Annotated in this window: 48 protein-coding genes; 24 read left to right on the top strand and 24 right to left on the bottom strand. The window is 43.0% G+C overall.

Features of this window, described 5'->3' with window-relative positions:
* Positions 1-10: 10 nt before the first annotated feature.
* Positions 11-1,777, top strand: coding sequence for an alkaline phosphatase D family protein (locus tag AAEZ00_RS14465; protein WP_351088914.1), 1,767 nt, complete (start codon positions 11-13; stop codon positions 1,775-1,777).
* A 94-nt stretch (positions 1,778-1,871) separates the two neighbouring features.
* Here the strand turns inward: AAEZ00_RS14465 and AAEZ00_RS14460 are convergent, their stop codons facing one another.
* The 4 genes from AAEZ00_RS14460 to arfB form a co-directional block, all read right to left on the bottom strand.
* Entirely contained in the window at positions 1,872-2,879 is a 1,008-nt protein-coding gene (locus tag AAEZ00_RS14460) for a class I SAM-dependent rRNA methyltransferase (protein WP_351088912.1), read from the bottom strand.
* A gap of 75 nt (positions 2,880-2,954) precedes the next feature.
* Positions 2,955-3,350, bottom strand: coding sequence for a DUF3859 domain-containing protein (locus AAEZ00_RS14455; RefSeq protein ID WP_124012585.1), 396 nt, complete (start codon positions 3,348-3,350; stop codon positions 2,955-2,957).
* Positions 3,351-3,446: 96 nt separating this feature from the next.
* Positions 3,447-3,893 (bottom strand): type II 3-dehydroquinate dehydratase, encoded by a 447-nt coding sequence (gene aroQ, locus AAEZ00_RS14450; protein WP_101033950.1) that lies wholly within the window; start codon positions 3,891-3,893, stop codon positions 3,447-3,449.
* A gap of 158 nt (positions 3,894-4,051) precedes the next feature.
* Positions 4,052-4,468, bottom strand: coding sequence for an alternative ribosome rescue aminoacyl-tRNA hydrolase ArfB (gene arfB / locus AAEZ00_RS14445; RefSeq protein WP_101033951.1), 417 nt, complete (start codon positions 4,466-4,468; stop codon positions 4,052-4,054).
* Positions 4,469-4,841: 373 nt separating this feature from the next.
* Here arfB and AAEZ00_RS14440 point away from each other — a divergent pair, with 373 nt between their 5' ends.
* Entirely contained in the window at positions 4,842-5,207 is a 366-nt protein-coding gene (locus AAEZ00_RS14440) for a SpoIIAA family protein (protein WP_101033952.1), read from the top strand.
* Between the two features lie 33 nt (positions 5,208-5,240).
* The gene (locus tag AAEZ00_RS14435; RefSeq protein ID WP_082707351.1) at positions 5,241-5,417 is read left to right on the top strand and encodes a DUF3012 domain-containing protein; all 177 of its coding nucleotides are present in this window, start codon (positions 5,241-5,243) and stop codon (positions 5,415-5,417) included.
* Positions 5,418-5,718: 301 nt separating this feature from the next.
* On the opposite strand, the gene AAEZ00_RS14430 is transcribed toward AAEZ00_RS14435, so the two are convergent.
* The 8 genes from AAEZ00_RS14430 to AAEZ00_RS14395 are packed head-to-tail and all read right to left on the bottom strand — an operon-like array spanning position 5,719 to position 13,852.
* Positions 5,719-6,297: a hypothetical protein gene (locus AAEZ00_RS14430; protein WP_351088909.1), complete on the bottom strand. Its 579-nt coding sequence runs from the start codon at positions 6,295-6,297 to the stop codon at positions 5,719-5,721.
* Between the two features lie 2 nt (positions 6,298-6,299).
* A complete protein-coding gene (locus tag AAEZ00_RS14425) occupies positions 6,300-7,583 on the bottom strand; it encodes a murein transglycosylase domain-containing protein (RefSeq protein ID WP_351088907.1) in 1,284 nt (427 codons plus the stop codon).
* 20 nt (positions 7,584-7,603) lie between these two features.
* A complete protein-coding gene (locus AAEZ00_RS14420; RefSeq protein WP_351088905.1) occupies positions 7,604-8,404 on the bottom strand; it encodes a hypothetical protein in 801 nt (266 codons plus the stop codon).
* A complete protein-coding gene (locus AAEZ00_RS14415) occupies positions 8,404-9,711 on the bottom strand; it encodes a hypothetical protein (RefSeq protein ID WP_351088903.1) in 1,308 nt (435 codons plus the stop codon). Before AAEZ00_RS14415 ends, AAEZ00_RS14420 begins: the two co-directional genes overlap by 1 nt.
* Before the next feature lie 9 nt (positions 9,712-9,720).
* A complete protein-coding gene (locus AAEZ00_RS14410) occupies positions 9,721-11,085 on the bottom strand; it encodes a hypothetical protein (protein ID WP_351088901.1) in 1,365 nt (454 codons plus the stop codon).
* Positions 11,082-12,209, bottom strand: coding sequence for a hypothetical protein (locus tag AAEZ00_RS14405; protein WP_351088899.1), 1,128 nt, complete (start codon positions 12,207-12,209; stop codon positions 11,082-11,084). Before AAEZ00_RS14405 ends, AAEZ00_RS14410 begins: the two co-directional genes overlap by 4 nt.
* 9 nt (positions 12,210-12,218) lie before the next feature.
* Positions 12,219-13,121: an LPP20 family lipoprotein gene (locus tag AAEZ00_RS14400; RefSeq protein ID WP_351088897.1), complete on the bottom strand. Its 903-nt coding sequence runs from the start codon at positions 13,119-13,121 to the stop codon at positions 12,219-12,221.
* Positions 13,121-13,852, bottom strand: a complete 732-nt coding sequence (locus tag AAEZ00_RS14395) for a hypothetical protein (protein WP_351088895.1) — start codon at positions 13,850-13,852, stop codon at positions 13,121-13,123. Before AAEZ00_RS14395 ends, AAEZ00_RS14400 begins: the two co-directional genes overlap by 1 nt.
* A 640-nt stretch (positions 13,853-14,492) precedes the next feature.
* On the opposite strand from AAEZ00_RS14395, the gene AAEZ00_RS14390 reads away from it, so the two are divergent.
* From AAEZ00_RS14390 to AAEZ00_RS14380, 3 genes are all read left to right on the top strand, one after another.
* The gene (locus AAEZ00_RS14390) at positions 14,493-14,903 is read left to right on the top strand and encodes a hypothetical protein (protein WP_124012691.1); all 411 of its coding nucleotides are present in this window, start codon (positions 14,493-14,495) and stop codon (positions 14,901-14,903) included.
* 180 nt (positions 14,904-15,083) lie between these two features.
* Positions 15,084-16,382, top strand: coding sequence for an efflux RND transporter periplasmic adaptor subunit (locus tag AAEZ00_RS14385; RefSeq protein ID WP_351088893.1), 1,299 nt, complete (start codon positions 15,084-15,086; stop codon positions 16,380-16,382).
* Between the two features lie 16 nt (positions 16,383-16,398).
* Positions 16,399-19,590: an efflux RND transporter permease subunit gene (locus AAEZ00_RS14380; RefSeq protein WP_124012578.1), complete on the top strand. Its 3,192-nt coding sequence runs from the start codon at positions 16,399-16,401 to the stop codon at positions 19,588-19,590.
* A 79-nt stretch (positions 19,591-19,669) separates the two neighbouring features.
* Here the strand turns inward: AAEZ00_RS14380 and AAEZ00_RS14375 are convergent, their stop codons facing one another.
* On the bottom strand, positions 19,670-20,896 hold the full coding sequence (locus AAEZ00_RS14375; protein WP_124012577.1) for a potassium/proton antiporter: 1,227 nt from the start codon (positions 20,894-20,896) through the stop codon (positions 19,670-19,672).
* 296 nt (positions 20,897-21,192) lie between these two features.
* On the opposite strand from AAEZ00_RS14375, the gene AAEZ00_RS14370 reads away from it, so the two are divergent.
* The 6 genes from AAEZ00_RS14370 (at position 21,193) to AAEZ00_RS14345 (ending at position 29,657) form a co-directional block, all read left to right on the top strand.
* Positions 21,193-21,567, top strand: a complete 375-nt coding sequence (locus AAEZ00_RS14370) for a hypothetical protein (protein ID WP_101033957.1) — start codon at positions 21,193-21,195, stop codon at positions 21,565-21,567.
* A 228-nt stretch (positions 21,568-21,795) separates the two neighbouring features.
* Positions 21,796-24,630: a beta-helix domain-containing protein gene (locus AAEZ00_RS14365; RefSeq protein ID WP_351074522.1), complete on the top strand. Its 2,835-nt coding sequence runs from the start codon at positions 21,796-21,798 to the stop codon at positions 24,628-24,630.
* Positions 24,631-24,714: 84 nt separating this feature from the next.
* Positions 24,715-27,399 (top strand): TonB-dependent receptor domain-containing protein, encoded by a 2,685-nt coding sequence (locus AAEZ00_RS14360; protein ID WP_351088891.1) that lies wholly within the window; start codon positions 24,715-24,717, stop codon positions 27,397-27,399.
* Between the two features lie 262 nt (positions 27,400-27,661).
* Positions 27,662-28,072 carry a hypothetical protein gene (locus AAEZ00_RS14355; RefSeq protein ID WP_351088889.1) on the top strand — a complete coding sequence of 137 codons (411 nt, stop codon included), beginning with the start codon at positions 27,662-27,664 and terminating at the stop codon, positions 28,070-28,072.
* Positions 28,036-28,569 carry a hypothetical protein gene (locus tag AAEZ00_RS14350; RefSeq protein ID WP_124012572.1) on the top strand — a complete coding sequence of 178 codons (534 nt, stop codon included), beginning with the start codon at positions 28,036-28,038 and terminating at the stop codon, positions 28,567-28,569. Before AAEZ00_RS14355 ends, AAEZ00_RS14350 begins: the two co-directional genes overlap by 37 nt.
* 194 nt (positions 28,570-28,763) lie before the next feature.
* A complete protein-coding gene (locus AAEZ00_RS14345) occupies positions 28,764-29,657 on the top strand; it encodes a hypothetical protein (RefSeq protein WP_124012571.1) in 894 nt (297 codons plus the stop codon).
* 601 nt (positions 29,658-30,258) lie between these two features.
* Here the strand turns inward: AAEZ00_RS14345 and AAEZ00_RS14340 are convergent.
* Positions 30,259-30,897: a protein tyrosine phosphatase family protein gene (locus AAEZ00_RS14340; RefSeq protein WP_124012570.1), complete on the bottom strand. Its 639-nt coding sequence runs from the start codon at positions 30,895-30,897 to the stop codon at positions 30,259-30,261.
* Between the two features lie 723 nt (positions 30,898-31,620).
* Here AAEZ00_RS14340 and AAEZ00_RS14335 point away from each other — a divergent pair.
* On the top strand, positions 31,621-32,190 hold the full coding sequence (locus AAEZ00_RS14335) for a hypothetical protein (RefSeq protein WP_351088886.1): 570 nt from the start codon (positions 31,621-31,623) through the stop codon (positions 32,188-32,190).
* A gap of 303 nt (positions 32,191-32,493) precedes the next feature.
* Here AAEZ00_RS14335 and AAEZ00_RS14330 read toward each other — a convergent pair whose 3' ends face one another.
* The 3 genes from AAEZ00_RS14330 to AAEZ00_RS14320 all read right to left on the bottom strand — a co-directional run bounded on the left by AAEZ00_RS14330 (position 32,494) and on the right by AAEZ00_RS14320 (position 36,505).
* A complete protein-coding gene (locus AAEZ00_RS14330) occupies positions 32,494-34,428 on the bottom strand; it encodes a B12-binding domain-containing radical SAM protein (protein ID WP_335687249.1) in 1,935 nt (644 codons plus the stop codon).
* A gap of 316 nt (positions 34,429-34,744) precedes the next feature.
* On the bottom strand, positions 34,745-35,422 hold the full coding sequence (mtgA, locus tag AAEZ00_RS14325; RefSeq protein ID WP_124012568.1) for a monofunctional biosynthetic peptidoglycan transglycosylase: 678 nt from the start codon (positions 35,420-35,422) through the stop codon (positions 34,745-34,747).
* A 441-nt stretch (positions 35,423-35,863) separates the two neighbouring features.
* Positions 35,864-36,505, bottom strand: a complete 642-nt coding sequence (locus tag AAEZ00_RS14320; RefSeq protein ID WP_124012567.1) for a DsbA family protein — start codon at positions 36,503-36,505, stop codon at positions 35,864-35,866.
* 178 nt (positions 36,506-36,683) lie between these two features.
* On the opposite strand from AAEZ00_RS14320, the gene AAEZ00_RS14315 reads away from it, so the two are divergent.
* The 4 genes from AAEZ00_RS14315 to AAEZ00_RS14300 all read left to right on the top strand — a co-directional run bounded on the left by AAEZ00_RS14315 (position 36,684) and on the right by AAEZ00_RS14300 (position 41,809).
* The gene (locus AAEZ00_RS14315) at positions 36,684-37,961 is read left to right on the top strand and encodes a glycerophosphodiester phosphodiesterase family protein (RefSeq protein ID WP_124012566.1); all 1,278 of its coding nucleotides are present in this window, start codon (positions 36,684-36,686) and stop codon (positions 37,959-37,961) included.
* Positions 37,962-38,293: 332 nt separating this feature from the next.
* Positions 38,294-39,247: a TAXI family TRAP transporter solute-binding subunit gene (locus AAEZ00_RS14310; RefSeq protein WP_101033967.1), complete on the top strand. Its 954-nt coding sequence runs from the start codon at positions 38,294-38,296 to the stop codon at positions 39,245-39,247.
* A 103-nt stretch (positions 39,248-39,350) separates the two neighbouring features.
* On the top strand, positions 39,351-41,408 hold the full coding sequence (locus AAEZ00_RS14305; RefSeq protein ID WP_206191829.1) for a TRAP transporter permease: 2,058 nt from the start codon (positions 39,351-39,353) through the stop codon (positions 41,406-41,408).
* Positions 41,408-41,809: a DUF1850 domain-containing protein gene (locus tag AAEZ00_RS14300; protein ID WP_101033968.1), complete on the top strand. Its 402-nt coding sequence runs from the start codon at positions 41,408-41,410 to the stop codon at positions 41,807-41,809. Before AAEZ00_RS14305 ends, AAEZ00_RS14300 begins: the two co-directional genes overlap by 1 nt.
* A gap of 113 nt (positions 41,810-41,922) precedes the next feature.
* Here the strand turns inward: AAEZ00_RS14300 and AAEZ00_RS14295 are convergent, their stop codons facing one another.
* Positions 41,923-42,846 (bottom strand): manganese-dependent inorganic pyrophosphatase, encoded by a 924-nt coding sequence (locus AAEZ00_RS14295; protein ID WP_101033969.1) that lies wholly within the window; start codon positions 42,844-42,846, stop codon positions 41,923-41,925.
* Positions 42,847-43,207: 361 nt separating this feature from the next.
* A complete protein-coding gene (locus tag AAEZ00_RS14290) occupies positions 43,208-43,669 on the bottom strand; it encodes a NanQ anomerase/TabA/YiaL family protein (protein WP_124012565.1) in 462 nt (153 codons plus the stop codon).
* A gap of 635 nt (positions 43,670-44,304) precedes the next feature.
* On the opposite strand from AAEZ00_RS14290, the gene AAEZ00_RS14285 reads away from it, so the two are divergent.
* Both AAEZ00_RS14285 and AAEZ00_RS14280 read left to right on the top strand, forming a co-directional pair.
* Positions 44,305-44,883 (top strand): LON peptidase substrate-binding domain-containing protein, encoded by a 579-nt coding sequence (locus tag AAEZ00_RS14285; RefSeq protein WP_101033971.1) that lies wholly within the window; start codon positions 44,305-44,307, stop codon positions 44,881-44,883.
* Between the two features lie 114 nt (positions 44,884-44,997).
* Positions 44,998-45,978, top strand: coding sequence for a pseudouridine synthase (locus AAEZ00_RS14280; protein ID WP_124012564.1), 981 nt, complete (start codon positions 44,998-45,000; stop codon positions 45,976-45,978).
* 84 nt (positions 45,979-46,062) lie between these two features.
* Here the strand turns inward: AAEZ00_RS14280 and AAEZ00_RS14275 are convergent, their stop codons facing one another.
* From AAEZ00_RS14275 to metJ, 5 genes are all read right to left on the bottom strand, one after another.
* Positions 46,063-47,457 (bottom strand): tetrathionate reductase family octaheme c-type cytochrome, encoded by a 1,395-nt coding sequence (locus tag AAEZ00_RS14275; RefSeq protein WP_124012563.1) that lies wholly within the window; start codon positions 47,455-47,457, stop codon positions 46,063-46,065.
* A 56-nt stretch (positions 47,458-47,513) separates the two neighbouring features.
* Complete coding sequence (locus AAEZ00_RS14270; RefSeq protein WP_124012562.1) at positions 47,514-49,226, bottom strand: DUF3373 domain-containing protein; 1,713 nt, start codon at positions 49,224-49,226, stop codon at positions 47,514-47,516.
* A 150-nt stretch (positions 49,227-49,376) separates the two neighbouring features.
* Positions 49,377-49,706, bottom strand: a complete 330-nt coding sequence (locus AAEZ00_RS14265) for a c-type cytochrome (protein WP_124012561.1) — start codon at positions 49,704-49,706, stop codon at positions 49,377-49,379.
* 317 nt (positions 49,707-50,023) lie between these two features.
* Entirely contained in the window at positions 50,024-50,770 is a 747-nt protein-coding gene (locus AAEZ00_RS14260; RefSeq protein ID WP_124012560.1) for a sulfite exporter TauE/SafE family protein, read from the bottom strand.
* A 75-nt stretch (positions 50,771-50,845) separates the two neighbouring features.
* A complete protein-coding gene (gene metJ / locus AAEZ00_RS14255; RefSeq protein WP_101033977.1) occupies positions 50,846-51,160 on the bottom strand; it encodes a met regulon transcriptional regulator MetJ in 315 nt (104 codons plus the stop codon).
* A 209-nt stretch (positions 51,161-51,369) separates the two neighbouring features.
* Here metJ and metB point away from each other — a divergent pair, with 209 nt between their 5' ends.
* From metB to AAEZ00_RS14230, 5 genes are all read left to right on the top strand, one after another.
* Positions 51,370-52,539: a cystathionine gamma-synthase gene (gene metB / locus AAEZ00_RS14250; RefSeq protein ID WP_124012559.1), complete on the top strand. Its 1,170-nt coding sequence runs from the start codon at positions 51,370-51,372 to the stop codon at positions 52,537-52,539.
* A gap of 152 nt (positions 52,540-52,691) precedes the next feature.
* Complete coding sequence (locus AAEZ00_RS14245; protein WP_351088883.1) at positions 52,692-55,085, top strand: bifunctional aspartate kinase/homoserine dehydrogenase II; 2,394 nt, start codon at positions 52,692-52,694, stop codon at positions 55,083-55,085.
* Between the two features lie 538 nt (positions 55,086-55,623).
* Positions 55,624-56,211 carry a 3'-5' exonuclease gene (locus AAEZ00_RS14240; RefSeq protein WP_124012557.1) on the top strand — a complete coding sequence of 196 codons (588 nt, stop codon included), beginning with the start codon at positions 55,624-55,626 and terminating at the stop codon, positions 56,209-56,211.
* 389 nt (positions 56,212-56,600) lie between these two features.
* Entirely contained in the window at positions 56,601-57,086 is a 486-nt protein-coding gene (locus AAEZ00_RS14235; RefSeq protein WP_101033981.1) for a VOC family protein, read from the top strand.
* Between the two features lie 123 nt (positions 57,087-57,209).
* Positions 57,210-57,671: transposase domain-containing protein (locus tag AAEZ00_RS14230; protein ID WP_351088881.1), on the top strand; the 462-nt coding region annotated here is incomplete at its 3' end.

Raw genomic sequence — 57,671 nt, 5'->3', positions numbered from 1 at the left:
AGGATAGGCTATGAAACGGTTTGTGACTCGTCGTGATTTTCTGGCAATGTCAGCTAAAGGCGTAGGCGCGGTAGTCGTGTCGTATGGATTAATGGGCTGCAGTAGTGATGATGACGATGCTATTTCAGGGCAGTTTTTACAAGGTGTTGCCAGTGGCGATCCCGCAACCGATGCCGTCATTTTATGGACCCGGGTCACGCCCGATGTTGAAGGTGATATTACGGTTTCATGGCAAGTCGCCACCGACAGTAACTTTACTCAGCTAGTCACTAACGGCCAAATGGTGACGACTAAAGATCGTGACTATACCGTTAAAGTGGACGCGGTCGGTCTGGAGGCGGGTCAGCAGTATTTTTATCGTTTTACAGCCGGCGATACAGTGTCAGAAATTGGCCAAACGCGCACGTTACCCGAGGGCAGTGTTGCATCGGTAACATTAGCGGTAATGTCATGTGCTAATTTTCCCGCGGGTTACTTTAATGTATACGAAATGGCGGCGCAGCAAGATGATATAGATGCTGTGGTGCATTTGGGTGATTATTTATATGAGTATGCCCGCGGTGAATATGCCAGTGAGCATGCCATTGAGCTGGATCGTGAAGTGTTGCCAGCCGGCGAGCTATTTCTATTAGACGACTATCGGACTCGTTACAGTCAGTATCGTAGTGACGCCAGTTTACAAAAACTGCATGCCAAAGTGGCGTTCATTACCGTGTGGGACGACCATGAAGTGGCCAACGATACTTGGAAAGACGGTGCCGAAAATCATAACGATAGTGAAGGCGATTTTGATCAGCGCAAAGAGGCGGCACTGCAAGCTTACTTTGAATGGCTGCCAATTCGCCCATGGAGCGAAGGTAATCATGAGGAAATCTACCGAAGCTTTAATTTTGGTAATTTGGTTGATTTGCATATGCTCGATACTCGGGTATTGGCTCGCGATAAGCAGTTAGAATATAGCCAATACATTGATGCGACGACGGGGGCATTTAACAACGTAACCTTTCTAGCCGATGTGACCGATACCAACCGCACTATGCTAGGCCAGACACAATTATTGTGGTTACAGCAAACCTTATTGCAGTCTACTGCTAAGTGGCAAGTGTTGGGTCAACAAGTGTTAATGGGTAAAATGTTAATGCCAGCGGCTATTGCCACCCAACAAATGAGTATTCCGCAGTTTGCAGAGCTCGCCGGATTAGCGCAATTAGCCGGTCGCGCCCAAGCGGGCGACCCGACATTAACCACACAAGAGTTGGCTTACCTACAAGCTAATCAAGACAAATTAACCCCTGAGGTTATTGCACTGCTACAACTACCAGCCATTCCATACAACTTAGATGCTTGGGACGGTTATGCTTACGAGCGTGAAGTTATTTTAGCGACGGCAAAATCGTTAAATCATAACTTGGTGGTTATTGCCGGTGATACTCATAATGCATGGGCGAGTGATTTAACCGACAGTGGCGGGGAGATCGTGGGGATAGAATTTGCCACCAGTTCAGTATCGTCTCCTGGGCTGGAATACTATTTAGGATTGTCTGATGCTGAAATGCCAGCAACAGAAGCGGCGATCGTTGATTTGATCGCCGATCTTAACTACGCCAACTTAAAAGACCGCGGTTACTTGCTACTGACATTTACTCAAGATGAAGTGCGCAGTGATTGGCAATATGTAGACACGATTTTAAATAAGACGTTTGCTCCGTTAGATGGGCGTGGTTACAGTGCCACTAGCGCGGCGGGTAGCCCTAAAGTGATGCCCGTTTCGTCATAGGTAGTGTCATTTTAATCTACATTGGATGTAAAAAAGCCACCTTCAGGTGGCTTTTTTATTGCTAAAGCTGTTGGAAACAAGATCCGGATCGAGGTTAATTAATGGTCAGAGCGACAATTTTTAACGGATGATTATCATCAAATGACGGAAAATCTTCATAACAGTCGAGCCATTGATTATAAATAACTTTACGCCCTTGTTTTTCAACGCAGCGCACTAAACTGTCATACCATGCTTGGCGGTCCACTTTGGCGACATTATTACAGCATACTAAAGTGCCGCCGACTTTTGTCGCCAGAACAGCAGGTTTAAATAGGCCTTGGTAATCATTGACGAGATCGACAATACCGAAGGCACTTTTGGCAAAACGTGGCGGGTCTAAAAAGACTAAATCAAATTGTGTTGCGCGCAGCTTGGGGTATTTTGGCAGTTTTTGATTGCGACGTCCGCCTATCGGTAAACCCGCCAATTGGCGCAGCGCCGGAAAGGCATCACTTTGGACAAATTCACACACATCAGTGACATTGTTTAACTCGGCATTTGTTTGCCCAGCGGCCAATGCAAATGATGAAAAGTCGACATTCATCACTCTACGAGCGCCGCCCATAGCGGCGGCAATTCCAATCCCACAAGTGTATGAAAACAGGTTTAACACCGTCTTGCCTTGGCTATTATTACGAACATATTCGCGGCCAATACGCATGTCTAAAAATAATAATGGATCTTGACCTTCATGGCGCAGTTTTGACGTGAACAGAATGCCATTTTCTTGGATAACTTGGGTCGATTGCGCGTAGTCTTGGGCTTCATTTTCGGGATGATTTACCACCCGAGAATGACTGCCAGAGCGGTCGTTGTAAACAATATGGTAGTCAGCATGGGCGGTAAGTAGGCTTGATATGTCTTCAAGTTGCTGCGCGGATAATGTTTGATGAAAGGTTTGGATTAGCCATGCATCACCGTAACGATCGATATTCAGGCCATTCTCACCTTCAACAGTGCCATGGAAAACGCGATAACAATCAGTATTATTGTGGGCCGCTTGCTTAAAAAAAGTGGCTCGTTTGGCTAACGCATCGGCTAAAACAGCTTGAATGGACATGGGAGCTCGTTAAATGGAGTGGCAATTGGCGCGGATTATAGCAAACATTCCGATTTAGTGAAGTTGCGGCAGAGACTATTCATCTGGCAGATGCACTTTAAAGGTTTTGTTGGCAATGATTTTACCGTTTAGCTCTAGCGTCATTCGCCAGTTACCGACTTTATTGGTGATGGGTGCCCAAATACAATCACCCAGATAAAAGCGCCAATCGTTTTGTTTAATAAACACTTCACCATCGAATGGCGGACGAATATTGCCATTGTTATCAGTAATATCCGGGTGGTAAATACAGTAGGTTAGCACTTGATTTTTGGCTTTACGGATGCGAGTGATAAAGCCAAATTCGGTATCGATAATAGCGGGCACATGAACCGTTGCCTGTAACAAGCGTGGCAGGTCGTCGTTCTGATTGTCCCATTGACTGAATATGCCACTGTAAATAATGCTCACATCCGCTGTTAACTTACTCAAGCGCTATCCTTTTGTTGATTTAGCAACAATTGCGACCCAATTGTGTTCGACGTAAATACCCAATGAGGCGGATCAATGGCGATTAAATCGTCGTTATTAGTGTTGATCTGTTAAGTGTTTAATTGCCGCTTGCAACGCAAAGTCGTAGCCTTGGGCACCTAAGCCACAAATCACCCCTAGGGCTTTATCTGAAAAGTACGAATGGTGCCTAAATGGCTCACGGGCATGTACGTTAGATAAATGCACTTCAATAAACGGGATCGAGACACCGAGTATGGCATCACGCAAGGCGACACTGGTGTGGGTAAAAGCGGCAGGATTGATAATAATAAACTGCGCATCAGTCCCATGGATGGCATCAATCAGCTGGTACTCAGCATTAGACTGAATATGTTCCAGTTGAACCCCTGCTTGGACCGCACTTTTACTTAACGCTTCAACAATAGTGGTGAGCGTTTGGTGACCGTAATGTCCGGGTTCACGACGGCCGAGCAGGTTTAAATTGGGGCCGTTGATCAATAAAATTTTTGTTGTTTGGCTCATGACGGTTCCTGTAAAAATCGCAACGTAAGTCGATTTAATCTGCAGCATAAATAGGTTTTTAACAAGCATTCTTACCGAAGATGGTTATCAGGTAAACCAAAAAATGCTCAACTAGCGTGTAACCTTATTGATTGAGCGATGGCGGGCTCACTTTTTTATTAATAGTCAGATTTATTTTGGCGCATCGCTTTGGTGGCACCGCGTTGTTTTTTGGTTTCAATGCGTCGCGTTTGGCTGCCTTTTGTTGCTCTAGTCGGGATACGTTTTTTTTGAACAATACCAACACCTTTTACCAGCTCAATAAATTGTTCCAGTGCCGTTTGACGGTTAAAGTCTTGGCTGCGTGATTGCTGACATTTTATAATGACTTTGCCGCTTTTAGTAATGCGATGATCGGCTTTTTCAAGCAGCTTTTGTTGATAAAATTCGGGTAACGATGATGAGGCAATATCAAAGCTGAGTTGAGCGGCGGTCGACACTTTATTGATATGTTGGCCACCCGCACCACTTGAGCGGACAAAGTGCCATTCAATTTCATTGTCTTGCAATATGACTCGTTGAGTAATTTGTATCATTGGGTTGTGATAGCCCCCTTCATTGACTGTCGATAAACCTATCGTTGTGCTTAAATGTCGCTAAGGCATGAGTGTTGATGTTGGGTGATGTAGGTCTATTCTACCGCAGACGCGGAAAATTTTCAGAGTTGTCTTATGGTGATATCTGTGTTGATGTTTCAATGACCCGTTAGCCTTTAGCCGCGGGGGCGTTAACCCTTGGTCTTTAACTATGGGCTTTGAACTAAAAAGCCTGACTGGCCTCTGAGTTATTACATATTTAATGAAATGAATAGAATAGTTTTGCTATCATAAGCGCCATTGTCGCTTTACACGATAACATCACCGTATAAAGTCTGTTCTATGGCCTGATTATAAGGCTGGAGTTGCCGTTATGTTATGTCAAATCCCCGATATTACCAAGGGTGTCATTAGTTTATTTGTCAGCGGCCGTTTATCGGCCCAAGATTACCGAAGCCGTTTACAGCCCGCCATTAAGAGTTATCGTAAAGACTGGGATCAAGTGTGTCTTTACATTGAAGCGGATGTGTTATTAGAAGGCTGGGAATTTGCTTCATTAACCGGCAGTGGTGAAGTACAGTTACCTGCGTTTGATGCCTTAGTGTTTGTGGGCGGCCCTGATTGGGTCGGTAATGCTGTTAGGTTAATGGGGCCGTTTATGCAAGGTGAAGTCGCCTGGTTTCCATTAGAACGTAAACAAGATGCGGTTACTTGGATCACCAAACGATCGCAATGTTAGTATTGATGTTATTACTTTAGAACAGGATAGCTTATGTCATTATCAAAATTATTTGCCGTATCAAGTGCGTTATTGTTAACCCTTAGTTTAACGGCATGTGCACCAGAAGTCGGTAGCGAAGCATGGTGTAAGCAGATGAAAGAAAAACAAAGTGGTGATTGGACTGCCAATGAAGCAGCCGATTATGCTAAACACTGCGTTTTTAAATAGTGACAGTGAGTGAGGCATTTTTTATAGGTAGGGTCTTTAGCTAAGAGGTAAGGAAAAGAGAGGAAAAAGCGTTTGTTGTGATCAGATTAAGTCGACAAATAAGCTCTACTCACAGACCGAAAAACCACGACTATTATCACCGCAAGTCGATGTTAAGACAACTATGTAGACCAGATATTGGCGCATTTAAATGCGTAAGGTTCAGGCGATTAACTCATTCAGTATCCGCAAGTAATTAGAAGCAATAACGAAAAGACGAGTTTATTAGCTCGTCTTTTTAGGATGAGAAAAAATCGTTAAACTAGATTGAGGCTTTATTAAGGGTATCTAACTCTTTCTCTAGCTCTTTCATTGCTTTTTGGGCACGAAACTCTTCATATAGCGCCTCACGCGAACCCGGATCTAGGCGTTTCCCCGATTGTTCAACCATATTATCGAAGGTTTCTTCGGTGTTCTTCATCACCACAAAAGTACACAGTTGCTTCACTCCATCTAAGCGAGCAAATGCCACTTTTTGTGGGATCGAGCCCGAGAGATTTTGCTCGGCAACTTGCTTACTAACTTGTTCAAAAGTGCCACCCACATTAACAAGCTTATCGCTTTGGGTTTTACGTTGATATAAACGGTCCATCACACTGGCTTTAATCTGTACTTGCTGAACTAAGTCAGCACGTGCAGCTGCAATGGCTTGGGCTCTATCTGTTGACATATTACCAGACCAAGGCACACAAGATGAAGAGGCTAAGCCACTATCAGAGAGAGGCAATAGCACCCAATCAGGAATAGCATCATTGTTTGCCAAAGGCGTAGATTGAGTATCAACAGTGCTTGAACATGCAGCTAATGTAATGACTGCAACAAGGGGAAGTAATTTTTTCATCCTTAAAGTCTCTTTAGTTGTTCTTCATAATAGGCGGTGCGCTTAACTACTTTTTTCAAGTAATTACGGGTTTCTTGCGCTGGAAGTTTTTGTAACATTAATTGATAAATTTTTTCTGACGACATTAGATTAGCGGCAATACTTGCACGAGTGAGTGATTTAGTGCCACTGAGGGTTTTTGCCACATTTCCTAGACCGGTATTGTAGGCCGCAATGCTGATATAGGTGCGAGATTGGCTATCGCGAACATCCTTAAAATATCGATGACTCAATAGATGTACATAAGCGCTGCCTGCTTCTACATTATTGTTTGCCTTATATAAATATTCAGGGCTTAACAACATAGGCTTACCTTGTAGAAAGGCACTCACATCTTTACCTGCTGAAGCGGGCACTATCTGCATCAAGCCAAAAGCGGGTACTGCCGAACGCGCTAAGGGGTTAAAACTTGACTCAGTCTGAATAATTGCCAGCAGTAATGCAGGGTCTAAATTCCACCGCTTTGCTTGCTGATTCACTTGCGGTAAATAGCGCTTTGCTTGACTAGATAATGTAGTCGAAGGAAGTTGATAACTAATCCTAGTTCTATTGTTTTCTTTGACAATTTTAGGTTTAGCCCCCCCTAATGTTTGGCGCACCAGTTTTTTGGATAGTACTGATTGATCCGCCATGCTAACAGGCTGGATTTTACTTTCTTTAGTCTCCTTGGTTACCGCATGAATACTCGATTGGGAAGCGTTATTAGCAAGCTTGTTGGGCATATATTCAGCAGCAGTATCTACTTTTTTTGATACCCCAGACTCAGTAATGTGGATATTCTGCATCGCCAAATTTTTATTGGCCTGAATATAGATAGGATCTTTGTGTAAAGTCTGCTCTACGCTAACCTCAGCTAATTGATTAAGCTGAGACTCAGCAAACGCCAATGCTTGTTCATCAGATTGAGAGTCCAACAACTCCACCACAATTTCACCCGTTTCAAAATCAATACTGGTGCGACGGTCAAGTTTTTCTGTATATTGCACCCATACTTTTTGGCTCGGTAGACTAGGGTCTTGCCACCTCTTAGCAATTTTGTCTAAATACTGTTTTTCAGCATCCTGCCAAGCCGTAACAAAAGCCTCAAACTCTTTATTCTGCTGAGCTTGATAATCAGAAAATTCAGTTTGATGAACTTTTAAAAAGGCTTCAAACTCTGCTTCCTCTGGTGTTTGCGCCCATGTAGACCCACTCAGTACTATCGCTAAACCTAGTACTATATTTAGTATCTGTTTTTTATTGATCATTGAGACATCCTTTTACTCAATCAGAGATAACTATTAAGATCATCAACACTTGCTGCTTCAAGCTTATCGATCTCTAACTGAGCCTTGCTCACTAAACGACGACAACGTACATCATCACAAGTTTTAGCTAAATCTAAGGCCTGTTGAAATTTTGCTTGTTGATACCAGATATCTCCCACCGCGAGTTTGGCATCAGCAAGCACCAGTTCGTTAGCCACTAAGTATTTATCCAAGTATTGGCCACCTGCTTGGGTAGTAGACTGACTCGCCACTAACGCCACAGCATCGGCTTGAGTCATTGAATGCTTCATCGCAATAGCCAATAGGGGACGCAGCATGGATTTATCCTTGTTTTTCACCTTAAACCAAGCAAGGCGAATCGCTAACCCCGCTTCATTTAACTCAGGTTCTGCAACGGTGACTTGACCACGACATACCAACCAAGGATCTCGATATTCTTGCGTAAATCTTTGAATGTCAGCTTGAATAAAATCGATAGTATCAGCAAGTTCAACCTTTAACTTGCTGGCTAAGGATGCTTTTATTTCCTTACGCATAGGTAACGTTAATGCGTGACGGCAGGCTTTGGCTAAAGCAGGCTTAGCGGCCGAGTTAAGTGCTTTTACTCGGGCACTGTCGCCATAAGCCTGACTCACAAAAAATGCCGTTTTTTGCTCTACAATATCAGCAGACATTACTGGCGCTTCAGTCATAAAATCAGCACGAGTGCTTTGTGCTCCAACACTAACAACAGCCTCACTAGCACCACTAATCATTAAGGCGCTAGTGAGAACTGACATTGATAATAATGCTGATAGCATTAAATTTCCTCTTTACTAGAAACCTTACCCGATGCAGCTTGAGGATTTGCAGCAGCATCATTAATACCACCAACCGCGTTAATCTTTCGACCAGAGTTATCCGCAGCATTCATACTCTTACCAGCAGATTGCATCTCTTTTGCAGCTTGTTTTGCGGTCGCTTCTAAGCTTGGAGCATAAACTGCGACACTGTACTGCCAGTAGCCATCTGAACTGGAAAAACTTTTAACGCTAACACCGGCTGGTAGCTTACCTTTTGCCAATGTGGAGTACTGATCTGACATTTTTAACTGATTAACAAAAGTATCTCGTTGTTGTTCTAGAATTTGCACTTGCTGAGGGTCTTGCAATGAAGGGTCTTCATAGTCGAACTGTTCAGAGCCTTCTACTTGTTTCTCATCAAACCCACCCTGCCAATAGACCTTCTCACCTTGAATAGTTGCAAGCAGCGCCGAGCGAGCTCGAGTTTGTGACTGAGATTTAGCCGCGCTTTTTAATTTACGAGCAATACTCTTATTCTTATTTTGGCGAATGATGGCAGAGCCATAACCCATAACAATGACTTCGCCTGTTTCAGAATGAGTTAATACCTTGGCGCCCACTGGAGGCAAGACCCCATCTTTAATATCGCCAATAACTTGCTTGAAAATACTATTGGGATCACTGGTTACCGCAACGGCGCCATGTTTTTCACGAATTTGAGAGCGAGTTTTCGGGGTAGAGATTAAACTAACACGGACAATTTTTTCATTCACATCATCATAAACGTCAAAAGTAACAAAGCCTGCTAATGAGCCTGAAACTGATTCTTTACAGGTTTCAGTCATCGTTTCCTTAGTGTTAGCAACACTTTCAGCACCGGTATCAATAACATCCAAAGTGGAGTCAACAAGGTTAGCGCACTGATGCTCAACCCCTTTCATATTTTCTATCAGTTGCTTTTTGGCAATCATATAGGCTTTGTTATAAGCCCCACGCTTTGAGAGTAAAGTCGCATTAAAGTTATCGTAGGTTGTATAACTCACGCTACCAATAGATAAAATGCCAGTACCACTGCCTACTTGGATCATTTTGACGCCATCTTCATCGTCATCAATTAATGCTTTATGGGCGACGGCAATAGCAAGCTCAGCATTATCAGCGATGACAGCATCACCTTTAACTGTGGCTTGCTCTGCGTTGGCAACCGTCGTATTAGGGCGCGCTGGCACCATATCCGTTAAATCAAAATCATCGGCAGCCACTGCCTGCATAGTTAAAGCCGGCATCGCTAAAGCCATAGCTAATGTGAGAATTTTTAGTTTCATCATCAATCCTTAATACCTGAGAGTAAAATCATTTTCTATAACAATGGCAGGAAGCGCATTGTCAGTCATAGTTGAAAGCGCTTGATGTACAGCATCTGCCAATTCGCCTGTATTGCCTTTGTAACGCAGGCTAGCCACTATGTCGCTATTTTCTGCATGAATAGCGACATCTGAGACACCACCTAAAGTACTGAGTACAGCTTGTAGTTTTTCAGGCTGGGTAATCTTTGTTTGTGGTATTACAATTTTTCTAACTAGACCACCTCGGGCAACTATTTGAGTAAAGGCTGTTTGCAGCGTTTCCTTTAATTCAGATGTTTGCTCATCATCGGCCAAATGCACTTCCATCAGAGCTTGGCGTACTCGTTTACCCGAAGGAAGAGCTAAAAGTGCAGGATTATTTTTCCAATGACCATAGATATTTCCGGCAAGATCACGTACATCTATATTGAGGTGTAACCGTCTGTTATTACCAATTTCAACCACATCAGCATTAGCTAAAATAGTTAAGCTGGCTGCTGCGCCTACTTCAATTCCTTGCTCACCAAGCCAAGTCAGCAACTCTGTCTTTAACGGTTCAGGGGCAATAACCTGTACCCGTGGAGAACCTATGGCATTAAGTAGGTGTGAAACTTGTTGAATAAGCGGGGCTTTTTCGACAACGGCATGGATAGTCACTTGAATGCCGTTTTTACTAAGCGGTTGGCTGTCTAATGTCTGCCATTCTTTTACTAAGCCTTCACTGTGACTGACCAATTGTTGACCGATCAACTCTTGCATTTGAGTTGACTCACTATCATCGGTAATTGTCATCGTCATTTTTGACGATTGCGCATGTTGCTGAGTTAACCAAACACCGACAACTTGCGAAATAGCGCGCTGTAATGCGTCCATTTCTGCATTTTGACGAGCGCTTTGACCATTTTTAGGCCAGCCTTCACCCGATACGGTTACACTGACATTTTGAGAACCTTGCTCCCAATCATATTCTTGAGGTTGTCCAACATCGGCAGGATCGAGTGCAACCGTTATACAAGTGTCATTTCCACTTAACATAGGTGTTGAAGCTGATAAGGGTATTGCTCCCATACTCAGCCCTTCAAGCATCACACTGCGTTGTTTCTCATAGAGTTCGGCTGTTTGCTTATCCATATCGGCGGCCATAGACTGACTCGCCGTATCAATAGCTAAACTTTTGTGACCTCTGATAAATCTAGCCAGCTCTGCGGAAGCTTGCGCCTTAGCGCTAGCAATGGCTGCACTTCCACGGCCATAAACGCAAGCATCTGTTTGCAGAGTGCCATCAGTCAAAACAGTGACTTCAGCACTCGCTGACATAGATAAAAAGGCGAGTAAACTAAGCCTTTTTATCATGTGCGGTTCTCCAAGAAATTAACCGGAGTACCTACCGAAACCGCAAAGATTTTCATTCCAGCCGTGGGGCGAAAAATACCTTCCTCAGCTTGCTCACGAATAGCATCAGCTTGATCAGTATCTTTCCAACGTATAATCTCACCAACAGCACTATTTCGAGAAGGGGTAACATTTGCTACACCGATAGGATCAACAAAACCCGCTTTATAACTAAATATAACCATGGTTTCATTAGGTAACACACCGGCATTCTGACCGCGATCTAGGCTAAGTTGGTTACCTTTAATTCCCATCACTTGAGTTGTTGCAGGCATTTCTGTCAACATACGCGTCAGTAGAATATCAATCCCCCGAGATGCCATATCATTAATAACTGCATTCACATGGGCACCATCAAAGTAACGGAAACCTTTCACATAGCGGTTATTTGATTTAACGTACTTCAACTCAGAACGTTCACGTACGTCTTCTGATTTAACTCGAATTTTACCTAAGTTAGGATAAGATAACTTTTCACGGGTATAGGGATTAAGCACCGAACTAGTCAGTTCTAAGGTGTAATCCATCCAGCTGGTTATGCTACCTTCACTTTTTACCGTTCGAAGCGAATCTAACTTCACAATAAAGTCAGGTTTTAATACTTTTTGCTGACTTACTTTTTTAGCCAGCGCTTTAGCACCTTGCTGCTCTAGGAAAATTTGCTGTTCTGTTGACACGGTATTATCGTCACGAGTTACGATACGAAAGCGATTAATACCAGCAAATTGATTTTCAAGCATTAATAATAATTTGTGATCTTCAAACTCGCGTAAGGCATCAACGCCTTCGCCTTCGCCTGATATTTGTGCCCCATCGAAGTACATACGAACGATAGACTTCTTCAGCGGACAGCCTTCATTTTCACTGGCAGGATTAAAACTACAACGATCTAAGCCTTGAGTATCAAAATAAGAGGGAACTCGAATATCAGCATCGGTAAATTTATACGCGCTTTTAGCTACTTGTGCGTTTGATGCACGATTACTGACCTGTGCCGTTTGAGTTTGCTGTGCGGGTTTGCTTTGACAACCAGCCAATAAGGCCATTGTCAGTACAGAAAGTGATAACTGTCTTACAAATTTCATATTCATTCCCTAAGTATCAAACATCCATACACTCGCGGGGGCACTTAATTGCCCCAAGAGTTTTTCAATGGCTTTAGCTTTGGCGACTTCACGAGAGCTCCCTTTGGCTTGAGCTTCTATGTCATGTTGGATCAGCACAGAAAAAGGAGGCCGAGAGCGCATTAATTTTAGTGTTAAACGTGCTTTGGCGAGCGCAAGCTTACCTTTAGTAGCAAATTTCCATTTAAGATTCGGCCGCATCCACAAACGTGTTTTGCCGCTATGAGGTAAAGCAGTATTTAATGCAGATTTAATTAATGAGTAATGACTATTGCCTATAACATCACAAGATACCGCTTGCAGGGCTTGCTTCTGTTTAGTTAACAACTGTTCGAGACGTTGTTTAATCTTTGGTTGTTCACCAGCAAGTAAGGTTAATACACTTAACTTTTTAGTCGACAGTAAAAAAGTTTCGCTTTGCTTTAATGCCCAAATAAATTGCCTTTCTACATCTCCAGCAGGCGAAGTAATATGATGTAAAATGGCTAAATCTGTTTGTATACTTTTTATCAGTTGGCTTTTTTTTATTCCCAACAGCAATGCAAACTCGGCATCTTGCTGAAAAAAATCAAGCTCTTCGATACCTTCTAATGTAAATGGTAAACTTTTAAGCTGACTCACTTGTGTAAACTGACTATCAGCTTTGCCTTGACGCTTAGTTAACATTTGAGTTTGCTCAACACGATAGTCAACACTCAGTTGAGTGACTATGTCAGCGATAGCCGATTGCCTTGCTGCTGAGCGACTATCGCCAACACCAACACCAACAAGATATTCACTATCTTGTTGGTGTTGGGTAACCCAATCAGGCCAAGCCCAAACGGATGTTGAATAAGCAAATGCCAACAAGATGGCAAAAATACTTTTATACATTAACTTTTAGCTTCCTGCTCTTCTTGCAACTGCTGAACGGCTGCAATAGTGGCTTGCTCAAGATCGATAATATCATTAGCTTCAAGCGCTAAACTTAATTGATCTTTTGCTTTTAACAGCGCATAACCTAAATCCTTTGGATCTTCTTTTATTTCTTTTACTTCTTTTTCGTCTTCATTATCTGTTGAAGAAAATAATGAAGATGAAAATGATTTTGCAGCGTTTAACGCGGTTACTTTTGCAATTACACTACTATTTTGAGATAAAATATAAGTCGACTTTAAGATTTCACCGGCTAAATCAGTAGTTAACTGAATATTTTCATCGTAAATATTCTCGTTCGCTTTGTTATAGCTAGCGATTTTATGACCGATTTTTTCATCTTCGTTTTTAGCACCGGCATCGAACTCAGCAATAGCGACTGTTAGCTGTTCAGGTGTTGCATCTTTATAGGCATAAAGAAATGATATGACATCAGGATAATTTTCAGTCCGCTTTCTATATTCACCCATAACATTGCGTTGACGCTTTAATATTAACGCAGCCATGTTAAGGAATTCATCAACACCAGGTTGAACTTCAACCGTGCCATAGCCCAAATCATCCATTTCCGTGGTGAGTTCTGCAACGGCTTTGGTTCTATCGAGGGAGCCTGCTGATTCATCCGTAGTAGATACACAGCCAGTTAAAAGAGGGGCACAGATAAGTGCACAGATAAGCGTTTTCTTCACGGTTTAATTCCTTTAAGTGTCAAATGAACTCAAGGAAGTAAAAAATAGAATAATTTCATTAGGGGATTTTGCTCCTATAAATAATATTTAATTCTTCCTTGAACTGCGCTCATAGTTACCGTATTTCGTAAAGATTGCAATGTTTTCTGTTACATAGAGGTAAAAAATTAACGACTGAGTCACAAAATTGCGTAAATGAGAGTCAAAATGATGACTCAAAGATAAGTCTTTAAATATCGGTATCCAACCCTTGTTCGATAACGTATTGGCTTAGGCTGGTGTGTCGCTAGGCCCATCTTCAGAAGCGAATTTATACAAAGATTTTCGCACCACAAAAATTACTGAAGAGCTACAGGCTGAGTTGTCTGTAAAATAATATCAAGCTGAGCATTTTTGCTGACAAGGCATGCCAACGCGGCAATAACAGACCTATTGTAAGTCAATACAACACAGATAGCAGAACAACGAGCAGTTTGATAAACTGAGGTTACTGAGCAAAGAATAGGTTACAGGGTCAAAATCTTGTGTAAATTATTCTAGATTTTAATAAAAAGTGTGTATCATTACACTTTGTTGTTGTGGATTTCTCGTTGCTCAGGATTCTTTTATATTGTTGTCCAATTTACTTTCTCGCTTTTCAATGGCTGGGATATCAAGATTACTAATTGCTATTGTGTTACTGCAATTTATGGGCGCCAATATGGGTGCGCATCAACTGCATGTGGGCAACAGCAACGAAGAGCAAAATAATCATTCACATCTGCAATTTACTACCGAAGTGATTACCCTTGCTGAATGTGTAGACTGTGCTTGTGCGCTAGACGGTTCACGTATTCATTCAGCTAATGATGATCATCAGCATGCTAATAACATCACCGAGATTGAGCAAGTTGATATCTGCTTAGATTGTCAGTGTCATGGTGGCCATGTGGCACTGGTGACGCTTGGTGATAATGTTATCCGTGAACATTTTCATGATGCTTATGGCAATGTTAGCTTGCACTATATGGCGCCAGCGCCTTTCCCTGCTTATCGTCCTCCTACCGTTTAATCCTTTTAAACACTTTTTTACTGTTTAGAACCCCCTCTTGATCCGCTCACATTGCGCCAATGAGTGCTGCTTTTGCATTCTATTATGACGTTATGTGAAGCTTTTAATGGCGGTGGCTAAACTTATTACCGTTGATGTCATATGTGGCTATCGACGGTCTAGATTGTTTTAGGATTAACCATGAACACCAAATTAGTAACGCCTCTGTCTTTGCTGGCAGCATTAAATGCCAAATCTCTTGTGAATAATGCAGTGAGTCGTGTCGTGAGTAATACAGATACTCATGCTCAGTTAACAAGCCTGTTAAATCCCCTATTAAATGCTCGTAGCAATGCTCGTAGAAATAACCAAAGTAACTTAACTGTTTCTCGAGGATTATTGTTCGGCTCAGCATTATTCGGTTCATTATTAATGTTAGCTAGTTTGCCTGCTCAGGCAAGTAGTCAGCCAGCCGAAACTGACCACCAACAGTCGTTACTAAGCTTAAATACTGAGCAGCGCCAATTAGCGGGGATAGAGGTGTCACAATTGAGTCTGCAAGCTTTTAATTTACAGGCTGTCGCTACCGCGCAATTAATCGTTGATAAAGATAAAACCATTACCATTGCACCGCAATTAGATATGCAGGTACTTAAGCGTCATGTGGTGCCTGGAGAGCAGGTGACAAAAGGTCAACCTTTGTTAACCATAGGCGGAGCGGAGATTGCTGCCGCCCAAGCGAACTACATTAATGCGGCGACGGAATGGGACCGAATAAAGCGCATGAGTCCTGGCACCATCAGTGCTAGCCAACGCATGCAAACCGAAGTGAATGCTGAGTTAAAACGGGCCATTTTAGAATCAATCATGATGACCCCAGCGCAAATTGCTGCGTTAGCCAAATCGCCGAGTTCGATTGGCCAGTTTCAGTTATTAGCTTCCATTAATGGCCGGGTACAACAAGATGTCGCGACCTTAGGCCAAGTGCTAATAGCGGGTACGCCTTTGATGCAACTGACCGATGAATCGTATTTATGGGTAGAGGCTGAGGTTACGCCTATGCAAGCGGATCAAGTCAATATGGGCAGCAATGTGTTGGTTCATGTCGGCAGTCGTACTCGTAATGGGGTCATTATTGGCCGCTCTCATGAAATTAATCCGCAAACCCGCACAGAACAAGTATTGGTGAGGATGGCTAATCCAGGCCATGAATTACATGCAGGTGAATTTGCCGAATTATACCTAGCAGACGATCAGCAGGCGAGGTCTGCTGGTTTTATTGTGCCTGATGCGGCCTTAACTCGCGGTGGTGATGGCGACTGGCAAGTGTTTGTTGAGCAAGAGGGTGGATTTAGCGCAGTAGAGGTCACTGTGGTTGAACGCCAACGTGGGTTGAGCTTTATTCGCGGTTTAGCTCCCCAAACACGAGTGGTTATTTCTGGGGCTTTTTTCTTAGCCTCAGAGCAAGCCAAAGCTGGTTTTGACATCCATAACCACTAAGCGCTAGGACATCATCATGTTATATAAATTAATTGAGATTGCCGTTGAAAAGCGGTTATTGGTTTTACTTGGCTTACTCGCGACAGTGGTGGCTTCAATATTAATGCTGCCAAAGCTAAACTTAGATGCGTTTCCAGATGTGACTAACGTGCAGGTGAGCATCAACACAGAAGCCGAGGGCTTGGCGGCTGAAGAGGTTGAGAAGCTGATCAGTTATCCGGTTGAATCAGCCATGTATGCCTTGCCTGCTGTGACTGAAGTGCGTTCATTATCGCGCACGGGTTTGTCGTTGGTGACCGTAGTGTTTGCCGAAGGTACCGACATTTACTTTGCTCGCCAGCAAGTATTTGAACAACTACAAGCGGCAAAAGAGTCTATTCCCGCAGGTGTTGGTACGCCTGAAATTGGCCCGAATACCTCTGGTTTAGGGCAAATTTATCAATACATTTTGCGCGCCGATCCCGAAACCAATATCAGTGCTTCTGAACTGCGTAGCTTAAATGACTACTTGGTGAAGTTGATATTAATGCCGGTGAGCGGCGTGACTGAGGTGTTGTCATTTGGCGGCGAAGTGTTGCAGTACCAAGTGCAAGTCGACCCCAATAAACTGCGCAGTTATGGCTTGTCGATGACCCAGGTTAGCCAAGCACTGGAAAGTAATAACCGCAATGCGGGCGGCTGGTTTATGGACCAAGGCCAAGAACAATTAGTGGTCCGTGGTTACGGTTTATTGCCAGCAGGTGACGCTGGCTTGCAAGCCATTGCCGACATTCCGTTAACCGAAATCAATGGCACGCCAATCCGCGTGGCCGATATTGCTAACGTGGTATTTGGTAGCGAAATAAGAGTGGGCGCGGTGACCATGTCTCGCAGGCAGGCATCTGCTGATACTGACTCATCATCCGATGTACAAGCATTGGGTGAGGTCGTTGCCGGCGTGGTGCTTAAGCGCATGGGCGCTAATACCAAAGCCACCATTGATGACATCAATTCACGAGTGAGTTTAATTGAACAATCCTTGCCAAAAGGCGTGTCATTTGAAGTGTTTTACGACCAGGCGGAGTTAGTTGAAAAAGCCGTGACCACGGTCATTGATGCGTTATTAATGGCATTTGGTTTTATTGTAATTATTCTGGCGCTGTTTTTGGTCAATATACGGGCGACATTGTTGGTATTGTTGTCGATCCCGGTGTCGATCGGTTTGGCGTTATTGATCATGTCTTACTATGGTATGTCGGCTAATTTAATGTCGTTGGGTGGTCTTGCGGTTGCGATTGGTATGTTGGTTGATGGCTCGGTGGTGATGGTTGAAAACATCTTTAAGCATGTCAGCGGGCAATCTGTGGCAAGTCAGCAGCAAGATGTCAACGCTAGCGATACGAGTGAGCCCAGCAGCATTGCGATTAGGATCATGCTGGCGGCAAAAGAAGTTTGCAACCCGATCTTTTTTGCCACGGCGATTATTATCGTGGTGTTTATGCCGTTATTTGCCCTTGAAGGCGTAGAAGGCAAGTTATTTCAGCCAATGGCGATCAGTATTATTTTAGCCATGATGGCGGCATTGGTGGTGGCGTTATTTGCGGTACCTGCATTAGCGGTATTCTTATTTAAACGCGGTATTGTGGTACGTCAAAGCAAAGTGCTAGCGCCCATTGATGCGGTTTATCGACGTATTCTTACGCTGGCGTTATCAAGCCCAAAATGGGTGATGATAGCCGCGGTGTGTTTGTTTGGGTTAAGCATGTTATTGCTGCCCAAGTTAGGTACTGAATTTGTGCCGGAACTCGAAGAAGGCACCATCAATTTGCGAGTCACTCTTGCGCCCACGGCAAGCTTGGCTACTTCTATCAGCATTGCGCCTAAAATTGAAGCCATGTTGCTGGAGTTTCCTGAAGTGGAATATGCCTTAAGCCGAATTGGCGCGCCAGAGCTTGGCGGCGATCCTGAACCTGTGAGTAATATTGAAATCTATATAGGTCTTAAACCGATAGAACAATGGACGTCGGCAAGTTCGCGTTATGAACTACAACGCTTGATGGAGCAACGTTTAGCAATATTCCCAGGACTGTTGCTGACTTTCTCACAGCCCATTGCCACCCGTGTCGATGAACTGTTATCAGGGGTTAAGGCGCAGTTAGCGATTAAGATATTTGGTCCAGATCTGACGATATTGTCTGAAAAAGGTCAGCGGTTAACGGACTTAGTCGCTGCCATCCCCGGGGCGGTTGATGTGTCGTTAGAGCAAGTCAGCGGTGAGGCACAATTAGTGGTTCGGCCTAAGCGCGAGGTGCTTGCTCGTTATGGCATCAGCGTCGATGAAGTGATGAGTTTAGTCACCCAAGGTATTGGGGGTGCCAGTGCAGGCCAAGTGATTGATGGTAACGCCCGTTATGACATCAACCTGCGATTAGCGAAGCAGTATCGTAATGCCCCAGATGCGATTGAAGACTTGTTACTCAGTGGTGCTAATGGCGCGATTGTGAGGCTGGGGGATCTCGCCGATGTGGTGACCGAAATGGCGCCGCCGAATATTCGCCGTGATGACGTGCAACGCCGAGTCGTGGTGCAAGCTAACGTGGCGGGGCGCGATATGGGTTCGGTCGTCAGCGATATTTATGCCATAGTGCCGCAAGCTGAATTGCCCCCTGGATATACCGTGGTGGTGGGCGGTCAGTATGAAAATCAACAACGGGCACAACAAAAACTCATGTTGGTGGTGCCAATTTCCATCGCACTGATTGCGTTATTGCTGTATTTCTCGTTTGGTTCAATCAAACAAGTTACCTTGATTATGGCTAATGTGCCGTTAGCATTAATTGGCGGCGTGGTGGCCTTGTATGCCACTGGCACTTATTTGTCGGTACCCAGTTCAATTGGTTTTATTACCTTATTTGGCGTTGCTGTGCTCAATGGTGTGGTGCTGGTGGACTCGATTAATCAGCGCAGACAATCAATGGATGAAAGCCTATATAACAGTGTGTATGAAGGCACTGTTGGGCGATTACGTCCGGTGTTAATGACCGCGTTAACCTCTGCATTAGGGTTAATTCCAATCTTGATATCGTCCGGCGTTGGCAGTGAAATCCAACAACCATTAGCGATAGTGATCATCGGCGGCTTATTTAGCTCAACAGCCTTGACCTTACTGGTGTTGCCGACGGTGTATCAATGGTTGTATCGAGACAAGGTTTTAGTTAACCCGAGTTGAGGCTAACGAAATAAAACCTCATTAGCTCAATAAACCCAAAAGCCTAATCATCTGATTAGGCTTTTTTAAACCTTAAACCTTAAACCTTAGGCAGTTTAGGCGGTTTAGGTGGTTTAGGCTTTAAGTTGAGCTTGAGTTTATTGGCTAACGGCTCGATAGCTGCACCTTGAACTATGACCGAAATCAGTACAATGAAAAATACCATGTGGATCATTTCACGTGATCCCTCAACGCCGGCAGCGGCTGGAATAAGCGCAAACACGATTGGGGTGGCGCCTTTGAGGCCGATCATCGACACAAACAAGCGCTTGCGCCAATTAACTTGTTTAAAAGGCAGGTAACACAACTGTACTGCTAAAGGGCGTGCCACTAAAATCAACAAGATTGCGGGCAATAAAGACACCATCAACACAGGCAATAATTTTTGTGGGAATATCTGTAAGCCTAAAATGATAAACATCAACGATTGTGCTAACCAAGATATGCCATTGAAGAAATGTTTACTGACTTCAGCGCCTTTCTTCAAATAGTTGCCTATTATTACCCCTGCAATATACACAGCAATCAGTTCATTACCGCCCAAGATTTCGGTACTCGATACTGTGATGGCAAAGGTTGCCAAAATAAATACCGGAATAAGCCCAAATTCTGGCAACTTGATGCGATTAAGTGCCCAAACGGCCATCTTACCCATTATTAGTCCTACTACCACCCCAACACCAATTTGCTGAACTAGGCTAGAGAGTATTGACAATGTAGTGGGTGCACCGTTGGCACTATTGATAATATAGTCGGTTAACATGACAACCATCAGTAGGGCGACGGGGTCATTGGTAGCAGATTCGAATTCTAAAATAGTGCCAGTGCCATGTTTTAATTTAAGCTTTTTGGATTCTAAAATAGAAAATACTGCCGCAGCATCAGTCGATGACACTACCGCTGCAAACAGCATGCAAGTGATGAGGTTAAAATCGAGTAACGCATTCAAGATAAAGCCAAAAATAACCGTTGTAAAGATCACTCCAGCGGTGGATAACATGCCGCCTTCTTTCCAAGAAAATTGAATGTGTTTCATTGGGGTATTCAGCCCACCCACAAACACTATGGTGTTTAACGCTAGGGTACCGATAAGCGAGGTAAGCTTCAGGTCGTCGTATACAAAACCAAATTCACCATTACCAAAAGCAAGGCCTACGCCCATGAAAATGAGAAGCGAGGGTAAGCCTAATGTTTTAGAAGGATGATGGAGCAAAATGCCAATAGCAATAAGAATGGAGATCCCTAAAATAATAATATCAGATGGCATATAGGCACTCCTTGGCTAGTTTAAATTGCACTAAATGGCTATTTTAGCATTAAATTAGCCTAAACTCGTTTTATGAGTATTTATTAATATTAATTCATATCCCATCAGTGGGTTGCAATAAAGACCATGCATTATTGGCTTGTGGAAATAGAGATATAAACAGGATGAGTCTGTTTGTTTTAGCTTTAATCATAATGGATAGATCGTTTACTCGCGCAATAATAGCAGTCTAACAACATTTTTATTACATTTTAAACTGCTAATATCAGTTCATAAAAGTACATAGTGGAAACATCATGGCCATATTCATTAGTGTTTGGGGCGTTATTACCTGTGGTGTTGGGCTGTTTATGCTGCTTAAGCCCCAAGGTTTTGCTGATGCTATTGTTCTATTTAGTCGCCAAGATTATTTTCATTATGTCGAAATCATTTCTCGGTTAGTGATTGGCGCAGCATTGTTACTCGATGCGCGTAATACCTTATATCCGTTAGTGTTTGAAGTAATAGCTAAGATTTTGTTTGTAGTCGCTATTATTTTAGTTTTTATGACTGAAAAACACCATAAAACATTTGCGTTATGGGCTGTAAAACATTGCCTTAGTTGGTTTAGACCAGCAGGATTTTGCGCCTTAATATTGGGTCTTTGGACGTTATACGTCAGTATCGATTAAAGACTCAGCTTTGTTGTATAGGCAGTGAAACCGTTATTTTGGCTAATTTGTTAAAATTTTATGTCAAGCTAAACTCCCCTTAAGCCGCAGCACCATTGGACTTGCATATTTCTGTAATGTTAATGAAATGTGAGTGTCATGTTTACGCAGTCTTTTTGTCATTTTTGCAGGTTAGTTTGTAATCCAACCAACTTACTCACACGCTTACATCCGTCTTCGGAGATGACAATGGAACTGAAAAACATTTTTAAACTTACTGCACTTGCTACCGCCCTTGCTGCAACATTAGGGCTTGCTGGTTGTGGTGGTGATATTAATATCAATGCGGGTAGCGATACCGTTACCCCTACTACGCCAACAACTCCAACAACGCCAACTCAGACAGATCAAGAAAAATCATACAGTGGCTTTGCAACTAAAAGCACCACAATGACAGCCGTTGATGGTAAAGAAGTTTGGGTATTAAAAGGTACGTTAGCCCCTTCAACAGCAGCATCAACCATTACCACCGGTGGCCAAGATGGCGACAAAATAGTGTTAGGTAATGATGTTGTATGGCAGCTTGATGGCGCGGTGATTGCCGGTGGCGATAATGCCAATGCAGTTGAGTTATCGATATTACCTGGCACCAAAATCTTAGGTGGCAGCGATTCTTATTTAGTGATTAGCCGTGGTTCAACAATTATGGCTGATGGTACTGCAGCTGCACCTATCGTATTTACGTCTGTTGAGACGGCTTTAGGCCAAGAAGGTAAAGCGGGTCAGTGGGGTGGTTTAGTGTTATTGGGTAATGCGCCAGTAAACACCTGCCCAGATTTAACCAATTGTTCAGCGTCTTTTGAAGTGGGTAACCACAGCTATGGCGGTAATGACACCGAAGACAATTCAGGTTCAATCAAGTATGTACGCGTTGAGTTTGGTGGTTTCAAAATCAATGACACCCAAGAAATGAACGGTATTAGTTTTGCCGGTGTGGGTGCGGGTACTGAAATTGACCACGTACAAGTTCACATGAATAACGATGACGGTTTTGAATTCTGGGGCGGTAATGTTTCAGTAACAAATATCGTACTAACAGAAAACTTTGATGACTCGTTAGATTGGACTAACGGTTGGCAAGGTAGCGCGCAGCACGTTTATATCCGTCAAGCTGACAATGCTTCTAACCGTGGTATTGAAGCTGACAGTAACAGTGATGCCAGCGCTGTACCTATGTCAAAACCAGTGTTAGCCAACTTTACTATTCAGGTTGCTAATGGCACCAACAGTGGTGGTGACGATGCGGAAGGTATTTTATTCCGTAAAGGCACTGGCGTGAATACTTATAACATTCTTGTTAAAGGTGACGTTGATTCTGGCGAATGTTTAGAGGTTAACGACGACAATACCGTTAACAACGCCAACACCGCTGAATTGACCATGCAAAACAGCTTAATTGACTGTGTTGAACCGTTTAAAAATGCTAAGGCAGATGCTGCTGAAGGCCGTACTTTAGCGCTAGATGTTGAAGCCTGGTACACAGGGCAAGACGATAACTTAGTTGCCGCAGCTGATTTAACCGATTACATGCCTAATTCATCATCTGTTGCCTTAACGGCTGGTAAGGCTGATTTGGCTAACCTTGATGCGCGTTTAGTTAATGCTAACTATATTGGCGCGTTTGATGGATCTAATGATTGGACTAAAGGCTGGACTACAGCTATTCATGACGATGTGACGCCAACGCCAACAGCATTACCAGTATTAACCTCTTGTCCAGTAGGCACAACAGCTTCAGCAGCGGCAACAGGGTTATATAAAGATGCATCAATCACGTTAATTTGTACCCTTGAAGGCAATGTTTTAAGCAACACGACGCTTCTCGCTGGCCAAAACGTAATGTACAAAATTGATGGCGGTGCGGTAGTCGTCGGTGGTGATAACACCACGCCTGCAACATTGGCTATTCAAGCGGGTACTAAGCTATTCGCGACATCTAACAGCTTTATCGCAGTGAGTCGTGGCTCAAAAATTATGGCTCAAGGTAGTGCAACTCACCCAATTGAAATGACCTCTGAAGAAGATGTTATTGCGGGTGCAAGTGGCGAACGTGGTCAATGGGGTGGTTTGGTTATTCTAGGTAATGGTTTAACCAATACCTGTCCTGATCATAATGCTTGTTCAGCGTCGTTTGAAGTCGGTGACTTTCCATACGGTGGTAACAACAACGCTGATAACAGCGGTCAAATCAGCTACGTAGTGATTAAGTATGCTGGCTTTAAAGTGAATGATACTCAAGAAATGAACGGTATCTCATTTGCAGCAGTGGGCAGCGGAACTCAAGTAGACCATATTCAAATTCACGCTAACGGCGACGACGGTGTTGAGTTTTGGGGTGGTGCAGTTAACTTGAAATATGTGTACTTAACAGCCAACTTCGATGACAGCTTAGATTGGACTAACGGTTGGACAGGTAAAGCACAGTTTGTGTATATCACTCACGAAGACGGTAATGCTAACCGTGGTATCGAAGGTGATAGCCATAAAGGTGCTACGGATACTCCAGTGTCAGCGCCTAAATTAGCTAACTTCACTATTTTACCGGGTACAGATATTGCTAACGCAAGTGGCGATAAAGGTGAAGGTATCTTACTACGTGTGGCTACTGCTGGTGAGTTATACAACGTGTTAGTTCAAGGTCGTAAAGGCAGCACTGCTGAAACTGAGTCTGGCGAATGTTTAGAGTTAGATGGCTCTTACGCTGGTTTAGTCGACAACGTAAACAGCAAAACGCTGACGATGTCTCATTCAATTATCGACTGTAACGAGCCCTTTAAGTACAGCTCTGATAATGCAGCAACAGCAGACGCTGTCAATGTTGAAACCTGGTTCATGGGCCAAGAAGGTAACTCAACAGCTGCAGTGACTCTCACCGACGGTATGCCAGCAGCTACAGATACAACGCTACTTGGCAAAGGTAAAGACTTAAGCACAGATGATAGCTTCTTCGAATCAACCAACTTTATTGGTGCATTCGATGGCCAGAATGACTGGCGTCAAGGTTGGGCTTACTTTCCACAGTAATCACCTCGATAACATTAATCTGTGACCTATTAATAGCCGCCCGCAAGGGCGGTTATCTCTGAACCGCATACAGGATAGTTAAGTATGAAAACCAAGCCGAGTTTTACCGTTAATAAGTTAAGTCTTGCCATTATCTCTGTGATTTCTGCGGCGGCACTATTAACAGCTACCCCCGTATACTCGCAAGAACCAGCGCCTGCGCGCGATCCTGGTGAAGTGATCCCAATTGAACCGATAGAAGTGATTTCAGTTACCGGGCGTTTACGCAGCTCTGCATCAGAAGCAACTGAAGAACGTCGTGAACAAATTGCTGTAGCTGATATTATGGGCTCAGAACAAATTTCAAGAACCGGTGACAGTGATGCAGCCGCAGCGCTTCGTCGTGTGACAGGTTTAACCTTAAAAGATGGCAAATTCATTTATGTTCGTGGTTTAGGTGAGCGTTATTCAAGTACCTCACTGAATGGCGCGACAGTGCCGTCACCGGATCCAACCCGTAACGTGGTGCCTTTAGATATGTTTCCTGCATCGATCATTGAATCGTTATCGGTGCAAAAGTCAGCCTCTGCCAATTCTCCAGCCGCATTTGGTGGCGGACATGTGGATATTCGGACTAAATCTATTCCAGCAGATTTCTTTTTTAAAGCCTCTGTGGGCGGTCGTTATAACACCAATGATTCAGATGACAGCTTCACCTATAATGGTGGTGGCGATGATTGGACCGGCCAAGACGATGGCACTCGCAGCATGCCAAGCAACATTAATAACACCATTAATCAATATGGTGGAATTAGCCCAATTGATATCGTCAGCAATTCTAATGGCGCTATAAGTTACCCCGCAGCACAACAAGTTAACCGCGAATTGGCACTAGACATGTATCGCGATATGACGGTACAAAGTCAAAGTACTGATCCTGCAATGCGCGGTGATATCGCCATTGGTGATCGTTGGGACATTACTGACGACATCATCTTTGGTGCATTATCAGCGGTGTCGTACAAGCAGCAAGCCGAAAACTACACTAAACGCGAAGTTGAACTGGATGGTGATAGCAGCCAAGTACAAGTTGAAAACCAAAAAGACATCGTCGGCACCGACTCGATTGTGCAAGTGTCTGGCATGCTGAACTTAGGCTTAGAAATTGGTTACAACCATAAAATCGAAACCTTCACCACTTATCTGCAAGACACCTCTGATGATGTGTCTATAGGGCTTGAAGAAACCATCGATACTCTGGGTGAGCCTAATGCATTGCAAGTTTATGCTATTGATTACGAGGAACGTTCGTTAATCAGTAACCAAATAAAAGGTCATCATTTTATTGAGCTGTTAAATGATGCTGAAGTGAACTGGAAGTTTTCTGATGCCCGCTCAGAGCGTTATGCTCCTAATGAAGTGTCGTACACCTATAATGTGATTTTAGATGAAAACAACCAGTTATTGTCACGTAACCTCAACACTCAAGATGCGCCAAAGTATGTCTACAGCCGCTTAGAAGATGACAGCCAAAACTATGCCTGGGACTTTACTTACCCAATCAATTTAGACGGCGCATTGGTTAAACTGACAACCGGTTATGAATACTTTGAGCGTACCCGTGAAAGCTATGCCACCCGTTTAGGTTTTGATGTCGATTTAAGTCCAACTGATGCTAACGGTGGCATTTTAGCGAGTGACTTTAATGATATTTTTTCGGATAAAAACATTACCGACAATACCTTAGGACTAGAGCTGAAAGACGCGTCAACCGACACTGAAGACTACATTGCTGCAGAGAAAAACGATGCCGCCTTTGTGAGCATGGACATCGACTTTGATGATGTTTGGCGCGTATATGCTGGTATTCGCTACGAAGATTTTCGCCGCGTGACTTTACCTATCGACCCTGATGGTGAAATTTCAGATGAAGGCGGGCGTTACGACTTGACTGATTATGTGATTGCTGAAGATGGTTGGTTCCCGTCGTTGTCATTAACCTGGAAACAAACCGATACTACCCAATGGCGTTTAGGCGCGAGCAAAACCATAGTACGACCAGATCTGCGTGAAGTGTCGCCCGTTCGATTCCAAGATCCCGTTACCGGTTTTGATTTCTTCGGTAATCCAGAACTTAAAAGCTCCGACATTGTTAACCTCGACTTACGTTGGGAATACTACTCAGATTCGGGCAATAATTTCAGTATGGGCGCATTCTATAAGGATGTAGACGCACCGATTGAACCTATTCAACGTATTTCAGAAGCGGGGCGTCAGCTTAAATTTTATAACGCCGAGTCGGGTTATGTGTACGGTCTTGAAACCGAGTTTTTGCAAGAGCTTGAGTTTTTGGGTAGCGATGGCAGTATTTGGGAGGACTTCTTTGTCGCAGGTAACTTAACCCTAGGCGACTCAGAAATCGATATCGCTGCTAACGGCGAAATCGACCCAACCAATAACACGCGCCGCATGACCGGACATTCACAATGGGTGGCTAACTTACAGTTAAGTTACGACTCGCCAGACAGTTATCACAGTGCCACATTAGTTTATAACGTGTTTGGTGAACGCATTGCCTATGGTGGCCGTGGTGGTTTAGATGACGTATTTGAAAAGCCATTTCATAGCCTTGATTTTACCTATAGTTTCTTCCCGACCGATAGCGTTACCGTAAAAGTAAAAGCGAAGAATATCTTAGGTGAAACAACGGAATACGAGCAGCAAGATATCCAAGTGTATGCCAAAGACCCTGGCACAGAATACACCTTGCAGCTTAGCTATGAGTATTAATACGCCTTAATTTCAAGAGTTAAAAGAGTACTGGTTTTTAGCGATTTTTACTCATCATTTCAATCGCTAAAAACGTGCACGGCCACTTTCTTCGGAACAAAGAAAGTGGCCTTTTTTTGTTTTGGCTTATTATTTGGGTTAGGTTATTAGGTGAAAAGGCATGTTGTTTACATTATAAGTAATAGTGTGAATTGTATAAGTATGTTTTTTATGTTTTTTTTGTTATTTTATAATTCAAAATTAAATTAAGGGATTAATTATTATGGATAGGAAAGTTTGTCCAACAATTGTAGATTTACAGCTTGATACAAAGAGTATTGTAGCTATAAATTCGATAAATGATATTTTAAAAAATAAAGAAACAGGTATGTGGGTTACATTAATTGGCCAATTGGTTCTTATTTTTGGCGGTTTAGGCGTTAATGCCAAAGCTTCAAATAATATAATTGAAAAGAATTTAGTCTTTAAGTCTGTGTCTAGTGATTCAAGTCAAACTTCGTATAGTATTTTTTCTACAAATTGGGAGTATTTTTTTAAGACTTTCTCTTCGCTTGATAGGTTTGCTAACAATCAAATAGAAACTATTGCTGGTATGCAAATGTTAAGATCTGAAATTTCATCAAAGGAGAGAGTTTTTTGGAAATCCGTCCATTATGGTTGCAACGTAAAATGAAGATATTAACGATTTTATTTTTTATTTTAACTATTTCGCCTTCAAAAGTTTTTGCTGACGAGTACTTAGATTTCGGTATGGATTTACTGAGTGATAAATTTACTGCATTTGAGGTCAAACACGATAAATGTTTAACCATGTCAAAAATGAATCAATTATCTGATAGCAGTATAGTCACTCTAAAACAGTTACCCATTTCAGTCGGGGAGGCTTTAGGTTATTTGCATCTTAAAGCGATGCGAATGTGTGTGGGTGATGAATACACTGAGTTACTCCAAGTGCTTTTAGATTTAGAAAATGAAAATAAGACAAAACAGAATACTTTTGTTACGCAAGAAATAGACAAAATTAAATTGTTAATCTTTTCCACTTCTGAGTTAAGAGCTCAGAAGCAATATGATTCTTTACCTGTTGAGTATAAAAATAAACTACAGCGAGTGGAAGGTATTCATCAGCCATTTGATATGATCAATGCATTTGAGCGAGCATGGTTATAACAAATCAGTAATCTTTATAAAATCGATTAATATGAATTAATCGATTTTTTTATCTTTTTAGTAATAGTCTCGGATATTGTTGTTAGAATACATCTACTTTTTGCAAGCTGCAGTCCGAGTTAATAACCATTATGTTTAACCGTCTTTCTTTGTTTTTATACTTAATCTTAGCTATATCGATCAGCGCATGCGCCATGCCACTGGGGATGACACAAGCGGGTAGCATTACCGCCCCGTCTATTGACGAAGCCAGCGGTTTGGCGGTATCGAGGCTCAATGACAAGATATTGTGGGTACATAACGACAGTGGTGATTCGGCAAGGATTTTTGCCATTGATACCCAAGGTCATCAACTCGCGACAGTAAACATTACTGGTGTAAAGAACATTGATTGGGAAGACATAGCCTCGTTTGTTTACCAAGGTGAAGCGTACTTATTGATCGCCGATGTGGGTGATAACCAAGCGAAGCGATCGCAGTATCAATTACACCTGATCAAAGAGCCAGATTTAAGCCAACTGAATGGACAAAAAACACTGTCGGTTAAACCCAGTTGGAGCATGACATTTACCTACCCAGATGGCGCACACGATTGTGAATCCGTAGCCGTTGATGTGGCTAAGCAAAAAATACTGTTACTGACTAAACGCGATAAGCTGCCGATATTATACGAGTTACCATTAATCGCTCCTTCGGCGCAAAGCGTATCAAAGAATGTATCGGTTCAAATGATTAACAAACAAGCCAAAAGGTTGGGCGAAATAGCGCCATTACCAACCGCGATGCTCGATTATGCCAGTATCTATACTTGGGCCGGTTTTGCCGGAAAGCCCACCGCAATTGATATCTCCGCGGATGGTTTATCGGCTGTAGTATTAACCTACACTCACGCGTTCTATTTTACCCAATCACAGCCTGGCGATTGGTTAACGCTGTTTTCTACAGCGCCACAAGAGATTGCTCTGCCAGCGATAAAACAAGCTGAAGCGGTTAGTTTTAGCCAAGAGGGTAGCAGCATTTTTATTACATCAGAGATGCTGCCAGCGCCTTTGTATAAAATGGATTTGAAGGGTTTTCATACTCAATAGTAGGTTTTTTTCTTTATTTTTTAGATATGGCCTGCGGCCACTAAGGTCGTGGCGCTTCACCCACACCAGACCAAGAGGAAACCAACGGCTGTTTCCTCTTTACTTTTTATTCAAAGAATTGGCCCAGCCGCCACATCAACATTATCCCAATGTGATTTAAGCAATAGAAGCGATAATTTCGCGACGTGGTACGATCCAGCTTGTGACTTCGTTTGTAGACTGCTTCGGCCCATCTTGCAGTAAAGAGTGAAAATGCTAACGCTTCCGATGGGGATCTGATGTGAATGGATTCACGAATGTTGTGGTGGCATGGTCAATAATGTTCCCGACATCAAATGACATTCCCCATGTCCATATGGGTCAGATGCCAAAGAACGACCTTTCCCCGCGAAAGCTAGCTGGCATCTGATAGGCAGGATGCCTGAATGCCTTGGAGTATATGGATATACGTGAAAGGCCATGGTCAGCTCACGCATTCTTTTATAAAGAGTCTTCAACGGCCTCAATTTATTGGATACTGAAGGTTTCAAAGTAAAATACGCAAAAGTCGCAAACAAAAAAATTGTTAGTTTCAGCTAATGCGATAGCTGTATTTACATTACTATTGCTTGGTTTGATATTGCAGTTTTGTGTCTTCTATCAGTTGTTGCCACTGAGGGTATTCAGCAAAGCTTTGTTGTAAGTCGCCCCAAGGGGTGAGTGCTTCGGCCATCGTCGGTGCTTTGTTTTGGCGGGTTTGGTATAAATAATAAAAGGCTGACGCTCGATAATTAGCCGCGCAATGGACTAGCACAGGGGCATCGCCATTCTGGTCCATCAGGCTAAAAAATTGCTGTAGATTTTCTGGTGTAGGCTGCTGCCAGTCCACGCTAATATTGTGATAGTTCATACCGAGTTGAGTGACGATTTGCTGCTCATTTTGTAAGGCGTTTGGGTTGTCATTGGGAATGAGATTAATCACCGTTTTGATACCAGCTTGAGCGAGTTGTGCAAATTGTTGCTCTGTGGGTAAACCTGCAGTAATCACTTGCTGGTTATTAAATTTAACTGCTTTTATGTCGCCAAGTGTGTTGGTGTCAATATTCGCCATGCTGCCTGTACTGTTCACATCGGCACTATTCACTTCCGAGCTATTCACTTCCGAACTATTCACACCCGAACTAAATACTCCCGCACTAAAAAAGAAACAACACATTAATATGCTGGTGGACAGCAGGTTATAACGTTGCAGTATATTCATGTAATCCCCTTGGTTTGTGTGATACCTAATAACGTATGACGTATTTTCGCTAAGCTCAAGTTAAGCATACTATTGTTAAGTTTTCATATAAAAGTTACGTGTTGAAAGTTACATTCCGCACAGGCCAAACCCACCGTCGTTCAGGTAATGTTGTTGAGCCGGAATCCAGCGCTATTCTTTGTATTTATGGCCTGCGGCCACTAACGTCGTGGCGCGTCGCCCACACCAGACCAAGAGGAAACCAACGGCTGTTCCCTCTTGGATCTCCCAGCCGCCCCGCAACATTTTCAAACAGCGAAAAGGTCGCCATGGGGTCAAGTTTAACTTTGACCTGCATTTGTGTCTGCTTCAGCCTTATTCGAAAATGCTATCGCTTCCGATGGTACATCCTGTACCGCGAAAGCTAGCCAGACATCCATGTCTGGACCCACGTCATTTTCTTCAACGACCTCAATTCATGGAACCCTGAAAATGTTAAACCAAGCATCATAATGAGATTCTGTGATGAATGGTAAAAATCGGCTGAATGACTAAAAAATACATCTTAAAAGGTGTAATTAGAACAATCGATTAGCAGAAAGATTGTACAAAAAATAACTACCGCAAAAAAGAAAATTCCGATAGCATGTTATGTTAATAGTTACCGATTAATATGGATGTGGCATCGGCCAAGTCCAACAAGCAATTTATACTTTGCAAATAGTGCAACTTATTAGAGGTTTTATGTTTAGTTTCAATCCCCGAGGAGAAAATCTCAGAGCCTTAGAGCAAAACATATTAAAGTTTAGAGCTTTTGAAATGGTAATGATTTTATTCTATGTTGAAGAAATAAAATCTATTGCATTAAGGACTATCAAGGTTACTGATAAGTGGAATAATTTACTGTCAAATAAGGAAGAACGATTTCCTGATAACACAAAAAAAATATATAAAAAACTTTGGAAGTTATTAGTTACAGAGAATATTTTATCTACAGAAGAAAAAGATGATATTGAAAGTATTATTGATTACAGAAATGATATAGCACATTCAATTGAAGAGCTTGTTTTTGATCTGAATGTAGACTCATATTCAAAAAGTCATGTTAAATTCGCGGGTAAAAAATATGAGCATGGTGTACTTGAACGTTTAAAAAAATATAAAGAGTTAATGTATAAAAGATTCTCTGGCAAATATGTTTTTGAAATTAATATGAATAGCGTATTGTTCGCTCAAGCAGAGCGAACTTATCTAATTGAATTAGCAAAAATAGATAAAAAAATACGTCGATTACTTGAGTTAAGAAAAGTGTAAAATAAAAAAATAGAGTGTGAAGTAAAGCAGTTGAATGAGTTAGATATAACTAAGCTTCAACCATGGCATCCAAAAAACTTCAGACCTAACAGACAGTTATCACCTCAAGGTATAAAGTGTATGCATATGCTTTTTAGTTTAAATGTAAGTAATATTACAGTGAGTTATTTGATGCGTATTTCACTAAAATCAATTAGTAAAAGAAAGAGGATTTGGCTAAAATAAAATACAAGCTTTCAAATAACCTAATCTGCAATCCACTTGTCCAAAACAGCTCTCATTGAGCTGTTTTGGTTGCATCAATTATTCTTCACTGCTCAAAATAAAATTGCTAATCGCTTTTGAGATCAGGTCTTTCTTCATCGTAGTGCGTGCGAGAGGCTGGTTAAACCAAAAGCTCATTGGTTGGTCAAAGCCGATACCGTGCATATAATTGTAGAGCGCCTTACGCAGTCCTTCGCCCAGCATGTCATGATCGGTGCCGGTTGGGTCGGTGAAATCCACATCGTTTTCAGCGAATAAGATCTCTGGGCGTTCAGCAAGGGTGATACCAAACTGCTCTGGGTTCAAGCCAATAGGGCTGTGGATGGTGGCCACAAAACGATGCCAGTAGGCGGACTGGAAACAGCCTTGCTGCATCAATTGGCGCACCATTTCCAGCGAATCGATAGTCTCTTGTTCGGTTTGTGTTGGAAAGCCATACATTAAATAGGCATGCACCAAGATACCGGCATCACTAAAGGCTTTGGTGACATGGGCGACGCGCTCAACACTCACGCCTTTTTTCATTAGTTTCAATAGTCTGTCTGAAGCCACTTCAAGGCCGCCACTGACTGCGATACAACCCGAGTCTGCCAGTAACTGGCAACGCGCTGGGCTAAACGTTCTTTCAAAGCGGATATTACCCCACCAGCTGATCACTACGTTGCGTTCAATGAGGCGTTTTGCAAACGCAAATAAGGTTTTTGGCGGTAGGGCTTCATCGACAAAATGGAAACCTGTTTGTCCGGTTTCTTCAATAAGCGCTTCGATGCGGTCCACCAGAATATCCGCGCCAGCAGTATCGTAGCGGTCGATGTAGTCCAAACTGACATCGCAAAAGCTGCATTTACGCCAGTAACAGCCATGGGCTATGGTGAGTTTATTCCAGCGGCCATCACTCCAAATACGGTGCATAGGATTGAGCATTTCACATAAAGACAGGTATTCGCCCAATGGCAAGCCATCGTAAATGGGCGCGCCAACGTCGACCTGTGGAATGTCGTGTAGCAGTTCGTTTTGATTTAAGTGGACGTAGGCTTGACCATTTTCATCTTCTGCGAGGAAATAGGTTCGCACTAACTCGTCTATCTCGCGCTTGCCTTCAAAGTATTCCAGCAGGGTGATAAGTGGGCGTTCGCCGTCGTCAAGACAGATAAAGTCGACAAACTCAAATACGCGAGGGTCTTTGAGTGCGCGCAGCTCAGTATTGACAAAACCACCGCCCATGACGATGGGAAGCTCAGGATTGATGGCTTTACAGGTTTGCGCAATACGCAAAGCGCCGAGCATGTTACCGGGAAAAGGCACGGTTAACGCGACCACGCTAGGCTGAGTTTCTTCTAGATACTGCTCGACCAACTGTTCCAAAATTTCCGAGCTGAAACTAGGGTCTCCCATCAAGGTGTCGTAGAGGTTGTCAAAGCTTGGGTTGGCCGACGCTAATTTTTCGCCATAGCGGCTGACTTCAAAGTAAGGATCAACCCCCTGAGTAATCACGTTCGACAGATCATTAATAAACAGGGTGGTGAGATATTTGGCTTTATCTTGTACGCCTAAATTGCCAAAGGCCGCTTGCAACACATCGCCAGATATCTCTTCCATCTGGGCTATAGTGTCAAATGCTGGGCCTTCTGGTAAAAAACGCCGTGAGTTAATCCGCATTGCTAGGCTTGGATCTTTACCCTGCAAAAAGCGAATGGCAGGCTCAACGGCTAGATGGTAACGATCGTATTCGGCTAGAAAATTAAAGATCACATCAGGTAGCTCATTGTCTTCAAAATGCTCGAAGTTTTCTTCCACATGCTGACGGATAATCTCCAGCGCAGGCGCCGTCATCATCTCAAGGAAAAGCTCAATAGCAGGATCTCGCTGAACCGCCTCATAGCCTCGTGAGCGTAAAAAACCAGTCAAATACGCTGTTGCCGGATACGGCGTATTCAGCTGGGTCATAGGTGGAGTCATTAGAAGAACGGTCATAACCTGCCTTTAAATAGTAAAACCTGAATGCTTATTGCGAAACAGAATAATGGCAGCAAATGCCGCTGCCATAAAATAATAATGAATTCTAACAAATGACCTGTAAAAAATCCCAGTAGATTAGAAAATGGTTGATTGATCACCGGTTGATTGCGCCGTCTGGATTGATCATATGCTTCGCCATTTGAGGCGGAATAGTCGTCAGTGTCGACTTTATGCTTTTTTAACAGTGCGATCAGGACTGCGAGGCACGCTGATTAAGCGGTCGAGTAAGTCGAGTCAGATGGACTGAATTTTCATCTGACCCTGCTAATGCTTAATTAAGGATGGGCGCTAGATAACCAGTGCCAAGTTGTTGCATTTGCTGTTCAACCCAGACTACTCTCTGGCGAAAATAAGGGCTTAAATTACGAGGATCGCGATTGCGAGGGCTGGGCAATAGCACGGCTAGGCGCGCGGCTTCATTACGGGTTAGATAGCGAGCCGATTTATTAAAATAATGCTGGCTAGCCGCTTCTACGCCGTAAATCCCTTTACCAAACTCTGCCACGTTGACATACACTTCTAAGATACGTCTTTTGCCCCAAATCGCTTCAAGGCTGACGGCCAACATGGCTTCCAGACCTTTACGAACAAAGCTTTGCCCCGGCCATAGTAAGAGGTTTTTTGCGGTTTGTTGGCTGATGGTGCTGGCACCACGAAGACCTTCACCGTCGTCGTACTGGTTAAGGGCTTTACTGATGGCGGCAAAATCGACACCGAAATGCTCTGGAAACAGCTGATCTTCTGAGGCAACCATGGCTAGCGGTATCTGCGACGGCAACTCATCAATACTTATCCAGTGTTGGGTAACCGGATAAGGGCTTTGCAGCATAAATGACGTAGTCGGTGGCGCCACAAATCGAAACACCAGTAACAATAGCGCCAGTAATAGCAACAACCGCCACATAACAAACCATGTCCAACCCAAAAAACCTCGTTTACGATTTGCCATTCACTGCCTCTGGTTATGTCAGCCTTTGAGGCTTTGTCGTCTTCGATGTGCAAGAGTATAGGATATTGAGCATCAAGACCAAACGCTAATAAACGTCGTTCAAACTTTATTTCTCAAGGGAAGTTTACCTCATATCGGTATACAGATTCATTAAGCCGCAATAATGCCTAAGGTGGTCACAATGTGATACTCATTTTTCAACGCGTTAGGGTTATCATTAAGGGTTAAGTTGATTACAGTCATGCCCCCCAGGTTTGGCGATTATTTTAAATGGGCAATCCTGCGGTTATCACTTGCTCATTATTAAACGTTAATGGCGTTAATCTCGGCAAGTTTGCCACTATCTATATTGGCCATATGATTACTACTTCAGGTTAAGTTAACCAACAATAAGCTGCTCAACAGTAATCCATAGCGATAAAATCTTTTCATATAAGTTCCTCAACAAGGTTTGATATTTGACAAGATAGTGCGGATGTCTGCCAAGCTGGTTTGCCATTGATGATAATCAAGCCTAATAGAATAGGCGTTGTTATCGACCATCAATACCAATGATGGAAACCCTTGAATAGGAAGTTGACCAGCAAGGTTAATTTCTTGCAACAGTTGTTTGTCTATGTCATTAGCGGTTAATTGTTCAACGAAAGGTGCTTCAGGGATGCCAACTTGAATCGCGATAGCCACTAAAGTATCGAGATCCGATGGGTTTTTCGCATTCAAGTAATACGCCTGTTGAATCGCATTAATCATTTGTTTTTCAAGCCCATATTGACGAGCAATGATACTGGCTCGACATGCTGGATAAGTCGATCGCCTGGGTTGGCAGAGATGCCAAAAGTCATGATTAAATTTAGTGCCCAGTTGTTGAGTAATTTTTTGCCACGTTTGTTGTAACATTTGCTGCATGGGTCGTGGCATTGGGAGATCTGAATCTGGCGCCAACCCCCCGACCAAGTATTTGATGGTTAACTGTTGGCCCAATTGCTGCTGCAGTTGAGCTTGCAGCGTGTCCCATGTGGGGCGATATCCCCAACACCAACTGCACATAGGGTCGTGAACATAATAGAGTGTTGTGTTAGGCATTATGGACCTCGTTGTTAAGCGTTAAAACGCTACTGCTGTTATTCGTTTTATCTATTTAGGGTTATTATTGTCATATTAATTCTATATTTTAGTCATATTCATTGCGTAAGCTGGTGGCGATAATGAGTCAATCAACCCTGCATTACAACAGGCATGCATGACAATATGGAGCAAAAAGATGACAAGGAAAAACAGTGTCACACTGGGTATTATTTCGATTTTGACCAGTATGTTATGGGTCTCAGGCTGTAACAGTAACGATAATAATACCAGCGTAGCAACAGAATTGAATAAAAGTGTCAGCGCTCAAGTGGGCCCTAGACCGCTATTTTTAGTCGGTCAAATGCAAGACAGTGAGTTAAAAGATCAATTAGCGCAATGTGCTTCAAATTCATTTTACCGGACTGATTTCTCGATTGGCCACCGTGGTGCATCGATGCAATTCCCTGAACACACCAAAGAAGCCTATCAAGCAGCCATCGATTCCGGTGCTGGTATTGTTGAATGTGATGTGACCTTTACCGCAGATAAAGCGCTCGTGTGTCGTCATTCACAGTGTGATTTAGCCACTACCACCAATATTCTGTCCATTCCAGCCCTAGCCAATAAATGTTCAGTGCCATTTTTACCCGCCGATGCTGTTAACGGTGTCAGCGCTACGGCGACTTGTTGTACTAGCGATATCAGTTTAGCTGAATTTAACACCTTAAAAGGCAAAATGGACGGCTTTAACCCCAATGCCACCACAGTCGAAGAGTTTATGGACGGCACGCCAAATTGGCGCACCGATTTATATGCCGGTAATGGCACTTTAATGACTCATGCTGAAAGTATTGCCTTATTCAAAGCTGCTGGAGTAAAGATGACTCCAGAGCTTAAGTCGGCTAGTGTCAGCATGCCCTATGATGGCTTTACCCAACAAGATTACGCTCAGAAAATGCTAGATGAATATGCCGCAGCAGGTGTTGATGCATCGCAAGTATTTCCGCAGTCGTTTAATTTAGACGATATAAAATATTGGATAGCCAATGCGCCTGAATTTGCCGATCAAGCGGTATACCTCGATGGCCGTGACGAGCAGGCTGGATTTGACCCGCAAAATAGCGCGACTTGGTCACCGAGTATGGATACCTTGGCCGCTGATGGCGTAAAAATTATCGCGCCACCGTTATGGATGTTAGTCACTTTAGATAATAACAAGGCCATCGTACCTTCTGAATATGCTAAAGCGGCTAATGCAGCTGGCTTAAAAATTATTGCATGGTCACTTGAGCGTTCAGGCCCACTGAGCCAAGGTGGTGGCGGTTGGTACTATCAAAGTATTGCCGACGTGGTTGATAACGAAGGTGACACTTTTGAGCTGTTAGATGTACTGGCAAAAGATGTTGGCGTAATCGGTGTGTTTTCCGACTGGCCCGCTACCGTGACCTATTATGCTAACTGCATGGATATGTAACGATTAACAGTATTATTGTCCCTTATTTAGCTGGGATAAACTGAACTTATCAAGAAGGTGCTGACATTGTTGGCACCTTTTTTTATTCTATTCACTATACTCGTTGTGATAGAAGACTAATTGCTCACGGCTCAACCAAGCTTCGAGCGAGTGGGCGATGATAAACGCTAATGTCACTTGTTGATGTATTATCGAAGCGACCGAAATAGTGACATAAATGAGGTTTATAGCGATGTGGCTAGCCTTTAGTCTATATAGCTCGCAGAGGATGTCAGTGGTAGTGTTATAGCACAACAAGACCTATAACCATATATAAAATAAGGATATTTAGGATGAAGTTAACCAAACGTTTTTGCATGATTGGCGCGGCAGCCGCGCTGTCTATTAGTACGGCTGTTATGGCGGCACCGACATTTATTAATATTCTTACTGGCGGCACCAGTGGTGTGTATTATCCTATCGGTGTTGCTCTTTCACAACTGTATAGTAATGGTATTGAAGGCTCTAAAACCTCTGTTCAAGCGACTAAAGCGTCTGTTGAAAACCTTAATTTATTACAAGCTGGACGTGGCGAATTAGCACTTGCGTTAGGTGATTCGGTATCGGCTGCATGGGCGGGTGATGCTGAAGCAGGTTTTAAGACACCGTTGAACAAATTACGTGTCATTGCCGCAACATATCCTAATTTTATCCAAATTGTCGCCAATAAAGATGCAGGGATTAATAGCCTTGCCGATTTAAAAGGCAAACGTATTTCTGTGGGGGCGCCTAAATCTGGTACTGAGCTAAACGCTCGCGCTATTTTTAGTGCTGCAGGCTTAAGCTATGACGATATGGGGAAAGTGGAATTTCTGCCTTATGCCGAATCAGTTGAGCTAATTAAAAACCGTCAATTGGATGCGACCTTACAATCGTCTGGCCTAGGTATGGCGGCCATTCGTGATTTAGCCGCCACCATGGCGATTAACTTTGTCGAGATCCCCGCAGATATCGTGGCTAAAATTAATAATCCCGCTTATCAAGTAGGGGTGATTACTGCCAATACCTATGAAGGTCAAACTACCGATATTAGTACGGTGTCGATTCAGAATTTATTGGTAAGCCATAGTAAGGTCTCTGATGAAATCGCCTATCAAATGACTAAACTTATGTTTGAAAACTTGGATCGTTTAGGTACGGCACACTCTGCCGCTAAGGCTATCAGTTTAGACACAGCGACCAAAAATCTGCCTATTCCAATGCATCCAGGTGCAGAGCGTTACTACAAAGAGGTGAATGCATTGTAATCTCATTTTTACTTTGCGAGCGCTTGCTTAACCTAAGCAAGCGCTTATGTGTTTTTGTCTTTCGGCATACCATTTTTAGCTGTAGTAAGGGTAGAGGTATACCATGAGCGAGCCATCCAATAACCAGACTATTATGTCGCAACAAGGCTTAAGTGCTGATACCCGAGATTGGCCAAAAGCCCTATTTTTCGTGGCACTCATTTTTTCTATTTTCCAAATTACCACCGCAGCATTTCATCCTGTTTCAACCCAAGTGTTACGCGCTGTGCACGTGGGTTTTTTATTATTAGTGGTATTTATTAGCTATCCAGGTATCGGCAAAAGCCAGCCATGGCAACCCTTAGCCTGGATACTCGGCTTAGCGGGTATGGCTACCGCGGCTTATCAATGGGTATTTGAAGCTGACTTAATTCAACGTTCCGGTGACTTAACCCAAAATGACATGATTATTGGTGTGGTATTAGTCGCTCTAGTGTTTGAAGCGGCAAGGCGAGTGATGGGCATTGCCCTGCCGATCATTTGTGGTTTATTTCTGGCTTATGGTTTGTTTGGTGAGTATTTGCCCGGAGAACTGATGCACAGAGGGTATGGTTTTGATCAAATTATTAACCAGTTAGCCTTTGGCACAGAAGGCTTATATGGCACGCCAACCTATGTATCAGCGACGTATATTTTCTTGTTTATTCTGTTTGGGGCCTTTTTAGAGCAAGCTGGGATGATCCGCTTATTTACCGATTTTGCCATGGGATTATTTGGCCATAAAGTCGGTGGACCCGCAAAAGTATCTGTGGTGTCATCGGCACTAATGGGCACCATTACTGGATCCGGTGTGGCTAATGTGGTGACCACTGGCCAGTTTACGATTCCGTTAATGAAGCGTTTTGGTTATCGATCTGCTTTTGCGGGCGGGGTTGAGGCCACGTCCAGTATGGGCAGCCAAATTATGCCGCCGATTATGGGCGCAGTAGCCTTTATTATGGCTGAAACCATTAACGTGCAATTTATTGAAATTGCAAAAGCAGCGATGATCCCCGCTGTACTGTATTTTTGCTCGGTGTTCTGGATGGTGCATTTAGAAGCTAAACGCGCCAATTTATCGGGCTTACCCAAAGATCAGTGTCCTGATCCGTGGGCAGCGATTAAGCTACGTTGGTACTTACTCATCCCGTTATTTATTTTGATTGGCTTGTTGTTCTCTGGTCGCACGCCACTGTTTTCTGGGATGGTGGGGTTAGCACTGACTGCTATTGTGATTTTAGGTTCGGCCATTATTCTCAATCTATCATCAGCTGCGATGCGGTTTGTTTTTTGGATAGCGCTAGGGGTGTTATGTGCTGGTTTCTTTCAATTAGGCATCGGGGTGATGTTTGGGGTTATTGCGCTGCTGGTGGTTATTTGTTGGTTTGTTAAAGGCGGTAAAGAAACCCTTCAACTGTGCTTACATGCCTTGGTAGAAGGTGCTCGTCATGCAGTACCCGTTGGAATAGCGTGTGCATTGGTTGGAGTGATTATTGGCATTGTGTCACTTACGGGTATTGCCTCTACCTTTGCCGGTTATATTTTGGCGGTTGGCCAAGATAACCTGTTTTTATCGTTAATACTGACCATGGTAACGTGTCTCATTTTAGGCATGGGGATCCCAACTATTCCTAACTACATTATTACCAGCTCAATTGCTGCGCCAGCGTTACTGGATTTAGGCGTGCCGTTAATTGTGTCGCATATGTTTGTGTTTTACTTTGGCATCATGGCAGACCTTACCCCGCCGGTTGCGCTAGCGTGTTTTGCGGCAGCGCCAATAGCGAAAGAGAAAGGCTTAAAAATCAGCTTGTGGGCTATTCGTATTGCTATCGCTGGGTTTATTATTCCCTTTATGGCGGTATACGAACCAGCGTTAATGCTCCAAAGTGGTGGCGTGTTGGATACCCTTTTTGTGGTGCTTAAAGCGACGGTTGCAATTGGGATTTGGGGAATTATCTTTACTGGGTATTTATTCCAAAACCTTTATTGGTGGGAGCGTATTTTAGGCTTTATTGCCGGTGGTTGTTTAATTATGGCGACGCCATTAAGTGATGAGTTAGGTTTTGGTTTGGCACTGGCGTTTATGTTACAGCACCTGTGGCGTGCACGTAAGTTACAACGTTTAGCACAGGACAAATAATGCTAGGATTATGTTTAGGCCTAGCGGGCACAATATGGGCTCAAGTACCTGCTGAGAAAATGACTTTATCGTGGACCCACACGATTGAAAAAATTCGTTGGGCAGAAGATTATCGCTTGCAGCCTGACGGGTTTATCTTAGAGCAAGCAAGGGTAAAAGGCAGTGGTGCAGGGATGGAGATACCGTTGGATGCCGTGTTAAACAATGGCAGCTGGCATTACACCCCCCATTTACCTATCTTGCCGATGCTAAAACTTGGTCGTACCCCAGAAGCAGGTGATTACCAGCTGTGTGTTTCATCTGCTCAGCGCGAGCAACAATGTCACCCAATGAGTTTTTGGGTCGGAGAGCCGACAGTTGAACAGCCATTGATAGAGTTATGGGGTTGCGATATAGGGTAGTGACATTGTGACGTCAGTTCGCATAATGCATCATGTTGTTTGCCTCGTTTTAGACATAAAAAAAGCTGAATCAAGGATCCAGCTTTTTCTTTATGAAGCGTTTTGACAAAGACTTACTTTGAAAAAATATCTTGCAGTGCGGGTACTACTTGTTTCTTACGGCTTAATACGCCGTCTAACCACACTTTACCATCGACGGTAGGCTTACCGTAAGCGCGCTCAGTTAAGTCTGCTAAGTCAGAAATTACCAACATTTCTGAGCCTTCTTTCATGATATCGGTTAGCAGTAATAATACGCTGTGACGATTACCTTCGGCTTTCAGTTTAACGATATCCGCGGCTAAATCCGCTTTGATTGAGTCAAATACAGATAAGTCGATCACTTCTAACTGACCAATACCGACCAAGTTACCGTTCATGTTAAAGTCTTTAAAATCACGCATAACTAAGTCGCGCGCCGGCGTGCCTTCAACCGCTGATTTGACTTTAAACATGTCCATGCCGAGTGCTTTAAAGTCTTCAATACCGGCGATTTTAGCTAAGGCTTCAACACAACGAATGTCTGCGGTGGTGCAGGTGGGTGATTTAAAAATGACCGTGTCACTTAAAATGGCGCACATCATAATACCAGCGATGTTGGCAGGGATTTCTACTTGGTAAAAATCGTACATCATTTTAATCACTGTGTTACTGCAACCCACGGGGCGGATCCAACACTCTAGCGGAGTCGAAGTGGTTAGGTCGCCTAATTTATGGTGATCAACAATCCCCACAATAGTCGCTTGAGCGATATCATCTGGTGCTTGAGTAACTTCTGAATGGTCAACAATATAGACTTCTTCGCCAGCATAACTGGTTTTATATTCTGGCGCTTCAAAACCAAATTTCTCTAGAATAAATGCGGTTTCTGGTGATAACTCGCCTAAACGGGCCGCAATGGCCGGTTCATCGATTTGGTTTTTTAAATATGCTAATGCGATAGCACCACAAATTGAATCTGAATCAGGGATCTTGTGACCCACTACATACATTGCCATTGAAACACTCTCCTATAAAGTTGTGATGATTTTAACAAGGATTAATCTTCATCGCATTAAAAAACAACACTTGATTGATTCAACTTACCAGATCAAGCTTATCGTTGATGATATGAGCTATCAATGGCTCAAAAAAAAGCCCCAAGCGGAGAGTCTCGGGGCCTTTCTATCTTACCAAGGGTAAATGCACATTCGTCATTAGCTCAGGTATGACACATTTGTCTCTAGCTCATATATGACAGGGATGTTGAGAGATATGGTGTGCATGGATTAACTTTAGCAGACTTTGGTTAGATAGCGATATTTTGCCATAATATCCATAGTTGGACTGAGCTGAGGCTATCTTGCTCTCGCTATTTTGTTATAGCCGAACTTTAATCACCACTTTACGGACTTTTTGTGGTGTTGCACTGGTGCCTGGCATATGTATGTCGCCGGGGAAAAACAGCGCGAACATGCCCGCTTTTAGAGGAATAAATGCCGCGTCATCTTTGTTAGATTGATAATCGTATTCAGCATAGTCATGTTTGTCAAAATAGGGCTTAGAAGGCGTTTGATTGGCCAAGGGTAAATAACCAAATTCTTCTTCACCGCTGACCACATATTGCACATCAATGTATTGTTGATGAACTTCAAACGGCTCTATTTCTTTGGGTTTGGTTTCATAATCATTGACGATAACGAAAATATTTTTGCCTTCAAGCGGGTAGGTTCCCACTTCAAGCTGACTAAAGTCTGTGTCGGCGAGATGGGTTAACGCTATGGCTAATCTCGGGTTGAGCGGTGTATAAAGGTGACGATTGGCTAAAGTATCAACAATCATAAAAAATTCCGTAAAGTAAAAGCCACAAAAACATCATAGCGTGTTAGCGCTAAAGCATACTGTTTTACAAACACAACAGCATTAAAAATATAATAAGAATTGTAAATTACCTGCACGACAGAGCTGAGTTAATATCCTCATTTTATCCATACATGAGCCTTGATTGGTTTTATACATCCCTGTTATGGCGAAAAGCCTAAGCCAACCTCAGCGCGGCAATAAGGGGTGAGTAGACTCGACAAATTAGCTTGGGAGTGAGTCTTTCAAATCAAGCTTGCTCTATGCCTTGATAGCGGGGTGAATTCATGGGTTAACAGCCGTATTGTTTATTGGCTGCAATGTGCAATAAAGCCAGATATTGTTACCTTTGGCACCATAATGGATCGTATCGAGCGTTTATGGTGCCTTAGCATATTGGATGTTTTTTGTTCTTTTTTTGTTCTTTTTTTGTTCTTTTTTGAAATACAGTCGTATTGAACAAGGTCTATTGGAGTAGAGCGTAGCGAGTTTAGTGGTGATGTCGTTAGTTCGCATTATTTAACCCGCTTAAGTTGTTGAATTATTAACCACTGCTACACTTATTTTATTGATTCGACTTTGGTTCAGTAACGTCACCTATGGTGTTGGAGGCTGTTATGCAAACAAAAGAAGTGGCATTACTCATCCAAGATGCAGTGCTGTTGCCCGGTGGGCGACTTGAAATTCGAGTCGTGACACCTAGCGATTTATGTATGGTTGCAGATGTATTAAAAGGCCACTATGACCTAGCATTTGCGCCATTGAAAGTGAATAGCGAACTGCCTTGTTATATTGCGGCAACCCAATGCAATATTATTGACTTCAATCAGTTGGAGGATAGTTCGTTAAGCATTGTTATTGAAGGTTCACAACGTCTTAAAATCTTATCCGCCGCCAAAAAACGTGATGGTTGCTGGATTGCTCGTGCGCTACCTTGCGCTAATTGGTGCGATGAGCCCATCGCGGGTGAGTTTGAAATTATCAGCGCCGCACTTGAACAATTTTATCAAGTGAATCCGGATTTGCTTGAGTTGTACTCACAAGTACATTTAGAAGATGCCACTTGGGTTAGTCAACGTTGGTTAGAAGTTTTACCTATGTATAACCGGGATAAGTTGATTTTAGTTGAACAACCTAATTGCCATAAGACCATGGATTTTGTGCTGCAATTACTCAAGTCGCATGTGGATGTATAACGCTTATATTGTGTTATTTTCCTAGCGATAATTAAGATACAATCTAGATTCGGCCTGATAAGATAACACTAACATTTTGTCTTTTATCGTTATCTTTATATAGCCAAGTTATTTATGCCTAATTCATCAAATTATATCGCGGGTCACGTTCTGTCTTCTTGCCAAACATCAAGCGCTGCCATTGCTGCTCAGCCATCCTATATTGTGTTGCCACGTACTAATGAGTTAGCAGGCAAGCAATACCACACTGTGATTGATTTTTTGATCGATCATTTTAAACAAATTGATCCCAGTGTGTGGCAACAAAGGATCGAAGCAGGCAAAGTACATTGGCAGCATGGCGGGTTAATTGGTATTAATACTGCCTATCAAGCGACCCAAAGAGTGTATTACTATCGGGAAGTGGTGGCTGAAACTAAAGTGCCGTTTGTTGAGCAAGTGCTGTATCAAGACAGCAACACTATTATTGTCTATAAACCGCATTTTTTACCTGTGACCCCAGGCGGTAATTACGTTAACGAATGCTTGGTGCATCGATTACGTATCGCCACGCAAATTGACACTGTAGCACCCGCCCACCGGCTAGATAAAGATACAGCAGGGGTGATGTTAATGACGCTGGATCCGCAAACGCGGCATGCATATCACCAGTTGTTTTTAGATAACAAGATTACCAAAGATTATCAGGCCATCGCCAAGTTAACTCCACAGCTATTAGCACAGTTAGCCGATAATACTTGCACCTTGCCCATGCATTGGACCGTTAAAAATCGTATCGTTGCGGCTACCCCCAGCTTTACCATGCAGGTGGTTGAAGGTGAGGCTAACAGCCATTCTGAAATCAGTTTAGTGGCGGTAATGGGTGATTTAGGCTTGTTTACATTAAGCCCAATCACAGGTAAAACTCACCAATTACGAGTGCATATGCAGAGTTTAGGTATGCCGATTTTAAACGACCGCTTTTATCCGATATTACAGCCTAAAGGGCCTGATAATTTTGGCAAGCCGTTGCAACTATTAGCGAAACGGTTACGGTTCACCGATCCTATTAGTGGTATTGAACAAGACTTTGAGTGCCAAGGATTGGATTTTTAGCTGACTTTTTAGCTAATAAAAAACCGCCATCGTAAAAGTCGATGGCGGTTTTTTTGTTTCAGCTTATCGCATTTCTAGTCTGTTCTAGTCTGCTTTAGTGTGTTTAATACCTTTGCGGTTTTTCATTGGGTCGCCATCATAACCAAGGGCTTTCCAGTCTAAACGCTCGCCTTTGTTATGACAGTCATTACATTGTAATGCCTTGTCTTTTGGTGACACCATGTGGTTGACACGCCACCACATTACGGTTTCAACAAAACCATGATTACCACTGTACTTGAGTCCTTTCTCTATCATGGTTGGGTTAGCTTCCATTCCCAGTTTTGCGGCTAAGTCCCAATCAAATTCACTCCAGTAGCCACCTTCACCGTAAATTTTAGGCGTCAGTAAGATGTTGAGTTCAGTGTCATAAATTTGTTTGCCTGTATGCACTTTAAATGGGTAGATTTTGGCTTTAGGATCGTTAATATCACCTAATGGATAAGCTAATTTAAGCACTTTAGCTGGGTCCATTTTGTCGCCAGGCATGTAAGCATCGGCGTAGCCATTAAACCAAGCATATTGTGGTTTCACGTCTTTTTGCCAAATAAAGCTACCTTTCTTTTTCATATAGGTGTGCTTGCCGTATTGATCTGTCGTTACAGGAATATCTTGACCTGCGGTTGACCAATCCCAACGCATTTTGGTGGTTAGATTTTTAGCAAATGATGGAATATGACATGTCTGACACGCCACGGCTGCTGTATGAGTGTTCAGTCTTTTATTTTGATGTGGAGCTGCATCATGGCAGTTTTCACAACCAATATGATTTTCACCACCTGGCGATACTCCCATCGCATTACCGGTAATTTGATGATTTTCGGTGACATGACAAGTTTGGCATTGGAAATCGTTACCATCGGTGTCCATGTGCACATCGGTGGCTTTGTCTGGGTAAGACATGGAGGAGTCTAAATCGCCATGTTTAACACCATCACCGCCGCCGCCGTAAAAGTGGCAACTGCCGCAATTATCGCGCACTGGTGCACCCACATTTTGTGCTACGCGGGCTAAATTGACTCTTGCTAAGGCCTCGCCGGCACCAACAGGGTCTTTTATGTAAGTACCAGTCGTGTCGTGACAGACTAAGCAGTCCACTTTGCTCATGTCTTTAAAGTCGAATGTAGAATCTTTCCAACCATAACCCGCATGACAACTGGTGCAGCGCGGTTCATTACCCGCTATCGACACACAAAAATTGTTGATGCTGTTTTTCTTTCCTCTCTTAACGGTGCGACCAGGTAATTCTTGTTCCAATTCCCAAGTCCAATGTGAAGACTTCATAAACTCTTCAGCATGTTCTTTATGGCATGTTAAGCATTGTGTCGTCACTTCAGGGCCATTGGCAAAAGGCCCTTTCAGCGCCTCTTTATGGTCAAATGCAGCCTGCGCGCTACTGCTTAATAACAGTAATACAGCCAGTGCTGATAATAGTTTCATGATGTTTATCCTTACCCCTGAGCTTGTGCTCAGGGGGGCCAAGTTAGAGATTTAAGTTAGAAGTTAATCGTTAGTGAAGCATTAACGTCATAGGCGGTGTCGACCACTGGCAGCATGGAGTAAGCGTTACCGGCAATCACATCGTCAACTTTCAGAGGTGAACCTACTGGTGAGCCACTTCCGGTATATTCATAGTCGTAATACAAACCGGCTAACTTGATAAACATTTTTGGATTAATATCAAAGATATAATAGGCTTCGGCAACATGACCACGGGTGGCTAACTTACTGCCAATAGGGTCATCTTGAGCTTGGGTGAAGGGACTCCAGTATTTAGAACCGTAGTTATACTCCAAGCCGAATTTACCGTATGGTGCAGGTATTTGCATACCCACATAAATGCCATAGCCATCTTTGGTGTCACTATCAACCGTTTCTTTTGGTACCATAATAATTTCTGTACCCGTGCTGTTAAGTTCTGCTTCAAATACTGCATCGCTTAACATGCCACCGAACAAACCTGCATTACCGTTAGGTTCTGCACGAGTCCAACCGAGTGAAGCAAACACTTTCATGTCGTCATCGGATTCATAGGCATAACCTAATCCACCTAAATATATATCTCCAATTACACCACTAGGCTGTACTCGGGTGACGAAGTTAAAGTTGTCAAACTTTTGCATGTCTTGATACATGGTTGGGGCAAAGATACCCGCGAGTTGAGTTGGGAATGCCATGGTGCCTGTGAAGCCATCATTGACATCTTTAGCGCCGAATAAAGTGAACTGCAAGAAGTGGTTACCGTCGTTGATAACGTCGATATTAAAACCACCGAGGTGAGTGTCTTTGGTGATGATGTCACCAAACAATTCGCCATTGCCGTATTGCGACTCAAAGCCTTGACCATAGCAAAAACGCACGGTTTGGCCTTCAATGCCGGTGATATCACCCAGATTGTAACCTAAGGTTAGGCCATCGAAGTTGAAATTGACTAAGTGACCTGATGGCGTGCCGCCTCTGAGTTCATTTTCACGATAATGACTTGGTGGGCCGTACGTTGAGGGGCGACGTCCGATAGAAAGGTACGTGCCGCTACCGTTAATGTCTTTCCAGTTAAAATAGGCGCGTTCTACTTTTAATTCATCACCACTGGTGCTGCCGCTACTGGTGCCGTCCATGGTGAATGAGTTCCACGAGTCAAACACTTTAACCCCGCTAGAGTCTCCCCAGCTCTTAAACATGGTCAAGCGTCCGGCAAAGCTGACGTTATCCCATACTTTGGCATTAATGTTTAGGCGCAACCGCGTGGTATAAAATATATCGTTATCAATATCTTGTTGAGTTTTTTGACCTAACAGCATTGGCATAACGCCATTTAGCGCACCGCTTTGAAACGCGCTGGCTAAATCAGGGTTAGCCATCATCATTTGGCCTAATGGTGAAGTGGCACTATTAGGATCGCCAAATACTCCTGACATGGCTTTAGCGCCAAAGTCAGAAAAATTGACATTCATGGCTGGGTTCCAAGTGACATTTTGATAATGTAATGAATGTGCTTTGGTTCTAAAATCACCTGTGATTGCGACTCTATCTAAGGCAGTATGACGCTCGGTTTTGTCAACCCGCGAGCTTAAGTAGTCAAGATCATCGGTAACGCTAGCAAGCTGTTGTTTCAGGTCGGCAATTTTTTGTGAATCAGTGTCTGCCGCTAGACTTGCACTACTCATAAAAAGAGCGTTGGCAACTAATATTGAGATGAGAGTTCTCATGGTATTTCTCCCCGTTAATTGCCAAATGGTCAGTTCAATTTGGCAATTTTTTGGTGTAAGTTTCCCTGAGGCTAAGCCCCACTATTTTTTTCGGTTTGTTTATTGGCTGATATTTTCGCTTAGGACGAAAAGGTGCTCAGCATTGATGATTTAACCGCAGGTTGCTGGTTGGTCTGAATCAGCTGCGTGATCATACAAAAACTGTTGAATGTCTTTCAGGTCTTTTTCTGATAAGGCTTCAAAAATGGCGGGTTTAGCTTTGTGCATATCACGGGTAAAAAATCGATCCCACTGGCTCATGGTTTTTGTCATTGGAGTGAGTTCTACGCCTTCACTATTGACACTGTGGCACGCTTTACATTCTTTTTTGTACAGGTGTTTGCCTTTTTTAGGGTTACCACCATCGGCTGCCATTACTTGGCTACCGAGTGATAATGCAATGGCGATTGCGATACCAACTTTAACGTATGTGTTCATCATTTTATCCTCTATAGAGCTTTTTTATGGTTGAAGCATTAGCAACATGTGATCATTTCTTTGCTGTAAAGAATGTTACCTAAAAATAGGTATTGTTAATTTGAAGTAGATCATATTCATGAGAAAAATCTAATTGAAAAAAAGTTAATTGAAAGAAATCTAATGAACAACTGTGATGCAGATCTATTGTGCAGAGGATAAAATTTTGTTAGGTAACATGGTACTAGGTAGTGATAGATGTTCGGCCACATATAAGAATGTGTTGTTGTTTATGTCTGAATCGTATGCGATAAAAAAAAGGGGCTGTTAATAGGCAGAGATTAATTAGCAGAGATTAATGTGTTGACCGACATGATGACCAATATTGTTGCGCTAATGCTACATAATATTAATGTCGCCATACGGGTTTTTTCTTTATCGATGCGGCCAATTAATCGGCCAGCGACAAGGTAGCCCGCAATCACTGAAGGCAATAACAACAGTGATAACCATAAGTGCTTGAGCTCAACTAAGCCAACAACAGCTAGAATAGCTAGCGCAATTAATGAGCTAAAGACAAAGAAGGCTGATAATGCGGCTCGAAATTGACTGGCATCTTTGCCTGCAAGCAATATAGCCATTGGTGGACCTCCAATGGCAGCGATATTAGCAAATATGCCCGAAAATACCCCGGCGATAAATAAACTGCTGCGATTTATTGGTGCGGTAACGCGATAGGTACTCAGGATCACGGCAATAAACACAATAGCCGCAATAATTAAGCCTAATATGGGTTGGGGCGCAAACAATAATAATCCAGCACCTAAGAATCCCCCAGGAATACGGCCTAATAGCGCATATTGCAGACCATTAAACTGTAAGTGTCCGCGCTCTCGAAAAAGTGTCATGGCAGAGATAGCAAAACCCATGGCAATAATGGGCACTGGGACTAATTGAGGATTAACAATGTACAGCAGCGGGCTGGCAACAACGGCTAACCCAAAACCAATTAAGCTTTGGGTTAGTGCGCCAAAAAACACGATAACTGATGCCAGTATCAAGGTTGTTGGATCGATAAATGGCATCATAAATTCTCGTTAACAACATCACTGCTTCTTAAAAGGGCAGTTTAACAGTTTGTGAGGTAATCACTAACCAGTGAATTATTCGAGCTCTTCCCACTCGATCCCCATATCATCCATTAATTTTTTCGCTTCACTTGGAATGCTGTCAGGTTGATCTTTTGATAAATCAATATCATAAGGCAAAGGTTGACCTGTGTACGCATGCAAAAATGCTTCGCACAGCAGTTCACTGTTGGTTGCATGACGCAGATTGTTTATCTGGCGTCTGGTACGCTCATCTGTCAGTATTTTTAGTACTTTTAGAGGTATAGAAACTGTTATCTTTTTTACTTGTTCACTTTTTTTGCCGTGTTCGGCATATGGGCTGATATATTCGCCATTCCATTCAGTCATTAACTTACCCTTAACGATAAATACGGTGCAGATTTTAAACCGTTACACTCTCTAGTCAAATTATTGCGAATATTTAATCTCGATGCAAATAGATTTCTTGATGTTTAGACGTCTAAGCGTCTATTTTTGTTGACGGATGAAGATCTCTTCGGTAGATTTAGACGTCTAGACATCTCTTTGTGTGTTTGTGACATTTTTAGGAGTCAATTATGACTAAGCATCAAAGCGCCACATTGGCCGTTCGCCAGGGTATTGAAACAGACACACAGCATGGCGCCATAGTGCCCCCAATTTATTTATCAACCAATTATTCCTTCGATGGTCACAACAATCCGCGCGAGTTTGATTACAGCCGATCGGGTAATCCGACCCGCTGTATTTTAGGTGAAGCGCTGGCCAAACTTGAGCAAGGCGCTACAGGTGTAGTGACCTGTACTGGCATGGCCGCCATTACCTTAGTGACTAGCTTACTTGGTCCAGATGATTTATTAGTGGTGCCGCATGATTGTTATGGTGGTAGTTATCGCCTATTTACGCATTTGGCTAAAAAAGGTCAATTTAAGTTGTTGGTTGTTGATCAAACTGATGCACAAGCATTGAACCAAGCCATTGCCCAAAAACCGAAAATGGTCTGGTTAGAAACGCCATCGAATCCACTGCTGCGGGTGGTCGATATTAGTGCTATTAGCCGAGCCTGCCATGACGTCGGTGCGTTAGTGGCGGTAGATAACACCTTTTTATCGCCAATATTACAACAACCCTTGTTATTGGGTGCTGACATCGTTATTCACTCAACCACTAAATACATTAATGGTCACAGTGATGTGGTGGGTGGCGCTGTGGTGGCTAAAGATGCTGAAGTGGGTGAATTATTGCATTGGTGGTCAAATACGTTAGGGTTAACGGGATCTGCTTTTGACAGTTACTTAACCTTGCGTGGCTTGCGCACTTTAGCGGTGCGAATTCGTGAGCATCAGCGTAATGCGCAAAAAATTGTTGCGTTATTGAGTGCCAGTGCTGTGGTGTCCAAGGTGTATTATCCGGGATTAAAAGACCATCCTGGTCACGACATTGCGGCAAAACAACAACAAGGCTTTGGCGCGATGTTAAGCTTTGAGTTGTTCGGTGGTGAAGCTGAAGTGGAGGCATTTTTACAGGCATTATCCCTGTTTAGTATTGCGGAAAGTTTAGGCGGAGTGGAAAGCTTAGTCGCTGTTCCGGCCACGATGACCCACAGAGCTATGGACCCACAAGCAAGGAAAGAGGCTGGTATTAAAGAGACTTTATTGAGATTATCGGTTGGCATTGAAGATGCTGAGGACCTTGTGGCCGACATTAAAGCTGGCTTAGCTGCTGTTAACGCGATTAAATCAGCTTAATTTGGCTTAAATTAGCTTAATTCGAGTTTAAGTTAGCTGTGGTTTTGCCCAAATTAAGTAAAATAGTAAAAATATGCACTTGCAACACTATTCATTTCAAAATAGAAGTCTAGCAGTCGCAACACAAGTCGTAGTTGTTTAAGGAGTCAGTAATGGCGCGAAGTCATTTACACAAGTTTGGTGGTTCAAGTTTAGCGGATGCAGATTGCTATCGCCGTGTTGCACATATTCTTCTTACACATGGTCAAAGTGATGATTTAGTGGTGGTATCCGCCGCCGGAAAAACGACTAACTTTTTATACAAATTACTCAGCCTGCGTGACAGTAGTCAATTGTGGCAAGGGCAACTACAAATTCTGATTAGCTATCAACAAACGTTAATTGAACAATTATTATCCAATGAACAAGCGCGAGACTTGCGCGAACGTTTGTCTTCTGACCAATCTCAGTTAGTCAGTCTGTTATCCTTAGAGCAACGCAATGATTACCAATTTAATCAAGTGGTGAGTTTTGGTGAACGTTGGTCCGCGCGCCTGATGGCGGCTTTGTTACGAGAAATGGGGGTGGCAGCCAATCATGTTGATGCTTGCTCTATTCTTGTCGCTGAGGAAGGGGCTGTACCTAATATTTTAGTGCCGCAGTCGCGTCAGAAAGTTCAAGCCTTATTGGCGCAGCATCCACAACAACGTTTAGTTATTACCGGTTTTATATGTGCTAATCGTCAGGGTGATACCTTATTATTAGGCCGTAATGGTTCAGACTTTAGTGCGACCTTGATTGCCAGTTTAGCCGACATAGAAAGAGTGACAATTTGGACTGATGTTGAAGGGGTATTTAATGCTGACCCGAACAAAATTAATGACGCAAAATTACTAAAGAGTATGTCATTAGCGGAAGCGGATCGCTTAGCGCGATTAGGTTCGCCAGTATTGCATTCTCGTACCTTACAGCCATTGTTTAATACGGCAGTGAGTTTAGCTGTACGCTCTAGTTATGCCTCACACACAGATTTTACCTTAATTGCGCCACTGAGTTCATCAGCGAGCGCACCGGTAATCACCAACTTAAATGAAGTGCTGTTGTTTAGTTTTAAAATGAACTCAGATATTGAGCCATTACTGACGATTTTAGATAAAGCAGGCATCACGCCGTTAGCTTATTGGTCGTTGGCACAGCATAAGTTTGAACTCGCCCTTACTCTTGAAAGCCAGAAACAAGTGCAATCTTTGCTTACTCGGTACCGCAGTGAATTTGCGATTGAAGAATTGAGTACCCAAACTGATTTAGGCCTAGTGGCGTTAGTCAGTGCTGATGCTCACCACTTTAGACGCAGTTTTGCCCGACTACTGAGTCGTGATGCGAAACCTATTTATCAAGATGCGTTAAGTTTAGTGACCTTAGTGCCGCAAGCTCAAGTGAGTTTATTAACCCAGAAAATACATCGCCGTTGTGCCGGTCCAAGAATGCGCATTGGGGTGTTATTGCTTGGGGTGGGTAATATCGGTGAGGCGTGGATTGATTTATTTAAACGGGCTAGCCCAACATTAAATAGTGAACTTGAAGCCTCTGTTGAGTTAGTGGGTCTAGTGGGCTCGAAAAAAGCGTTAATCTCCAATGACGGTATTAACCTTGAACGGTGGCAACTCGATTATCAACAGCAAGGCATTGAATGGGATTATGACAAACTGTTTGAGCAGTTAGCACTATTATCATGCGATGAAATTGTTGCATTAGATATCAGTGCTAGTGCCGCCTTAACCTTACAATATCCACAGCTGTTTGCCCATGGTATCCATGTGGTGAGTGCCAATAAATTAGCCGGTTCTGGGCCATTGCCATTTTATCGTGAATTAAAGCAGCAATTAAGTAATCGTCGATTATTTTGGCGTTATAACGCCAGTTGTGGTGCAGGTTTACCTATTCAGCATGCGTTAAATGACTTACGCAATAGTGGCGACACTGTTGAGGCCGTTGGTGGTATCTTTTCTGGCACCTTGTGTTGGTTGTTTGAAAATTATGATGGCACTAAACCCTTTTCTGAATTAGTGCTTCAAGCTCGCAGTTTAGGGATTACCGAGCCGGATCCCCGTGATGACTTATCGGGCCGTGACATGCAACGGAAACTGCTTATTTTGGCCCGAGAAATAGGCTTGGCGGTAGAGTTAGACTACATTAGCCTTAGTTCTTTGGTGCCTAAAGCATTAGCTGAGTTGTCACTTGAGGATTTTTTGGATCGTATCAGCGAGTTAGATGATGATTTATTGCAACAATATGTAGCCGCTGCCGAGCAAAACAAGGTACTGCGTTATGTGGCTTCACTGGATAAGGTCGAAGGCAAACTACAAGCGGAAGTAGGCTTACAATGGGTTGATAGCAATCATCCTTACGCTAACTTAACCCCAGGTGATAATGTGTTTGTTATTCGCAGTGCATTTTATCAAGGTAACCCTTTGATTATCCGCGGTCCAGGGGCTGGGCGTGAGGTGACTGCAGCGGCGGTACAGTCGGATTTGGTGCATATTTGCAAAGACCTTTTGCAAGAGTAGGTTTGTTGAGGAAGACCATTGTTAATGGTCTTTTTTTGTCATTCTTTATGATTTAGCTTTGATGGCCTGCGGCCACTAACGTCGTGGCCCTTCGCCCTATCTTATTACAAAGAGTGAAAATGCTAACGCTTCTGATAGGCAAAATGCCTGAATGCCTTGAAGCACATGGTCAATGATGTTCCCGACATCATAATGACATTTCCAATATCCATATAGGTCAGATGTGCGAGAAAGGCCTGTCAGGCTCACGCATTCCTTTATAAAGAGTCTTCAACGGCCTCAATGTTATTGAGTCCTGCAACCTTTAGATAAAACACCTCAAAACCAGCCTTAAAAGCTCTAATCAGAACAAGCAATTAGCATAAATATTGTACAAAAAAATAACTACCTTAAAAAAGTGAATTCCTATAGCATCTTAGGTTAAGTAAAGCGTTACCTAATCATTTGGATGTGGCATCGGGCAAATCCAAGAAGCGATTTATGCCTTGCAAACAGCGCAATGGATGAATACTGACTCTGTGGAAAAGAAGGATACTCAATGGAAAGGCCAACAAAGGAGAAAATTCGAGATTTACCCATTTATGAAGGTATTAGTCTAGAGAATATAATCGTTGTCACAAACAAAGCAGACTCGATAAGTGCAATAGCGGAGTTGAGATCACACTCTTGTTTAGGGTTTGATACAGAGAGCAAACCTTGTTTTATAAAAGGTGAGGTAAGTGATGGACCTCATCTAATTCAGCTAGCCACAAAATCTAAAGTATTCTTATTTCCTACAAAATTTTATGAAAATTTTACTGCAATCTCAGAAATATTATCTGATCCAACAATAAGGAAGGTAGGTTTTGGATTGAAAGAAGATAAAAAAATTCTTTTTAGAAAATTTGGAATTAAATTAGTAAATACAGAAGAACTATCTTCAAAAGTGATGCGTTTTGCGCATGTGAAACAACGCGTTGGCGCTAGAGTTGCAGTTGCAATGTTTTTTAATCAACGGCTATCGAAGAGTGCACAACAATCAAATTGGTCAATATTTCCTCTACACGATCATCAGAAAAGATACGCAGCAAATGATGCACATACAGCACTATTAATAGAACTAGAAATAGAAAGACAGAGCCATTAATCTCCCTAAAGCATATGAGCCTCTCACCAATCAAGAGACAACATTAGCTTATTTGACCAAGTAAATATGCCTGCTGACAATTAGTTAGGTTCATCAAACTCCCTGCACTGCCTCTGCACTTACCAGCCATTTATAAAACCCGTTACTGCATTTCTACCTGATTGATCTCAAGCTTTATTGCTGTGCTGGACTTGTCTAATTGTCTCAGGCTGAGCCATTGCTTGATTAACTTCTATTTTTTCAACTAACCAAAAAATCATAAATTAAAATCATAAGTTAAAATTATTAATTTAATAATATTTGATAATTTTTATTTATGCCTCGTTCGCCGTAAGATTACTCCATCGAAACAAATGACGAATTAATAAATAGTTTTTTAGGAGTAAGTTATGAAAATGAATCACGTAGGTTTGATGGTTGGCGACATGGATAAAGCGGTTGAGTTTTACACTAAAGCGCTGGGTCTAAAAGTGGTAATGGGTAACACTAAGGTTCAAGAAGAACGTGAAACTGCGATTGGCAGAATGTGTGTGGCCGTTTTTGGTGAAGGCTTTAAAGGCTTTAACATTGCACACTTAGTCACGACTGACGGTATTGGTGTTGAGATGTTTGAAATGAAAGATCGTCAAGAACGTCATGAAGTTGATTTCACCCGTATTGGTATCTTCCACTTTTGTTTGCAAACAGATGACTTTGAAGGTGCAATTGCACGTACTGTGCAATATGGCGGTAAAGCACGTATGGATATCACGCGCTACCACCCAGAAGACGACAACAATCTAACCCAAATGGTGTACTTAGAAGACCCGTTTGGCAACTTGTTTGAACTTTACTCGCACACCTATGAAGAAACTTACTCCACTGATTACGAGTAATTTCTTAAGGTTATCCGCACTGCTTAAAAGCTACCTAAAGGGTCAATGCCGATCGTTTAAGAGCACTTGACCGATCCTGCAGATGAAAGATAATCCCTACCAGTATTCTGGTGGGGATTTTTTATGTTTGTGCAAGAGCTTGAGTTAGTTCATGAGTCTGTTGAAGAAAGCGGGTCTTACGGTTCTGTAATGGAGGCGATTGATTCAGATTGGATCGAACAATCACTCCTTTCAGCTAACAAGGCGAGTATCCGTAATCGCCGTCTGCCTGCCCAGCAGGCAGTCTGGCTAGTACTCTGGATGGGGTTAATTCGTAACCAGTCCATCAAAGAAGTCTGTAGCTCGATGGATATTGCACTTCAATCTGGAGACTCAACTTGGTCTCGCGTAGCGCCGAGTGTATTGACGGATTGCCGACGACGCTTAGGTGAAGCGCCTATGTCGTACTTATTTAAATCCACTGTCTCAGCTTGGCTTGAGCAAGCGTTGGGGGAGAATAACGCGCTAGGGCTTACCACCCTTGCCGTTGATGGAACCGTGTTTCGTTGCCAAGATTCTGAAGAAAATGCCAATGAGTTTGGTTTT

This window comes from Shewanella sp. S1-49-MNA-CIBAN-0167, assembly GCF_040310145.1.
Taxonomy (GTDB): Bacteria; Pseudomonadota; Gammaproteobacteria; order Enterobacterales; family Shewanellaceae; genus Shewanella; species Shewanella psychromarinicola.
This window is presented reverse-complemented; position numbering and strand designations above follow the sequence as displayed.

What these genes read in the sequence shown, in the direction of transcription:
- AAEZ00_RS14405 (WP_351088899.1), bottom strand. Translation starts at nt 12,209, where the DNA reads ATGAAATTTGTAAGACAGTTATCACTTTCTGTACTGACAATGGCCTTA.
- AAEZ00_RS14375 (WP_124012577.1), bottom strand. Translation starts at nt 20,896, where the DNA reads ATGCCATCTGATATTATTATTTTAGGGATCTCCATTCTTATTGCTATT.
- AAEZ00_RS14460 (WP_351088912.1), bottom strand. Translation starts at nt 2,879, where the DNA reads ATGTCCATTCAAGCTGTTTTAGCCGATGCGTTAGCCAAACGAGCCACT.
- AAEZ00_RS14320 (WP_124012567.1), bottom strand. Translation starts at nt 36,505, where the DNA reads ATGCCTAACACAACACTCTATTATGTTCACGACCCTATGTGCAGTTGG.
- aroQ (WP_101033950.1), bottom strand. Translation starts at nt 3,893, where the DNA reads ATGAGCCAAACAACAAAAATTTTATTGATCAACGGCCCCAATTTAAAC.
- AAEZ00_RS14295 (WP_101033969.1), bottom strand. Translation starts at nt 42,846, where the DNA reads ATGGCAATGTATGTAGTGGGTCACAAGATCCCTGATTCAGATTCAATT.
- AAEZ00_RS14415 (WP_351088903.1), bottom strand. Translation starts at nt 9,711, where the DNA reads ATGAAACTAAAAATTCTCACATTAGCTATGGCTTTAGCGATGCCGGCT.
- AAEZ00_RS14425 (WP_351088907.1), bottom strand. Translation starts at nt 7,583, where the DNA reads ATGATCAATAAAAAACAGATACTAAATATAGTACTAGGTTTAGCGATA.
- AAEZ00_RS14385 (WP_351088893.1), top strand. Translation starts at nt 15,084, where the DNA reads ATGAACACCAAATTAGTAACGCCTCTGTCTTTGCTGGCAGCATTAAAT.
- AAEZ00_RS14380 (WP_124012578.1), top strand. Translation starts at nt 16,399, where the DNA reads ATGTTATATAAATTAATTGAGATTGCCGTTGAAAAGCGGTTATTGGTT.
- AAEZ00_RS14235 (WP_101033981.1), top strand. Translation starts at nt 56,601, where the DNA reads ATGAAAATGAATCACGTAGGTTTGATGGTTGGCGACATGGATAAAGCG.
- AAEZ00_RS14330 (WP_335687249.1), bottom strand. Translation starts at nt 34,428, where the DNA reads ATGACCGTTCTTCTAATGACTCCACCTATGACCCAGCTGAATACGCCG.
- AAEZ00_RS14465 (WP_351088914.1), top strand. Translation starts at nt 11, where the DNA reads ATGAAACGGTTTGTGACTCGTCGTGATTTTCTGGCAATGTCAGCTAAA.
- metJ (WP_101033977.1), bottom strand. Translation starts at nt 51,160, where the DNA reads ATGACTGAATGGAATGGCGAATATATCAGCCCATATGCCGAACACGGC.
- AAEZ00_RS14355 (WP_351088889.1), top strand. Translation starts at nt 27,662, where the DNA reads ATGGATAGGAAAGTTTGTCCAACAATTGTAGATTTACAGCTTGATACA.
- mtgA (WP_124012568.1), bottom strand. Translation starts at nt 35,422, where the DNA reads ATGGCAAATCGTAAACGAGGTTTTTTGGGTTGGACATGGTTTGTTATG.
- AAEZ00_RS14310 (WP_101033967.1), top strand. Translation starts at nt 38,294, where the DNA reads ATGAAGTTAACCAAACGTTTTTGCATGATTGGCGCGGCAGCCGCGCTG.
- AAEZ00_RS14285 (WP_101033971.1), top strand. Translation starts at nt 44,305, where the DNA reads ATGCAAACAAAAGAAGTGGCATTACTCATCCAAGATGCAGTGCTGTTG.
- AAEZ00_RS14340 (WP_124012570.1), bottom strand. Translation starts at nt 30,897, where the DNA reads ATGAATATACTGCAACGTTATAACCTGCTGTCCACCAGCATATTAATG.
- AAEZ00_RS14260 (WP_124012560.1), bottom strand. Translation starts at nt 50,770, where the DNA reads ATGATGCCATTTATCGATCCAACAACCTTGATACTGGCATCAGTTATC.
- AAEZ00_RS14240 (WP_124012557.1), top strand. Translation starts at nt 55,624, where the DNA reads ATGGAAAGGCCAACAAAGGAGAAAATTCGAGATTTACCCATTTATGAA.
- AAEZ00_RS14410 (WP_351088901.1), bottom strand. Translation starts at nt 11,085, where the DNA reads ATGATAAAAAGGCTTAGTTTACTCGCCTTTTTATCTATGTCAGCGAGT.
- AAEZ00_RS14315 (WP_124012566.1), top strand. Translation starts at nt 36,684, where the DNA reads ATGACAAGGAAAAACAGTGTCACACTGGGTATTATTTCGATTTTGACC.
- AAEZ00_RS14365 (WP_351074522.1), top strand. Translation starts at nt 21,796, where the DNA reads ATGGAACTGAAAAACATTTTTAAACTTACTGCACTTGCTACCGCCCTT.
- AAEZ00_RS14300 (WP_101033968.1), top strand. Translation starts at nt 41,408, where the DNA reads ATGCTAGGATTATGTTTAGGCCTAGCGGGCACAATATGGGCTCAAGTA.
- metB (WP_124012559.1), top strand. Translation starts at nt 51,370, where the DNA reads ATGACTAAGCATCAAAGCGCCACATTGGCCGTTCGCCAGGGTATTGAA.
- AAEZ00_RS14335 (WP_351088886.1), top strand. Translation starts at nt 31,621, where the DNA reads ATGTTTAGTTTCAATCCCCGAGGAGAAAATCTCAGAGCCTTAGAGCAA.
- AAEZ00_RS14345 (WP_124012571.1), top strand. Translation starts at nt 28,764, where the DNA reads ATGCCACTGGGGATGACACAAGCGGGTAGCATTACCGCCCCGTCTATT.
- AAEZ00_RS14440 (WP_101033952.1), top strand. Translation starts at nt 4,842, where the DNA reads ATGTTATGTCAAATCCCCGATATTACCAAGGGTGTCATTAGTTTATTT.
- AAEZ00_RS14280 (WP_124012564.1), top strand. Translation starts at nt 44,998, where the DNA reads ATGCCTAATTCATCAAATTATATCGCGGGTCACGTTCTGTCTTCTTGC.
- AAEZ00_RS14400 (WP_351088897.1), bottom strand. Translation starts at nt 13,121, where the DNA reads ATGTATAAAAGTATTTTTGCCATCTTGTTGGCATTTGCTTATTCAACA.
- AAEZ00_RS14390 (WP_124012691.1), top strand. Translation starts at nt 14,493, where the DNA reads ATGGCTGGGATATCAAGATTACTAATTGCTATTGTGTTACTGCAATTT.
- AAEZ00_RS14245 (WP_351088883.1), top strand. Translation starts at nt 52,692, where the DNA reads ATGGCGCGAAGTCATTTACACAAGTTTGGTGGTTCAAGTTTAGCGGAT.
- AAEZ00_RS14265 (WP_124012561.1), bottom strand. Translation starts at nt 49,706, where the DNA reads ATGATGAACACATACGTTAAAGTTGGTATCGCAATCGCCATTGCATTA.
- AAEZ00_RS14360 (WP_351088891.1), top strand. Translation starts at nt 24,715, where the DNA reads ATGAAAACCAAGCCGAGTTTTACCGTTAATAAGTTAAGTCTTGCCATT.
- AAEZ00_RS14290 (WP_124012565.1), bottom strand. Translation starts at nt 43,669, where the DNA reads ATGATTGTTGATACTTTAGCCAATCGTCACCTTTATACACCGCTCAAC.
- AAEZ00_RS14430 (WP_351088909.1), bottom strand. Translation starts at nt 6,297, where the DNA reads ATGAAAAAATTACTTCCCCTTGTTGCAGTCATTACATTAGCTGCATGT.
- arfB (WP_101033951.1), bottom strand. Translation starts at nt 4,468, where the DNA reads ATGATACAAATTACTCAACGAGTCATATTGCAAGACAATGAAATTGAA.
- AAEZ00_RS14370 (WP_101033957.1), top strand. Translation starts at nt 21,193, where the DNA reads ATGGCCATATTCATTAGTGTTTGGGGCGTTATTACCTGTGGTGTTGGG.
- AAEZ00_RS14270 (WP_124012562.1), bottom strand. Translation starts at nt 49,226, where the DNA reads ATGAGAACTCTCATCTCAATATTAGTTGCCAACGCTCTTTTTATGAGT.
- AAEZ00_RS14305 (WP_206191829.1), top strand. Translation starts at nt 39,351, where the DNA reads ATGAGCGAGCCATCCAATAACCAGACTATTATGTCGCAACAAGGCTTA.
- AAEZ00_RS14420 (WP_351088905.1), bottom strand. Translation starts at nt 8,404, where the DNA reads ATGCTATCAGCATTATTATCAATGTCAGTTCTCACTAGCGCCTTAATG.
- AAEZ00_RS14435 (WP_082707351.1), top strand. Translation starts at nt 5,241, where the DNA reads ATGTCATTATCAAAATTATTTGCCGTATCAAGTGCGTTATTGTTAACC.
- AAEZ00_RS14275 (WP_124012563.1), bottom strand. Translation starts at nt 47,457, where the DNA reads ATGAAACTATTATCAGCACTGGCTGTATTACTGTTATTAAGCAGTAGC.